54 protein-coding genes, 3 tRNA genes and 1 pseudogene are annotated in these 56,956 nt (G+C 56.2%); 24 read left to right on the forward strand and 34 right to left on the reverse strand.

Annotation, left to right across the window (positions count from 1 at the left end; all coding sequences use genetic code 11):
• Nucleotides 1-132: 132 nt before the first annotated feature.
• The 19 genes from rlmB to nnr form a co-directional block, all read right to left on the reverse strand.
• Nucleotides 133-864, reverse strand: coding sequence for a 23S rRNA (guanosine(2251)-2'-O)-methyltransferase RlmB (gene rlmB / locus GRPL_RS23075; protein WP_004857074.1), 732 nt, complete (start codon nucleotides 862-864; stop codon nucleotides 133-135).
• A gap of 133 nt (nucleotides 865-997) precedes the next feature.
• On the reverse strand, nucleotides 998-1,774 hold the full coding sequence (locus GRPL_RS23070) for an ABC transporter ATP-binding protein (protein ID WP_032697153.1): 777 nt from the start codon (nucleotides 1,772-1,774) through the stop codon (nucleotides 998-1,000).
• Entirely contained in the window at nucleotides 1,774-2,544 is a 771-nt protein-coding gene (locus GRPL_RS23065; RefSeq protein WP_032689824.1) for an ABC transporter permease, read from the reverse strand. The genes GRPL_RS23070 and GRPL_RS23065 overlap by 1 nt, the downstream gene beginning before the upstream one ends.
• Nucleotides 2,541-3,548 carry a taurine ABC transporter substrate-binding protein gene (locus tag GRPL_RS23060; RefSeq protein ID WP_032689826.1) on the reverse strand — a complete coding sequence of 336 codons (1,008 nt, stop codon included), beginning with the start codon at nucleotides 3,546-3,548 and terminating at the stop codon, nucleotides 2,541-2,543. Before GRPL_RS23060 ends, GRPL_RS23065 begins: the two co-directional genes overlap by 4 nt.
• 74 nt (nucleotides 3,549-3,622) lie before the next feature.
• Nucleotides 3,623-4,330 (reverse strand): cysteate racemase, encoded by a 708-nt coding sequence (gene cuyB / locus GRPL_RS23055; RefSeq protein WP_032698332.1) that lies wholly within the window; start codon nucleotides 4,328-4,330, stop codon nucleotides 3,623-3,625.
• Nucleotides 4,323-5,339 (reverse strand): D-cysteate sulfo-lyase, encoded by a 1,017-nt coding sequence (gene cuyA, locus GRPL_RS23050; RefSeq protein WP_032698333.1) that lies wholly within the window; start codon nucleotides 5,337-5,339, stop codon nucleotides 4,323-4,325. The genes cuyB and cuyA overlap by 8 nt, the downstream gene beginning before the upstream one ends.
• A gap of 284 nt (nucleotides 5,340-5,623) precedes the next feature.
• Nucleotides 5,624-8,080, reverse strand: coding sequence for a ribonuclease R (gene rnr / locus GRPL_RS23045; protein WP_032689829.1), 2,457 nt, complete (start codon nucleotides 8,078-8,080; stop codon nucleotides 5,624-5,626).
• Between the two features lie 38 nt (nucleotides 8,081-8,118).
• Nucleotides 8,119-8,544: a nitric oxide-sensing transcriptional repressor NsrR gene (nsrR, locus tag GRPL_RS23040; protein ID WP_032689830.1), complete on the reverse strand. Its 426-nt coding sequence runs from the start codon at nucleotides 8,542-8,544 to the stop codon at nucleotides 8,119-8,121.
• A gap of 227 nt (nucleotides 8,545-8,771) precedes the next feature.
• Entirely contained in the window at nucleotides 8,772-10,070 is a 1,299-nt protein-coding gene (locus GRPL_RS23035) for an adenylosuccinate synthase (protein ID WP_004857049.1), read from the reverse strand.
• Nucleotides 10,071-10,172: 102 nt separating this feature from the next.
• A complete protein-coding gene (locus GRPL_RS23030; protein WP_032689831.1) occupies nucleotides 10,173-10,370 on the reverse strand; it encodes a DUF2065 domain-containing protein in 198 nt (65 codons plus the stop codon).
• A gap of 220 nt (nucleotides 10,371-10,590) precedes the next feature.
• Nucleotides 10,591-11,595: a protease modulator HflC gene (hflC, locus tag GRPL_RS23025; protein ID WP_032689832.1), complete on the reverse strand. Its 1,005-nt coding sequence runs from the start codon at nucleotides 11,593-11,595 to the stop codon at nucleotides 10,591-10,593.
• A gap of 2 nt (nucleotides 11,596-11,597) precedes the next feature.
• Nucleotides 11,598-12,854, reverse strand: a complete 1,257-nt coding sequence (gene hflK / locus GRPL_RS23020) for an FtsH protease activity modulator HflK (RefSeq protein ID WP_004857040.1) — start codon at nucleotides 12,852-12,854, stop codon at nucleotides 11,598-11,600.
• Between the two features lie 65 nt (nucleotides 12,855-12,919).
• A complete protein-coding gene (gene hflX, locus GRPL_RS23015; protein ID WP_004857038.1) occupies nucleotides 12,920-14,200 on the reverse strand; it encodes a ribosome rescue GTPase HflX in 1,281 nt (426 codons plus the stop codon).
• 254 nt (nucleotides 14,201-14,454) lie between these two features.
• The gene (gene hfq, locus GRPL_RS23010) at nucleotides 14,455-14,763 is read right to left on the reverse strand and encodes an RNA chaperone Hfq (protein ID WP_004857035.1); all 309 of its coding nucleotides are present in this window, start codon (nucleotides 14,761-14,763) and stop codon (nucleotides 14,455-14,457) included.
• Nucleotides 14,764-14,855: 92 nt separating this feature from the next.
• Nucleotides 14,856-15,806 carry a tRNA (adenosine(37)-N6)-dimethylallyltransferase MiaA gene (gene miaA, locus GRPL_RS23005; protein WP_032689833.1) on the reverse strand — a complete coding sequence of 317 codons (951 nt, stop codon included), beginning with the start codon at nucleotides 15,804-15,806 and terminating at the stop codon, nucleotides 14,856-14,858.
• Nucleotides 15,799-17,664 (reverse strand): DNA mismatch repair endonuclease MutL, encoded by a 1,866-nt coding sequence (mutL, locus tag GRPL_RS23000; protein WP_032698334.1) that lies wholly within the window; start codon nucleotides 17,662-17,664, stop codon nucleotides 15,799-15,801. The genes miaA and mutL overlap by 8 nt, the downstream gene beginning before the upstream one ends.
• A 10-nt stretch (nucleotides 17,665-17,674) precedes the next feature.
• On the reverse strand, nucleotides 17,675-19,015 hold the full coding sequence (gene amiB, locus GRPL_RS22995; protein ID WP_032698337.1) for an N-acetylmuramoyl-L-alanine amidase AmiB: 1,341 nt from the start codon (nucleotides 19,013-19,015) through the stop codon (nucleotides 17,675-17,677).
• Nucleotides 19,016-19,026: 11 nt separating this feature from the next.
• On the reverse strand, nucleotides 19,027-19,485 hold the full coding sequence (tsaE, locus tag GRPL_RS22990; RefSeq protein ID WP_032689837.1) for a tRNA (adenosine(37)-N6)-threonylcarbamoyltransferase complex ATPase subunit type 1 TsaE: 459 nt from the start codon (nucleotides 19,483-19,485) through the stop codon (nucleotides 19,027-19,029).
• Nucleotides 19,454-20,989, reverse strand: a complete 1,536-nt coding sequence (nnr, locus tag GRPL_RS22985; RefSeq protein ID WP_162180054.1) for a bifunctional ADP-dependent NAD(P)H-hydrate dehydratase/NAD(P)H-hydrate epimerase — start codon at nucleotides 20,987-20,989, stop codon at nucleotides 19,454-19,456. Before nnr ends, tsaE begins: the two co-directional genes overlap by 32 nt.
• A gap of 13 nt (nucleotides 20,990-21,002) precedes the next feature.
• On the opposite strand from nnr, the gene queG reads away from it, so the two are divergent.
• Entirely contained in the window at nucleotides 21,003-22,142 is a 1,140-nt protein-coding gene (queG, locus tag GRPL_RS22980) for a tRNA epoxyqueuosine(34) reductase QueG (RefSeq protein WP_032697146.1), read from the forward strand.
• A 271-nt stretch (nucleotides 22,143-22,413) separates the two neighbouring features.
• Here queG and GRPL_RS22975 read toward each other — a convergent pair.
• Nucleotides 22,414-22,489: transfer RNA gene (locus tag GRPL_RS22975), tRNA-Gly, on the reverse strand.
• A 23-nt stretch (nucleotides 22,490-22,512) separates the two neighbouring features.
• Nucleotides 22,513-22,588: transfer RNA gene (locus tag GRPL_RS22970), tRNA-Gly, on the reverse strand.
• Between the two features lie 286 nt (nucleotides 22,589-22,874).
• Between GRPL_RS22970 and GRPL_RS22965 the strand changes: the two genes are divergently transcribed.
• Nucleotides 22,875-23,609 carry a transporter substrate-binding domain-containing protein gene (locus GRPL_RS22965; RefSeq protein ID WP_032698340.1) on the forward strand — a complete coding sequence of 245 codons (735 nt, stop codon included), beginning with the start codon at nucleotides 22,875-22,877 and terminating at the stop codon, nucleotides 23,607-23,609.
• Between the two features lie 38 nt (nucleotides 23,610-23,647).
• On the opposite strand, the gene orn is transcribed toward GRPL_RS22965, so the two are convergent.
• Nucleotides 23,648-24,193, reverse strand: a complete 546-nt coding sequence (gene orn / locus GRPL_RS22960) for an oligoribonuclease (RefSeq protein ID WP_004857009.1) — start codon at nucleotides 24,191-24,193, stop codon at nucleotides 23,648-23,650.
• A 160-nt stretch (nucleotides 24,194-24,353) separates the two neighbouring features.
• Between orn and rsgA the strand changes: the two genes are divergently transcribed.
• From rsgA to mscM, 3 genes are all read left to right on the forward strand, one after another.
• Entirely contained in the window at nucleotides 24,354-25,415 is a 1,062-nt protein-coding gene (gene rsgA / locus GRPL_RS22955; RefSeq protein WP_032697143.1) for a small ribosomal subunit biogenesis GTPase RsgA, read from the forward strand.
• A 94-nt stretch (nucleotides 25,416-25,509) separates the two neighbouring features.
• A complete protein-coding gene (gene asd / locus GRPL_RS22950) occupies nucleotides 25,510-26,436 on the forward strand; it encodes an archaetidylserine decarboxylase (protein ID WP_032689844.1) in 927 nt (308 codons plus the stop codon).
• A gap of 24 nt (nucleotides 26,437-26,460) precedes the next feature.
• Entirely contained in the window at nucleotides 26,461-29,787 is a 3,327-nt protein-coding gene (gene mscM, locus GRPL_RS22945; protein ID WP_032689845.1) for a miniconductance mechanosensitive channel MscM, read from the forward strand.
• 84 nt (nucleotides 29,788-29,871) lie between these two features.
• Here mscM and epmA read toward each other — a convergent pair whose 3' ends face one another.
• Entirely contained in the window at nucleotides 29,872-30,849 is a 978-nt protein-coding gene (gene epmA, locus GRPL_RS22940; protein WP_032689847.1) for an elongation factor P--(R)-beta-lysine ligase, read from the reverse strand.
• Nucleotides 30,850-31,125: 276 nt separating this feature from the next.
• On the opposite strand from epmA, the gene frdA reads away from it, so the two are divergent.
• From frdA to GRPL_RS22915, 5 genes are all read left to right on the forward strand, one after another.
• Nucleotides 31,126-32,916, forward strand: a complete 1,791-nt coding sequence (gene frdA, locus GRPL_RS22935; RefSeq protein WP_032689848.1) for a fumarate reductase (quinol) flavoprotein subunit — start codon at nucleotides 31,126-31,128, stop codon at nucleotides 32,914-32,916.
• Entirely contained in the window at nucleotides 32,909-33,643 is a 735-nt protein-coding gene (gene frdB, locus GRPL_RS22930) for a fumarate reductase iron-sulfur protein (RefSeq protein ID WP_032689849.1), read from the forward strand. The genes frdA and frdB overlap by 8 nt, the downstream gene beginning before the upstream one ends.
• 10 nt (nucleotides 33,644-33,653) lie before the next feature.
• A complete protein-coding gene (frdC, locus tag GRPL_RS22925) occupies nucleotides 33,654-34,049 on the forward strand; it encodes a fumarate reductase subunit FrdC (RefSeq protein ID WP_032689850.1) in 396 nt (131 codons plus the stop codon).
• Nucleotides 34,050-34,059: 10 nt separating this feature from the next.
• Entirely contained in the window at nucleotides 34,060-34,419 is a 360-nt protein-coding gene (gene frdD / locus GRPL_RS22920) for a fumarate reductase subunit FrdD (protein ID WP_032689851.1), read from the forward strand.
• A 112-nt stretch (nucleotides 34,420-34,531) separates the two neighbouring features.
• Nucleotides 34,532-35,062 carry a lipocalin family protein gene (locus tag GRPL_RS22915; protein ID WP_032689853.1) on the forward strand — a complete coding sequence of 177 codons (531 nt, stop codon included), beginning with the start codon at nucleotides 34,532-34,534 and terminating at the stop codon, nucleotides 35,060-35,062.
• Here GRPL_RS22915 and sugE read toward each other — a convergent pair whose 3' ends face one another.
• From sugE to efp, 4 genes are all read right to left on the reverse strand, one after another.
• Nucleotides 35,063-35,380: a quaternary ammonium compound efflux SMR transporter SugE gene (gene sugE, locus GRPL_RS22910; RefSeq protein WP_032689854.1), complete on the reverse strand. Its 318-nt coding sequence runs from the start codon at nucleotides 35,378-35,380 to the stop codon at nucleotides 35,063-35,065.
• Between the two features lie 140 nt (nucleotides 35,381-35,520).
• Entirely contained in the window at nucleotides 35,521-35,667 is a 147-nt protein-coding gene (gene ecnB, locus GRPL_RS22905) for a lipoprotein toxin entericidin B (protein ID WP_004097935.1), read from the reverse strand.
• Between the two features lie 173 nt (nucleotides 35,668-35,840).
• Nucleotides 35,841-35,972 (reverse strand): entericidin A/B family lipoprotein, encoded by a 132-nt coding sequence (locus GRPL_RS22900; RefSeq protein WP_032689855.1) that lies wholly within the window; start codon nucleotides 35,970-35,972, stop codon nucleotides 35,841-35,843.
• A 103-nt stretch (nucleotides 35,973-36,075) separates the two neighbouring features.
• Nucleotides 36,076-36,642: an elongation factor P gene (efp, locus tag GRPL_RS22895; protein ID WP_004856970.1), complete on the reverse strand. Its 567-nt coding sequence runs from the start codon at nucleotides 36,640-36,642 to the stop codon at nucleotides 36,076-36,078.
• 40 nt (nucleotides 36,643-36,682) lie between these two features.
• On the opposite strand from efp, the gene epmB reads away from it, so the two are divergent.
• Nucleotides 36,683-37,714, forward strand: a complete 1,032-nt coding sequence (gene epmB / locus GRPL_RS22890; protein WP_004856965.1) for an EF-P beta-lysylation protein EpmB — start codon at nucleotides 36,683-36,685, stop codon at nucleotides 37,712-37,714.
• A gap of 107 nt (nucleotides 37,715-37,821) precedes the next feature.
• Here the strand turns inward: epmB and GRPL_RS22885 are convergent, their stop codons facing one another.
• From GRPL_RS22885 to GRPL_RS22875, 3 genes are all read right to left on the reverse strand, one after another.
• Entirely contained in the window at nucleotides 37,822-38,175 is a 354-nt protein-coding gene (locus tag GRPL_RS22885; protein ID WP_004856962.1) for a DUF4156 domain-containing protein, read from the reverse strand.
• A gap of 133 nt (nucleotides 38,176-38,308) precedes the next feature.
• Nucleotides 38,309-39,955, reverse strand: coding sequence for a chaperonin GroEL (gene groL / locus GRPL_RS22880; protein WP_004856960.1), 1,647 nt, complete (start codon nucleotides 39,953-39,955; stop codon nucleotides 38,309-38,311).
• A gap of 39 nt (nucleotides 39,956-39,994) precedes the next feature.
• Nucleotides 39,995-40,288, reverse strand: a complete 294-nt coding sequence (locus tag GRPL_RS22875) for a co-chaperone GroES (RefSeq protein WP_003855929.1) — start codon at nucleotides 40,286-40,288, stop codon at nucleotides 39,995-39,997.
• 230 nt (nucleotides 40,289-40,518) lie between these two features.
• On the opposite strand from GRPL_RS22875, the gene yjeH reads away from it, so the two are divergent.
• On the forward strand, nucleotides 40,519-41,775 hold the full coding sequence (gene yjeH / locus GRPL_RS22870) for an L-methionine/branched-chain amino acid transporter (protein ID WP_032698341.1): 1,257 nt from the start codon (nucleotides 40,519-40,521) through the stop codon (nucleotides 41,773-41,775).
• Between the two features lie 96 nt (nucleotides 41,776-41,871).
• Here the strand turns inward: yjeH and GRPL_RS22865 are convergent, their stop codons facing one another.
• Entirely contained in the window at nucleotides 41,872-42,342 is a 471-nt protein-coding gene (locus GRPL_RS22865) for an FxsA family protein (protein WP_032689856.1), read from the reverse strand.
• Nucleotides 42,343-42,680: 338 nt separating this feature from the next.
• On the opposite strand from GRPL_RS22865, the gene aspA reads away from it, so the two are divergent.
• The 12 genes and pseudogenes from aspA to GRPL_RS22810 all read left to right on the forward strand — a co-directional run bounded on the left by aspA (nucleotide 42,681) and on the right by GRPL_RS22810 (nucleotide 54,652).
• Nucleotides 42,681-44,117, forward strand: coding sequence for an aspartate ammonia-lyase (gene aspA, locus GRPL_RS22860; RefSeq protein WP_032689857.1), 1,437 nt, complete (start codon nucleotides 42,681-42,683; stop codon nucleotides 44,115-44,117).
• 117 nt (nucleotides 44,118-44,234) lie between these two features.
• Nucleotides 44,235-45,536 (forward strand): anaerobic C4-dicarboxylate transporter, encoded by a 1,302-nt coding sequence (locus GRPL_RS22855; RefSeq protein ID WP_004856943.1) that lies wholly within the window; start codon nucleotides 44,235-44,237, stop codon nucleotides 45,534-45,536.
• A 93-nt stretch (nucleotides 45,537-45,629) separates the two neighbouring features.
• Entirely contained in the window at nucleotides 45,630-45,953 is a 324-nt protein-coding gene (cutA, locus tag GRPL_RS22850; protein WP_004856939.1) for a divalent cation tolerance protein CutA, read from the forward strand.
• Nucleotides 45,929-47,731 (forward strand): protein-disulfide reductase DsbD, encoded by a 1,803-nt coding sequence (locus GRPL_RS22845; RefSeq protein ID WP_032698343.1) that lies wholly within the window; start codon nucleotides 45,929-45,931, stop codon nucleotides 47,729-47,731. The genes cutA and GRPL_RS22845 overlap by 25 nt, the downstream gene beginning before the upstream one ends.
• A 35-nt stretch (nucleotides 47,732-47,766) precedes the next feature.
• On the forward strand, nucleotides 47,767-48,342 hold the full coding sequence (locus tag GRPL_RS22840; RefSeq protein ID WP_015585335.1) for a transcriptional regulator: 576 nt from the start codon (nucleotides 47,767-47,769) through the stop codon (nucleotides 48,340-48,342).
• Between the two features lie 183 nt (nucleotides 48,343-48,525).
• Entirely contained in the window at nucleotides 48,526-50,613 is a 2,088-nt protein-coding gene (locus GRPL_RS22835) for a DUF1176 domain-containing protein (protein ID WP_032698344.1), read from the forward strand.
• 115 nt (nucleotides 50,614-50,728) lie between these two features.
• A tRNA-Phe gene (locus tag GRPL_RS22830) sits at nucleotides 50,729-50,804 on the forward strand.
• 197 nt (nucleotides 50,805-51,001) lie between these two features.
• A pseudogene (locus GRPL_RS28190) lies at nucleotides 51,002-51,124 on the forward strand (tyrosine-type recombinase/integrase); the annotation flags it as partial.
• A 243-nt stretch (nucleotides 51,125-51,367) separates the two neighbouring features.
• Entirely contained in the window at nucleotides 51,368-52,219 is an 852-nt protein-coding gene (locus tag GRPL_RS22825) for an SDR family NAD(P)-dependent oxidoreductase (RefSeq protein ID WP_032698346.1), read from the forward strand.
• Between the two features lie 101 nt (nucleotides 52,220-52,320).
• Nucleotides 52,321-52,890, forward strand: coding sequence for a TetR/AcrR family transcriptional regulator (locus GRPL_RS22820; RefSeq protein ID WP_032697135.1), 570 nt, complete (start codon nucleotides 52,321-52,323; stop codon nucleotides 52,888-52,890).
• 105 nt (nucleotides 52,891-52,995) lie between these two features.
• Nucleotides 52,996-53,916 (forward strand): SDR family NAD(P)-dependent oxidoreductase, encoded by a 921-nt coding sequence (locus tag GRPL_RS22815; RefSeq protein WP_032698347.1) that lies wholly within the window; start codon nucleotides 52,996-52,998, stop codon nucleotides 53,914-53,916.
• Nucleotides 53,917-53,974: 58 nt separating this feature from the next.
• Entirely contained in the window at nucleotides 53,975-54,652 is a 678-nt protein-coding gene (locus GRPL_RS22810) for an NAD-dependent epimerase/dehydratase family protein (protein ID WP_032698348.1), read from the forward strand.
• A gap of 18 nt (nucleotides 54,653-54,670) precedes the next feature.
• Here GRPL_RS22810 and GRPL_RS28545 read toward each other — a convergent pair whose 3' ends face one another.
• The 3 genes from GRPL_RS28545 to GRPL_RS22805 form a co-directional block, all read right to left on the reverse strand.
• The gene (locus GRPL_RS28545) at nucleotides 54,671-54,868 is read right to left on the reverse strand and encodes a hypothetical protein (RefSeq protein WP_032698349.1); all 198 of its coding nucleotides are present in this window, start codon (nucleotides 54,866-54,868) and stop codon (nucleotides 54,671-54,673) included.
• Between the two features lie 277 nt (nucleotides 54,869-55,145).
• Nucleotides 55,146-55,664 carry a FidL-like protein gene (locus GRPL_RS0125485; RefSeq protein ID WP_032697131.1) on the reverse strand — a complete coding sequence of 173 codons (519 nt, stop codon included), beginning with the start codon at nucleotides 55,662-55,664 and terminating at the stop codon, nucleotides 55,146-55,148.
• Nucleotides 55,654-56,460 carry a winged helix-turn-helix domain-containing protein gene (locus GRPL_RS22805; RefSeq protein ID WP_032689979.1) on the reverse strand — a complete coding sequence of 269 codons (807 nt, stop codon included), beginning with the start codon at nucleotides 56,458-56,460 and terminating at the stop codon, nucleotides 55,654-55,656. The genes GRPL_RS0125485 and GRPL_RS22805 overlap by 11 nt, the downstream gene beginning before the upstream one ends.
• Nucleotides 56,461-56,956 lie beyond the last annotated feature (496 nt).

The raw sequence follows: 56,956 nt of genomic DNA on the forward strand, positions 1-56,956 counted from the left end.
CAGCCGGGCCTACGGTTCGGTAGAACGGGTAAGGCGCAGCCGGGCCTACGGTTCGGTAGAACGGGCAAGGCGCAGCCGGGCCTACGGCTTCGGTAGGAACGGGTAAGGCGCAGCCGCCACCCGGCAAACATATCAGCTACGCTGGCGCACCGCTTCAAACAGGCAAATCCCGGTAGCGACAGAGACGTTCAATGAAGAGACGCTGCCAGCCATCGGGATACTGATTAACTCATCGCAGTGTTCACGGGTCAGACGACGCATCCCTTCACCTTCCGCCCCCATGACCAGCGCCATCGGGCCGGTCATTTTGCTCTGGAACAGGGTGTGGTCCGCTTCACCCGCGGTACCGACGATCCAGACATTCTCTTCCTGCAGCAGGCGCATGGTGCGCGCGAGGTTGGTGACGCGGATCAGCGGAACATTTTCCGCCGCGCCGCAGGCCACTTTTTTCGCCGTCGCGTTCAGCTGAGCGGAACGGTCGCGCGGTACAATCACCGCGTGTACTCCGGCCGCGTCGGCGCTACGCAGGCAGGCGCCGAGGTTGTGCGGATCGGTGACGCCATCGAGGATCAGCAGGAACGGCTGCTCAAGCGAGGCCAGCAGGTCCGGGAGATCGTTCTCCTGATACTGACGTCCCGGCTTCACCCGGGCAATAATCCCCTGATGCACGGCACCTTCGCTTTTCTCGTCAAGAAACTGACGGTTAGCCACCTGAATCACCACGCCCTGCGCTTCCAGCGCATGGATCAGCGGCAGCAGGCGTTTATCCTCGCGGCCTTTCAGAATATAAACTTCCTGAAAACGCTCTGGAGCGCGCTCGAGCAGGGCCTGCACCGCGTGGATGCCGTAAATCATTTCACTCATTAAAGGTACTCATCTGGGGCGGTATGCGCCGGGTTAATTGGGCCGTGAACCACTTCACTTGCGCCTATTATAACCGACATAGCGTTCAAATCGACTCTTGTCCGATTAAACTGCCCGCCGCCGGGAATCGCGTTTAACCTAAATGCCGTTTTGCCTCCTGGCGCACGCGGTGCAAAACGTGATGCTTAATCTCGCTGTAGCGCGGGTGTTCCGCCAGGGTTTCGATATCCCGTTCACGGCCGAAGGGCAGGACAATCTCTTCGACGATCTTCCCCGGCTTCGCTGACATAATCAGAATACGGTCGGCGAGGAACAGCGCTTCTTCGACATCGTGCGTCACGAACAGCAGCGTGGTACCGGTCGAAAGCCAGGCCTCGCGCAGCAGCTCTTGCATCATCAGCCGGGTTTGCGCATCCAGCGCGCCGAACGGCTCATCCAGCAGCAGCACCTCCGGGCCGGGCAGCCAGGCGCGCGCCAGCGCCACCCGCTGTTTCATGCCGCCGGAGAGCTGCCAGGGAGCGTGATGCTCAAACCCTTTCAGGCCCACGCGCCCCAGCCAGTCCAGCGCCCGCGCGTTGGTCTCTTGTTTGCGGTATTTGCCCAGCCGCGGGCCAAAGGTGACGTTCTCCAGCACCGACAGCCACGGGAACAGATTCGGCTGCTGGAAAATCATGCCGCGATCCGGCCCCGGCGCGCGTACCGGTTTACCGCCCGCCGCCACGCGTCCCCGGTCCGGTTGGGTAAACCCGGCCACCAGGTTGAGAATGGTGGATTTCCCGCAGCCCGAAGGGCCTAACAGGACGACAAATTCCCCTTTATTCAGCGACAGGCTGATATCCTCGAGCACTGTGAACGGCTGCGGCTTAGCCGCAAAGGAGAGCGAGACGTTTTCCAGCGTGATGGCACTCATTATTCTTTCCCCGCCCAGGGCACAAACAGCCGTTGCAGCCCCAGCAGCAATAAATCCAGCAGATAGCCAATCCCGCCCAGCAGCAGAATGCCGAGCATGACGATATCAGTACGCAGATAGGAGCTGGCGTTAATCACCATCCAGCCCAGACCCGAACTGGCCGCCACCATCTCCGCCGCAATCAGCGAAGTCCAGCCGATACCGATCGACAGCCTGACGGTGGTGAAGAGATCGGGTAGCGCATCCGGCAACACCACCCGCAGGAAGATCTGCTGACGCGAGGCGCCGAGGGTTTGCGCTACGCGAATGCGCGATCGGCCAATCCGCTCAACGGCGGCAGAAGCCCCGACCACCACGCTTAAAAAGGTGGCGATAAAGATCAGGAAGAATTTGGACGCTTCGCCGATCCCCAGCCAGACCACGGCCAGCGGGATCAGGGCGATTTTGGGCAGTGGGCGCAGGAACTGCACGAACGGGTTTAACACGGCGGCGAGGCCATCCGACAGCCCCATCAGCAGCCCCAGCGGAATGCCGATGATAATCGCGACCGCAAAGGCGCTGAGGGCACGCGCGAGGCTCACCGCGATATGTTCCCACAGCGGCACCTGGCGATAGCCATCCGCCAGCAGCTCTTCGGTGGTGAGGCCGATATCCGTTAGCGAAGGCAGCAGCAGCGGGTCGACCCACTGCCGCGTCGCCGCGACCTGCCAGACGATAAAGAAAACCGCCACCGAGACGATGCTGATGGCAATATGCTGGCTCAATCTCATTGCGCGGCTACCGCCGCATCGCGGATATAGCGTGAATCAATCGCCGCATCCCAGTTAGCCGGAATGTCGCGTTTGCGGATTTCGCCAATCCCCGCGAGGAAGCCGGAGGTTTTGCTCAGCGCTTTGCCGATACCGCTGTCGGAGGTTTGCGTCCCGTTACCCAGCCATGCCGCCGTCCCCTGCTGGCTCAGCGTGGGGTATTCCAGGCCACCAAGCGTATTCGCCGCGGTGGTCACCGGGGCGCCGACTTCTTTCGCCACGATAGCCGCCGCGCGCTCCGGGTCTTGCTTAAATTCGTCAACCTTTTGCTGGTGAACGCGCAGGAAAGCGGTCACCACCTGCGGATATTGCTCGGCAAAGGCTTTACGCACCACGTAGTTGTTGTAAATCAGGTAGCCATCTTTTTGCAGATCTTTGGTGGCGAAGACCTGATGTCCGCCGGAGGACTCCAGCTCCTGGGCAAACGGCGCCCAGACGTAGCCGGCATCGATATCACCGCGCTTCCAGGCGGCGACCATATCTGCCGGGCGCAGCGGCAGGAGGGTGATCTTGCTGCGGTCCAGTTTGTTGACGTCGATGGCGGCTTCAAGGGCGTATTGCGCCGTCGAATTGGGCGGATAGGCCACGCGCTTGCCTTCGATATCTTTAATGCTGCTGATGCCCTCTTTGCCAATCAGTCGTTCATAGCTGGCAATAACGCCGGAGACGCCAATAATCTCTACCGGCAGTTTTCTGACGATCCCTGCCGCCGCCGGGCTGGAGCCGAAGTTAGCAATATCAATCGCATTGCTGGCGAAATAATTTAACGCATCGGCGCCGGAGGCAAACTGCACCCACTTCACTTTACTGTTTAACGCTTTATCCAGAGAGCCGTCGGCCTTCGCCAGCATTAATACCTGGGAGCCGCCGCTATAAGCCACCCGGACTTCGGCCGGCGTCTCCGCAAAGCTGGCGTTGGCCCATAAACTACCCGCTGCAAGGAATAAGCAGAGAATCTTTTTCATTATATTTACCCTTCGAAAATTCGGACATTTCACGGCCGGACCAATAACCGGACGCAATCGTATTCAGTGATCTCTTAACGGGCCTGCCATAATTGCGAACATCGCTCGGCCAGCGCCTGGGCCGGGTCGAACGTCAGATCAGCAAACGGCGCCTTCACCGCCGCCAGCGCCACGGGAACCTCGGTGCAGGCCAGAATCAGCTTTTGCGCGCCGCGTGCAAACAGCGCGTTGGCCTGGCGCACCAGCAGCTCGCCCCCTTCTTCCAGCGCGCCGCGTTTGACCGCGTAACAGCCGGGGACAAACCACCTGGCCAGCTCCTCCGCCGTCGGCTCAATAACCGCCATCCCCTGCGCCGCCAGCTTGTGCTGATACCAGCCCGCCTCCAGCGTGCCTTGTGTGGCGATAATCCCTACCCGCTGAGGTTGTTCCGCCTGCTGCGCCAGCGCGGTCAGCGTCGCGTCAACGATGTGCAGAATCGGGGCTTCGCTCACCTGACTGAGGGCGTCATACCAGTGATGCGCCGTATTACAGGGGATGGCGATATGGCTGGCCCCCGCCTGATTGAGCTGCTCAATTCCGTGGATAAGCTGCGGCAGCGGCGACGGCCCGCTTCCCGCCAGCGCCTTTTGTCGGTCCGCGATCTGCGGGACGTTCCACACCACCGAAGGGATCTGCTGCTGATCGTTCTGCGCCGGCGTGGCATCAAGCAGGCGCCGCTGAAAATCCAGCGTGGCGAGTGGCCCCATCCCTCCCAGCACGCCGAGCAGAAACGGCTTAGTCATGGCGGGTCTGCGCCTCCAGCAGTTGGCGGTAGCCGAACAGTCCGGCAGAGCCGCCGGTATGGATAAAGACCACGTTCTCATCCTGACGGAAGTGGCCCTGACGAATCAGATCGATAAGCCCGGCCATTCCTTTCGCGGAGTAGACCGGATCCAGCAGAATACCCTCGTGGCGCGCCAGCAGCGTCAGCGCTTCCAGCGTTCCCGCGGTGGGCAGACCGTAGCCCTCGCCGACGTAATCGCTATTGGCCACCACGGCGCTGCGCGGCAGCTCGCCCGCTACGCCCAGCAGATTGAGGGTTCTCGACGCCAGGTTCCAGACGTTCTCTTCCTGCTTCGCCTTCGGCGCGCGCACGCTGATGCCCAGCACCGGAACGTGGCTGTTGGTCGCCGTAAAGCCCGCCACCAGCCCCGCCTGAGTACCGGTGCTGCCCGTGGCGTGGACCACATGGTCGATGCGCAGACGTAGCTGAGATGACTGATACAACAGCTCTTCGGCGCAGGCGACGTAGCCCAGCGCGCCGATGGGGTTAGAGCCGCCGCCGGGAATGATGTACGGATTGTGTCCTTGTTCACGCAGCGTGGCGGCATACTCCTCCATCGCCTGCTGCATATCCGTGCCGCCCGGCAGATGGGCCACGATCTCCCCGCCCAGCAGTTCATCCAGCAGCACATTGCCGGAGCGTTGATAATCCTCGCCAAAATCCGTCACCCGCTGCTCCAGCAGCGCTTTGGCCTGCAGGCCAAGACGCGCGGCGCCGGCAATGGTCTGACGGACATGGTTAGACTGCGTGGCCCCCTGGGTAATCACCACGTCCGCGTTTTTCGCCAGCGCATCCGCCAGTAAAAACTCCAGCTTGCGGGTTTTATTCCCCCCGCTCGCCAGGCCGGTCGCATCATCGCGTTTTATCCATATTTTTGGCCCGCCTAATAATTTCGACAAATTATCCAGCGGCTCAAGCGGGGTCGGAAAATGACCAAGTGACACACGGGGAAAACGGGCCAGATGCATATATGCTCCTTGCACATAAAAGGGGGGGATCAAAAGTAAAATCCACTATACACAGGGGAAAAATATGGCTAATCAAAAAGAATAAATAACGATTGCTGAAAACAGACTAAGCAGGAAATACGCGGGGAAGGGAGCAATATCTATTCTGTTGTGGAATGACTTAAGGCAAAAAAGAATAACCCCCTCCGGCTGGAAGGGGTTATTTATCCGTCATACTTCGGGTTGCCGGTACGCTACGATGCGCGTTTCCCCTGCTACCCAAATGATTGAGGGGCCGGAGGCGCTTACTCCGCGACTTTTTTCTTCGCCGCGCGCTTCGCCTTCGTCGCCGCCGCTATTTTTTGCGTCTTGGCCGACGGCTTTTTCGCGCCCTTCTCTTTCTTCGCTTTCGCCGGTTTCGGTTTGCCCTTATCACCACGGAAAGCGCTGTCTGGCTCGAAGTTCACCTGCTTGCCCGCCTGACGGCGACGGCCGGACGGTTTGCCTGCATTATTGCTGGCACCATTGGCCTTCTTCGTCTTCTCCCGGGCGGTCTTGCCGACGTTGCGCGGTCCACGCTCGCTGGAGATCAGCGAGAAGTCGATTTTACGTTCGTCCATGTTGACCGCTTCGACGCGGACTTCCACGCGATCGCCCAGACGATACGTCTGGCCGCCGGATTCACCGATCAGACGCTGCCCGACCTGATCGAAACGATAGTAGTCGTTATCCAGCGAGGAGACGTGCACCAGACCATCGATAAACAGCTCATCCAGACGCACGAAGAAACCAAAACCGGTAACGCTGGCAATCACCCCTTTAAAGACGTTACCCACCTGATCGAGCATAAAGTCACACTTCAGCCAGTCAGAAACTTCGCGGGTGGCTTCATCGGCACGCCGTTCGGTCATCGAACAGTGCGCGCCCAGCTGCAGCATCTCATCCATGCTGTAGTGCCAGCCGCCGGTTTCGGTGCTGTTGCCTTTATGGCCCTGCTCTTTCGCCAGCAGATACTTAATAGCACGGTGCAACGACAGGTCCGGGTAACGACGAATCGGTGAAGTGAAGTGCGCGTAGGACTGCAGCGCCAGGCCAAAGTGGCCGCGGTTCTCCGGGTCGTATATCGCCTGCTTCATCGAACGCAGCAGCATGGTTTGCAGCATTTCATGATCCGGACGATCGGCAATTGAGGTCAGCAGCTCAGCGTAATCACGCGGCTCTGGTTTATTGCCGCCAGGCAGCTCCAGCCCCAGCTCCGCCAGTACGGAACGGAATGCGGTAATCGCTTCAGTGCTCGGCTTATCGTGGATACGGAACAGCGCCGGCTCCAGCGCCTTCTCAACAAAGCGTGCGGCGGAGATGTTCGCCAGAATCATGCACTCTTCGATCAGTTTGTGCGCATCGTTACGCTGCGTCTGCTCAATGCGCTCAATGCGGCGTTCAGCGTTAAAGATAAACTTCGCTTCTTCGCTCTCGAAGGAGATCCCGCCGCGTTCTTCACGGGCGCTATCCAGCACTTTATAAAGCGCATGCAGCTCTTCGATATGTTTCACCAGCGGCGCATAGTGCTCACGCAGCTCCTGGTCACCCTGCAGCATATGCCACACCTTGGTGTAGGTCAGCCGCGCGTGTGAGCTCATCACCGCTTCATAGAACTTGTAGCCGGTCAGGCGTCCCTTGGACGAAATGGTCATCTCGCAAACCATGCACAGGCGATCGACCTGCGGGTTCAGGGAACATAAGCCGTTGGAGAGCACTTCCGGCAGCATCGGTACGACCTGGGACGGGAAGTAGACCGAAGTACCGCGGCTGCGTGCTTCAGCGTCCAGCGGTGTCCCGGGACGCACATAGTAGCTGACGTCGGCAATCGCCACCCACAGGCGCCAGCCGCCGCCGCGTTTTTTCTCGCAGTAAACGGCGTCATCAAAGTCGCGGGCATCTTCGCCATCGATAGTCACCAGCGGCAGGTCGCGTAAATCCACGCGGCCCGCTTTCGCCTCTTCCGGCACCTGCTCTTTCAGCACCGAAACCTGTTTCTCTACCGCCGGCGGCCAGGTGTAAGGGATTTCATGGGTACGCAGCGCCATGTCAACCGCCATGCCGGTGCCCATATTATCCCCCAGCACTTCGACGATTTTACCGATCGCTTTAGTACGTCGGGTCGGACGCTGGGTCAGCTCCACGACCACCACGAAGCCCATGCGCGCGCCCATTACCTCTTCCGGCGGGATCAGGATGTCAAAGCTCAGACGGCTGTCATCCGGTACGACAAAGCCCACGCCGGCGTCGGTGAAATAGCGACCGACAATCTGGCTGGTTTTTGGCACCAGAATGCGCACTACGCGCGCTTCGCGGCGGCCTTTACGGTCCGCGCCCAGCGGCTGCGCAAGGATCTGATCGCCATGGATGCACATTTTCATCTGCTCGGAAGAGAGATAAAGGTCATCTTTACGCCCTTCGACGCGCAGGAAGCCATAGCCGTCGCGGTGGCCGATAACGGTGCCTTTGAGCAGGTCGAGACGCTCAGGCAATGCGTAGCACTGGCGGCGGGTAAAGACCAGCTGCCCGTCACGCTCCATGGCGCGCAGGCGGCGTCGCAGCCCCTCGAGTTGTTCTTCTCCTTCGATATTCAGTTCTGTCGCCAGCTCGTCGCGACTGGCCGGTTTTTCACGTTTTGCTAAATGATCGAGGATAAATTCCCGGCTTGGGATTGGATTCGCATACTTTTCAGCTTCGCGTTCCTGGAAAGGATCTTGTGACATGTCGGTTCCTCCGTTGTCATCTCTGATGAGAGTTTATGTCACTCCACCAGTAATAATTTATAAAGCGGTTGATTTTCTTCAACCAAATCAGCCAGCGTGTAGTTATCTAGTTCCTTGAGAAAACTTTGCGCAGCTTCAGCCAGCGCCTTTTTCAGGCGACAGGCGGGGGTAATATGGCAAAATTCGCTGCTGCAGTTGACCAGCGACAGCGGTTCCAGATCGCGGACGACATCGCCAACCCGAATGGTTTTCGCCGGCTTACCCAGGCGAATCCCCCCGTTCTTACCCCGCACGGCCATTACATAGCCAGCACGACTTAACTGATTGATTATTTTTACCATATGATTACGGGAAACGCCGTAAACCTCCGTCACTTCGGAGATACTCGTCATTCTTCCTTCCGGCAACGAGGCCATATAAATCAGCGCCCGTAATCCGTAATCCGTGAAACTCGTTAACTGCACATCAACCTCAGGGTAAGGGGGAAAGCGGCATACACTCATCATTCAGGTCACTGCTGCGTTGTGCGATCGGCCGCATCCTGAAAGCTGGTGTGTATTAATCCTCGGGTAAGACCGTATTGATACTGTATTGATGATAAACCAGCCAGCGCTCAGGCCGCTAATTTATTTGAAATGGGGCGGGTGAACAGCAAAAACAAGGGGCGCCTTAGCGGCGCCCCAGGAGATGATTATGCGTCAAACGGATCGCGCAGAATCATCGTCTCAGAACGGTCGGGACCGGTAGAGATGATATCAACCGGCACGCCGGTCAGCTCTTCAATGCGCGCGATATAATTCAGCGCTGCCTGCGGCAGACCGCTGCGCGTTTTCACACCGAAGGTGGTTTCAGACCAGCCCGGCATGGTTTCATAAATCGGCTCAATGCCTTCCCAGTTGTCAGCAGCCAGCGGAGTGGTCGTCACTTCGCGGCCGTCCGGCAGACGGTAGGCAACGCAGAGTTTCACTTCTTTCAGGCCGTCCAGAACGTCCAGCTTGGTCAGGCAGAAGCCAGACAGGGAGTTGATCTGCACCGCGCGACGGATCGCAACGATATCCAGCCAGCCGGTACGACGACGACGGCCGGTAGTGGCGCCGAACTCGTTACCCTGCTTGCACAGGAACTCGCCGATATCATCAAACAGCTCAGTCGGGAACGGACCTGCGCCGACGCGAGTCGAGTAGGCTTTGATGATTCCCAGAACGTAATCCACGTAACGCGGACCCAGGCCGGAACCGGTCGCCACGCCACCTGCGGTGGTGTTAGACGAGGTCACGTACGGATAGGTACCGTGGTCGATATCCAGCAGAGTCCCCTGCGCGCCTTCGAACATCACGAAGTCGCCGCGCTTACGCGCCTGATCCAGCAGATCGGAAACATCGACAACCATCGCCGTCAGAATGTCGGCAATCGCCATGACATCATCCAGCACTTTCTGATAGTCAACCGCTTCTGCTTTGTAGAAGTTCACCAGCTGGAAGTTGTGATATTCCATCACTTCTTTCAGTTTGACAGCGAAGGTTGCTTTATCAAACAGGTCACCAACGCGCAGACCGCGGCGTGCGACTTTATCTTCGTAAGCCGGGCCGATGCCGCGACCGGTGGTACCGATAGCTTTCGCACCACGTGCTTTCTCACGCGCAACGTCCAGCGCGACATGATAATCGAGGATAAGCGGACAGGCTTCGGACAGCAGCAGACGCTCACGAACAGGGATACCACGGTCTTCCAGACCTTTCATCTCTTTCATCAGCGCAGCCGGAGACAGCACGACACCGTTACCGATGATGCTGGTGACATTCTCGCGAAGAATACCTGATGGAATAAGATGGAGGACGGTTTTTTCACCGTTGATTACGAGAGTATGGCCTGCGTTGTGGCCACCCTGGTAGCGCACAACATATTTAGCCCGTTCAGTCAGGAGATCGACGATCTTCCCTTTACCTTCGTCACCCCATTGGGTGCCCAGTACGACGACGTTGTTACCCATTTTTCAAAATCACCGTTTGCTTAAAAATGGATTCTACCATCGCTTTTTCAGAGTTACAGCACTTTTTGCAGGCAATTCCAGGCAAGTCTGACCACTTTTTGATCAAGCCAGCGATTTCGTCAACATGTAGTAGATGACAAACCCGGCAACCACAAGACCACCGCCAAAACGGCGTAATAAATTATCCGGCAGCTGGCTCATTGTCGCGACCATCCGACGCCAGGCGCGCGGATAAAGCAGTGGCCCGAGCCCTTCGAGTACTAAAACCAGCGCCAGTGCCAGCCAGATTGTTGCGTTCATTATTGACCCTTAGAAAGAAAGCTCGTCCCCGCCCACAAGAGGCATTGACGGGAGAGCAGTGCGGAAACAGACCTTTTGCGGCATTGTCCGGTATTTCACGTTCATTATGAACTGGTATCGCACAAAAATGCCCATAACTTATTGTGTTAAAAGTTATTTATAAAACTGCACCTATAAAAAAGGCGCCTTTCTCAAGGCGCCTTTTTACTCACAATATCACTTACTTGCGAACTGAGTCCGGCGATTTCATATAGCGGAAGAAATCGCTGTCCGGGCTGAGAACCATCACGTCCTGATTGCTCTGGAAGCTATTCTCATAGGCGCGCAGGCTACGGATAAAGGCATAGAAGCCCGGATCCTGGCTAAATGCATCGGCAAACAGCTTCGCGGCATCCGCATCACCTTCACCACGCATGATACGGCCCTGACGTTCCGCTTCAGCCAGCGTCTTGGTGACTTCATAGTCCGCCGTTGCGCGCAGCTTCTCAGCCTCTTCCTGGCCCTGTGAACGATGACGACGCGCTACCGCTTCACGCTCGGCGCGCATACGGTTGTAAATCGCTTCGGACACTTCAGCCGGCAGGTTGATCTGCTTGATACGTACGTCGACAACTTCAATACCCAGCGCCGCCATACTGTTCGGGTTAATAACCGGCACCTTACCGTTGGTTTCTGCCGATACGCGCTCTGCCGCTTTAGCGATAGCATCGTCGGCCGCCGGCGTACTGACTTCATCTTCTGTACCCGCTGAACCGGAGTTCAACGCATCACGCACTTCCAGCGTCAGACGACCGCGGGAATCGGTGACGATATCCTTCACGTCCAGGCGACCAATTTCGGAACGCAGACGGTCAGAGAACTTACGCTTCAGCAGTACTTCGGCCTGGGAGACGTCGCCGCCGCCGGTTGCCAGGTAGTAGCGGCTGAAGTCGCTGATACGCCATTTGATGTAGGAGTCAACGATCAGGTCTTTCTTCTCTTTGGTAACAAAGCGATCGGCCTGGTTGTCCATGGTCTGAATGCGCGCATCCAGCATTTTCACTGATTCAATAAACGGGAGCTTGAAGTGCAGACCCGGAGAATAGACCAGCGGTTTGTTTTCACTATCGCGGAGAACTTTACCAAAGCGCAGCGTAATCCCACGCTCGCCTTCTTTGACGACAAAGATCGACATGTAAAGCACTACCAGCACGATGACAATTATCGCAATAACAGATTTACGCATCGTTATTCCCCCTGACGCTGGTAGTCGTTACGCTGCGCGTTAGCGCGGCGTTGGTCCATAATGTTGCCGTCCGTGGTGGTCGGCGTGGTGCTGGCACTGCTTGAGCTGGATGCAGGCGGCAGACGCAGCAGATCGCTCGCGCCACTGCTACCGCTCTTTGCCGCCGGAGCACCGGCGCCTTTCAGCATCTGGTCCAGAGGCAGAACCATCAGGTTGCCGCCCTTATCGTTCACCAGCACTTTACGGGTATGGCTCAGCACTTTTTCCATGCTTTCGATATACAGACGTTCACGGGTGATTTCCGGCGCAGCTTTATACTCAGGCAGGATCTTCGCAAAGCGCGCAACTTCACCCTGTGCTTCAAGAACAGTCTGAGTTTTGTACGCACGCGCCTCTTCAAGGATACGCTGCGCCTGACCATTGGCTCGCGGCTGAACTTCGTTGGTATAAGCTTCGGCTTCACGGATGTATTGCTGCTCGTTCTCACGCGCCGCAATCGCATCATCAAATGCCGCCTTCACTTCTTCCGGCGGACGCGCCGTCTGGAAGTTGACGTCCAGCAGGGTGATCCCCATGTTGTACGGGCGAATCGTCTCTTCCAGCTCACGCTGGGTATCGCTACGAATAACGGTACGACCTTCGGTCAAAATGCGGTCCATGGTGTACTTGCCGATTACGCCGCGCAGGGCGCTGTCGGTTGCCTGACGCAGGCTATCGTCCGCGCTGGCCACGCTAAACAGGTAGCGCTCAGGATCGGTCACACGATACTGGACGTTCATCTCAACGCGCACGACGTTTTCATCGGACGTCAGCATGACGCCAGAAGCCGCCAGTTCACGTACCGACTCAACGTTAACGGCCTGAACGTTATCGATAAAGGTTGGCTTCCAGTTAAGACCTGGCTCAACCAGATGGCTGAATTTACCAAAGCGAGTGACCACACCACGTTCAGCTTCCTTGATGGTATAGAAACCGCTGGCAGCCCAGATAATAACCGCAGCCGCCGCCACGATGCCGACAATGCGTCCGCCCATCGGGCCGCGTGGTCCCTGAGAGCTGCTACCGCTCCCCTGGCCCCCTTTACCGCCACCGAGACCGCCAAGTTTTTTACTTAACTTGCGGAAGATATCATCCAGATCGGGCGGCCCCTGCTCGCGACCACCTTTATTGCCATTTCCCCCGGAGTTGCCGCCTTGGTTATTGCTGCTCCCCCACGGGTCGCGGTCCTGTCCGTTATTACCGGGCTGATTCCACGCCATGTATATGCTCCATATTTGTTTTTGATATCCCCACAGGGGTTAATATCTTCAGGCAAGCTGCAAGGTCAAATCACGTAATCAACCAGCGCTGGCTCTTGTTTACAGAGGCGACGCCAGTCAACGATCGGCATGCGCACCTGCAGACCCACGCTGCCGTCATCCTCCAGCCACTCTTTTTCTATCGCCTGAAGCTGATAGAACCGACTTCTCAGTCGCCCTTCCTGTGGCGGTAGACGCAACGTGTGCTGCGCTACTTCACCGGAAAGCCGTTCCGTCAAAGCCTGAAAAAGCAGTGGTACGCCAACCCCGGTCTGGGCGGAGAGCCAGACCCGAATCGGTTTATTCTCTTCATCTCTATCGATACGCGGTTCAAAATCATCCAGCATGTCGATTTTGTTCATCACCAGCAGCATCGGGATCTCATCGGCCTCAATTTCCGCCAGGACCGTATTTACTGCATCAATGTTTTCCTGCACCCGAACATCGGCTGCATCAATCACGTGCAGCAGCAGCGTCGCCTGACGCGTCTCCTGCAAAGTGGCTTTAAACGCCGCGACCAGATCGTGCGGCAGATGGCGAATAAAGCCAACGGTATCCGCCAGCACGGTCTCGCCCACATCGGTAACATCAATGCGGCGCAGCGTCGGATCCAGCGTCGCGAACAGCTGGTTCGCAGCGTAGACCTCGGCTTCCGTTATCTGGTTGAACAGCGTTGATTTTCCGGCGTTGGTGTATCCCACCAGCGAGACGGTTGGAATATCGGCTTTGGCTCGTGACCGCCGTCCTTGCTCACGCTGTTTTGACACTTTCTCCAGCCGCGACAGGATCTGCATGATCCGATTGCGCAGGAGTCGACGGTCAGTTTCGAGCTGGGTTTCACCCGGGCCGCGCAAACCAATCCCGCCTTTCTGTCTTTCAAGGTGGGTCCAGCCGCGAACCAGGCGCGTGGCCATATGGCGCAGCTGTGCCAGCTCAACCTGCAGTTTCCCTTCATGGGTACGCGCGCGCTGGGCAAAAATATCTAAGATAAGACCTGTGCGATCGATAACCCGGCATTCGCATAAGCGCTCCAGATTTCGTTCCTGAGCCGGGCTCAGGGCATGATCGAACAGCACGACTGACGCGCCGGTCGCTTTTACGGCTTCCGCAATTTCGACAGCCTTACCTTCACCAACAAAATATTTTGGGTGCGGTGCTTTACGGCTACCGGTAATCACCTGCATTGCTTCGACACCGGCAGAGGAGACCAGGGATTCAAACTCCTGAAGGTCTTCCATATCTTTGTCTTGCGAAAAATAGATGTGTACCAGCACCGCCTGCTCACCGGCATCATAACGGTCAAACAAGCGTAAACCCCTTATAAAATACCAGCGGGGAACACAGTTACCCGTTGTCTTTCAGGTCGCATGGACGTTGGCTTTCTTGCCCGACTCTGGCCGGGCCGCCACACGCGTCGTTCAAATCTGCCCCTGGCAAATTTGTTATTCACCCCAGTCATTTACTTACGCAAATGGCTGGGGAGTCACTACGCGCCGCCTTTCTGCAACCTGAAACGCATCGAATAAACCTGGCTCCCCGGCATGGAAAAACAGCATCAACCTTATTCGGTGTCTTCGCTGTCTTGCTGCGGCGCAGATGAACCCTGCGCGCTACCACCGTGGTGATAGTTGCTTGTACCGCCGCCAGCATTATTGCTGTGGTGAGACACCGGGCGAGACGGGACAACAGTAGAAATTGCGTGCTTGTAGACCATCTGGCTGACCGTGTTTTTCAACAGGATCACGAACTGATCGAAAGACTCAATTTGCCCTTGCAGCTTAATACCATTCACCAAATAAATAGAAACCGGAACGCGTTCCCGACGCAAAGCGTTCAGGAACGGATCTTGTAAAGATTGCCCCTTAGCCATTCTCTCTTTTCCTTATATGTATGCTTGTTTTGTACTCAGAACCTTACGATTCTTAAAAAAAATTACGCACGATACCGTTTAATTGTACACGTTCAGTCCTGGCTCGCACCAACTACCTGTAATACTTTGTTGAGCGCCTGTTCAGGATGTTCACTATCTAACCAGTGAATATCTTCCCAGCCGCGTAACCAGGTAATCTGACGTTTCGCTAACTGTCTCGTGGCGCAAACACCTCGATAAACCATTTCATCATACGGGATCTCGCCATCAAGATATGACCACATCTGGCGGTATCCGACACAACGAATGGAAGGCATATCCGTATGCAAATCTCCGCGGGCAAAAAGCGCCCGTACTTCTGCTTCAAAACCCGAAGCCAACATCTGATGAAAACGCTGCTCTATGCGTTGATGGAGCAGTTCACGGCTCGCCGGGGCGATGGCGAACTGATGCACCTGGTACGGCAGAGCGTCTCCTGACGTTTGCGTCAGTTCCGTTAAAGTTTTACCCGAAATGAAAAAAACTTCCAGTGCCCGGGAAAGTCTTTGCGGATCATTTGGATGAATACGCGCGGCGGCAACGGGATCGATCTCCTGTAGCTGCCGGTGCAATGCGTGCCACCCCTGCTCTGCTGCCTGCTGCTCAATTTTAGCCCTGACCTGTGGATCCGCCGACGGTAACGGCGACAATCCTTCCAGCAACGCTTTGAAATACAACATCGTTCCGCCAACCAGTAGCGGAATACGCCCGGCTGCGACGATCTCCGCCATTTCAGCCAGCGCATCGCGGCGAAAATCCGCCGCGGAATAAGCCTCTGCCGGATCGCGAATGTCCAGCAGCCGATGCGGCGCAGCGCTCAGCTCCGCGGCATCTGGCTTGGCAGTGCCAATATCCATTCCTCGATAGATAAGGGCGGAATCAACACTAATCAACTCTACCGGTAAAATTTTACGCAAAGCAATCGCCAGGGCGGTTTTACCGGAGGCCGTCGGGCCCATTAAAAATATTGCCTTAGGCAGGCTCGCCGTGGTGGTATCACTCATCTTTCAGGGCAGTCATCGCCGAATGTAAATCAACAGGTTGTAACAGACCACCCGGCGGCGCTTTTACCAGCTGCGGGCACAAACGTTCAACGTCGGCCAGCACGGTAATCGCCTGCGCCATATTCCACTGCGCATGTTCGCTCGCCAGATTACGCGCGATCCACTGCGCGATGTTGCCGACGTCGAATGCCTTTTGCTGCGCCAGGTAGCCTATCAGTTCAGGAATCAAGATTTGTAAATTTTGTTGTCTTAAGGGTAAAGGCACGGCGCGAACCGTTAAATGTTGCGCGTCAGACTGCAGATCGATACCCAGTAACGCCAGCGCCGACTGCGCTTTATCCAGCGCCGCTTTCTCCGCAGCGGACGCTTTCAGCCGCAGCGGGATCAGCAGCGGCTGAGCGCACACCGGCTCTACCTCCGGCGTCAGCTGCGCCTGCCGCAGCCAGCGTTCGGCAACCGGCAACGACAGCAGCGCCAGCTTGCCGTCTCGTTCCAGCAGCGCGCAATCACCAGCAACGATAGTCAGTACGCGGCCAAAGCTTTGGCTGTGCCCGGATAGCCCCTCCGCTGCAGGTGCCGGTGCGCTGCTTTTGCGTTCCACCGCCGGTGTTTCCAGCAGCTGGCGATAGAGCGCCCCCTGCTGTTTCTGATAGCCGGGCTGCGCATGCGGCCAGCTGGCCGCGCCCGCAGCAGCGGCTCCCGGAGACGGGCGCGGCGCCTCGCTACTATAGCGCGGTGCCGCGGGCTCACGAGCCGCCGCCGGCTGGGCAAAGTGGTTGCCGCCCGCCGCCACCCGGTTTTCCGGAACCGTCGGGCGCAGCGGCTCCGCTTCGTGTTCTTCTGCCAGCGGGGCGTTAAGCTGCTGCTGGAGCACGCTCAATACGCCCTGATAGATAAAGTCATGCACCAGACGCGACTGGTGGAAACGGACTTCATGCTTCGCCGGGTGGACGTTGACATCCACCTGGTGCGGATCGATCTCCAGATAAAGCACAAATGCCGGCTGCTGGTCGGCTCCCAGCTTATCTTCGCAGGCCTGACGAATCGCATGATTAATTAAACGATCGCGCATCATGCGACCATTGACGTAGCAATACTGAATTTCCGCCAGCGTCGGGTTGGTATGTAAAGGATCGGCCACCCAGCCGCGCAGGGTCAGATCGCCATGCTGCCACTCGATCGCCAGGGCATGTTCGAGAAACGGCATGCCGCAGATCGCGCCCAGCCGCCGTTCGCGCTGACCGCCCTCAGGCACCGCACGATACTGACGCACCGCTTTGCCGTTATGGCTGAGGTTAATGGTGACGTCAAAACGCGCCAGCGCAATGCGTCTGACGATTTCATCGATGTGGCCAAACTCGGTCTTTTCGGTACGCATAAACTTGCGCCGCGCCGGGGTGTTGTAAAACAGATCCAGCACTTCCAGCGTGGTCCCAACCGGATGCGCCGCCGGTTTGACGGTCACCTCCTGATCGCGCCCCTCGGCGTAGGCCTGCCAGGCCTCCTGCTGTTCCGCAGTGCGGGAAGTCAGCGTCAGTCGGGCAACCGAGCTGATACTGGCCAGCGCCTCGCCGCGAAAACCGAGGCTGATAATCGCTTCCAGGTCGTCGAGCGTGGCAATTTTACTGGTGGCATGACGGGCCAGCGCCAGCGCCAGCTCGTCCTTTTTGATCCCACAGCCGTTATCGCGAATGCGGATAAGCTTTGCGCCGCCGCGCTCGATATCAATATCAATTCGCGTCGCGCCAGCGTCGAGACTGTTTTCTACCAGCTCCTTCACCACCGACGCCGGACGTTCCACCACCTCACCTGCGGCAATCTGGTTGGCGAGCTGCGGCGGTAGAACCTGAATCGGCATGACTGACTCCTTAATTGATCAACGTCCTGCCAGGCGAAGTGGCGCTGGCGGTTTGGGCGGTCTCTCCGCGCGGTGCCGACTGAAGCGGATGTTGCATAAAGTAGTTACGCAGGCCGTTATAAATGGCTTCGGCAATCTGCTGCTGATAATTGTCGCTGCCTAACAGGCGCTCTTCTCCGGTGTTGCTGATAAAGCCGGTTTCCACCAGGATCGACGGAATATCCGGCGAGCGCAATACGCCAAGGCTGGCATGCTCAGGGCGGCGTTTGTGCAGATCGCCCACCCGCTGCAGCTGGCTCAATACGTTTGTCGCCACATCATAGCCAACGCGCTGTGAATGACCGAACTGTAAATCCAGAACCGCCTGGCTCAGGTAAGGGTCCGACTGGCTGTTCGCCAGCACATCGCCCGCGCCGCCCAGCAGTTCAGACTGCTTCTCATGCTGCTCGAGCCAGCCCGCCATCTCACTGTTCGCACGACGGTTGGACAGCACCCATACCGACGCGCCGGTGGCATCGCGATTCGGTGCCGCATCGGCGTGAATGGACACCAGGAAGTTAGCATTCTGCTTACGCGCCACGTCCGAACGCCCCATCACCGAAATAAAGTAATCCCCATCGCGGGTCAACACTGGCTTGAATAGCGGATCGGCATTTAACAGCGCGCGCAGTTTGCGAGCGATGGCAATCGTGACATTCTTCTCTTTGGTGCCGTTCGGTCCAATCGCGCCAGGATCCTGTCCACCGTGACCGGCATCAATGGCGATAATCACCTTATCATCCGACGCCACCGCACGGCTTACCGGGCGCGTCACGCTCTGGCTGCTGGTCATCGCCGTTTGTCGTTCGCTACCGGACGATTTGAACGGATTCCGTGCGGGCTCAGCCGGGCGTACAGGCTGCACGACAGGGGCTTCTACCCGTTTGGCTACCACCGGCGGCGGTGGTGGAGGCGGCGGAGGCGGAGCATCGGCGTTAATGGTGAAAACCACGGTGTAGTTTGAGCCATTTTGCTGCTTCACCGCGCGCGTTTTACCATCTTCCGTCAGATCCACCAGCAGTCGCAGAGTCTGGGTATCCTGCGGCGTTCCCGCCCGAATGCTTTTCACCAGATTGTTGCCGCTGAACAGCAGCGGTAGCCCCTGAAGCGCGCCGCTCTGCTTAATATCCAGCGCCACGGTACGCTTGCCCTGTGGAGTGAACGAATATTCGGGATCGCCGATAAAGCTAATCGTAATACGGGCCTGCTGATCTCCATTTGCAACCTGGATATCGGATAAACTTGCCGCAGTGGCCTGAATGCTAAACAGCATCAGCGTCGCGGCCAGCCAACTGGTTATGCGATAGATCATCCCGTTATCCTTCAGGCTAAACGCGTCAATATAGACTCACCCAATGCAGAGACCGCCGTAACGCGCGCCTCACGCCCTTGTGCCTGATATGCAAGATGGATTTCGACATCCGGCTCAGGCAATACACCCGCACCTTGTTGAGGCCACTCCACCAGGCAGATGGCATCGTTAGCAAAATAATCACGGATCCCCATAAACTCGAGCTCTTCAGGGTCCGCCAGACGATACAGGTCAAAGTGGTATACCATCAGATGATCGAGCGTATAGGGCTCCACCAGCGTATAGGTCGGGCTTTTGACATTCCCGCGATGGCCGAGCGCGTGTAAAAAGCCGCGGCTGAAGGTCGTTTTCCCCGCCCCTAAATCGCCATACAGATAGATGACAGTCGCGCCAGTACAGGCCTGCGCAATACGGTCACCAAGGTCTAAAGTTGCCTGCTCATCGGCTAAAGGAATCACTCGGTTCATCATGGTTCAGGTCAATCACATCCGGGTTAACAACACGCCTGAGCGTGGAAAAGAGATCGGTCGCCAGCATCCCGCGGCTGCCATAGCGGGCAGCCAGTCGGTCAGCGGCTTCGCCATGCGCCACGCAGCCGGCGCAGGCAGCATCATACGGCGTCAGCCGTTGTCCTGACAGTGCGGCGATAATACCGGTCAGCACATCGCCCATTCCGCCGCTGGCCATCCCGGCATTGCCGGCATCGATAATGCCCATCTCGCCTGCTTCGCTGGCCACCACCGTGCCCGCGCCTTTCAGCACGACCACGCCTCCGTAACGTTTTACCAGACGTTGCGCAGAAAGTAAGCGATCGCTTTCAATTTCTGCCACGTTACAGTTCAGCAGACGGGCGGCTTCACCGGGGTGCGGCGTCAGCACACGATTGTGACGTTTATCGGGATTGATTGCCAGCAGGTTCAACGCATCCGCATCCCATACCATCGGCTTGCGGCAATCCCACACCTGACGCAGCGCCTGAGCTCCCCATTCGTTTTGTCCAAGGCCGGGGCCAATCGCCACCACATCGGCCCACTGCAGGCTGTCATCAACACTCTGCGTCGTCAGCTCGTGGACCATTAATTCAGGCCTGGCGGCGACGATAGGGGCAATGTTTTCTTTGTGAGTGAGCACTCGCACCAAACCCGCCCCCGCCCGTAACGCCGCTTCACCGGCCATGCGGATAGCGCCAGCGGTACCGCGATCGCCACCGATAATCACCAGCTTACCGTGATCGCCTTTATGCGATGTCGGACGTCTTGGAGGGAGCCAGTCGGCCAGCTGTGACGCATCGAAACGCCGCAGCGGCACCGTCTGCGCAGCCAACCAACTTTCGAGTCCCAGCGCGTGGTAGTACAGGCGGCCAACCACATCCCGGGCTTTGCCCGTCAGCAGCCCGGGCTTGAGGCCAATAAACGTGATCGTGCAGGCCGCATCTATCACCGCCCCAGGGGTGCTCCCGGTTTGCGCATTGAGTCCCGAGGGAATATCCAGCGCCACAACCGGCGCAGGATGCGCATTCGCACGCTGGATTAAGGTCGCGATGTTCTCCCGCGGAGCGCTATGCAGCCCGGTGCCAAGAAGCCCGTCGATAATGAGAGAAATATCCTGTGGCCAGGGGATATCTGCGGCGTGAATGGTTCCACCGGCGTTCAACCACGCATCACGCGCGGCGCTGGCTTCTTCCGGCAGCGCTTTCTCGCTCTCGAGTGCCAGCAGCGTGACGGCGATGCCGTCGGCCTGCGCCAGGCGCGCCACCACGTAGCCATCACCACCGTTATTGCCATGACCGCAGAGGATCAGCCAGTGCTTGCTGGCAGGGTAGTCGGCTCGCGCCCGCTGAAAAGCCGCTTCCCCGGCCCGTATCATCAGCTCAAACAGCGTCAGGCCCAGACTGTCCGCCGCCGCTTTTTCCGCGCGCCGCAGCGCATCTGCAGGCCAGATGAAGTGTGGTATACTCACAGGGTTTTTCGTCATCGTATGGTCCATCATGTCTCAGCCCCTCGATCTCAATAAGTTAGCGCAGCAAATCAAGCAATGGGGCACTGAACTGGGGTTCCAGCAGGTCGGGATTACCGATACCGATCTCAGCGCCAGCGAACCTAAACTGCAGGCATGGCTGGATAAACAATACCACGGCGAGATGGAATGGATGGCGCGTCACGGAATGATGCGCGCCCGTCCCCATGAGCTTCAGCCCGGTACGTTACGCGTGATCAGCGTGCGGATGAACTATCTTCCCGCCAACGCCGCTTTTGCCCGCACCCTGAAAGATCCCACGCTGGGTTACGTCAGCCGTTATGCCCTTGGGCGTGATTATCATAAACTGTTGCGTAACCGCCTGAAAAAACTCGGAGAGATGATTCAGGAACAGTGTGCTTCGCTCAATTTTAGACCGTTTGTCGATTCTGCGCCCATTCTGGAGCGCCCTTTGGCGGAAAAAGCCGGACTTGGCTGGACCGGCAAGCACTCGCTGATTCTCAACCGCGATGCCGGATCGTTCTTTTTCCTCGGCGAACTGCTCGTTGATATTCCGCTCCCCATCGACAGTCCGGTGACGGAAGAGTGCGGCCGTTGCGTGGCCTGCATGACTATCTGCCCCACCGGCGCGATCGTCGAACCCTATACCGTGGATGCCCGCCGCTGTATCTCCTATCTGACCATTGAGCTGGAAGGCGCCATTCCCGAGGAGTTTCGCCCGCTGATCGGCAACCGCATTTACGGCTGCGATGACTGCCAGTTGATTTGCCCGTGGAACCGCTTCTCGCAGTTAACGGACGAAGCGGATTTCAGCCCGCGTAAAGCGCTGCATGCGCCGCCGCTGGTAGAGCTGTTTGCGTGGAGCGAAGCCCATTTTCTCAAGGTGACGGAGGGTTCTGCCATTCGCCGCATCGGTCATCTGCGCTGGCTACGGAATATTGCCGTTGCATTGGGCAATGCGCCCTGGGATGAGGCGCATCTGACGGCGCTGGAAAGTCGCCGAGGTGAGCACCCACTACTCGATGAACACATTGAGTGGGCGGTGGCGCAGCAAATCGACAAGCGCAATGCCAACGTGGTTGAAGTGCAGTTGCCGAAGAAACAGCGTCTGGTCCGGGTGATTGAGAAAGGGTTGCCGAGGGATGCCTGATTCATTCACAGGCTGTGAATAAAAACAAAAATACATTGCGTTTCAACACGCAGACGTTCGTCAAGTGATCGAATTAACACTTTGAAATGAAATTTATTTGTTAAATATCAAATAGATAGATTGATATCATTCAACAAGTGAAGTTTTTCAACGTCAGGCGGAAAGAGTTTAACCTGTGGATAACTCTGTTTACAGTATTTTTCTTACGACAGCGGAAAGCATCCCCGGTGCGATTTTGCACTGTGGATAAACTGGAGATGAGAAGAAATTTTGGAGCGGGAAACGAGACTCGAACTCGCGACCCCGACCTTGGCAAGGTCGTGCTCTACCAACTGAGCTATTCCCGCTTGGGTATGGTGCTTTCAAATTTTGGAGCGGGAAACGAGACTCGAACTCGCGACCCCGACCTTGGCAAGGTCGTGCTCTACCAACTGAGCTATTCCCGCATACTTCTTGCCATATTTCTACGGCGCCGTGATGTGCATTTCTGCTTCGTCACGGGAGGCGCATTATACGAGAATTCGATTTACCTGCAACCCCCCTGCGAACACTTTTTTGCGTTTTTTGTCTGAATGGACATTTTATCGCCAGACACGCCGCCAAATTGTACAAATAAGCATCGGACAAGGCAAAATAACTTTTTCCAGCCGTGCTAAAGGCGCAAAATCGCTCAGATTTCCGGGTCGCGATACCCGCTAACGGTCAACAACCATGACAAACAGGGAAATTCAGATGACAAGAGCGCTTTCCGTCCTGCTGCTGACCACGCTGCTTGCTGCAGGGACAGCATCTGCGACGACGCTGCATTTCGGCACCACGACGGCCAATCCGCCCTTTGAAACCGTGAATGCGAAAAACCAGCCCTCAGGGTTTGATATCGATCTGGCCAAAGCGCTGTGTAAACAGATGCAGGCCGAATGCAAATTTACCCCGCAGGACTTCAATACGCTGATTCCCGCGCTGCGCTTTAAAAAATTCGATGCCATCATTGCCGGCATTGAAGTCATCCCCATGCGCGAAAAGCAGGTCGCCTTTACCCAGCCCTATCGTCAGACGCTCTCCGGCGTGGTCGTGACGGAAAAAGGGGCCGCCCACCGCTTCGCCGATCTGAAGGGCAAGAATCTAGGCGTCGTTAAAGGCACCGTCCATCAGCACTATCTGCACGATAAACAAAAAGGGGTCGACGTCATCGAGTATGACAATGAGGCCAGTGCACTGGCCGCGCTGAAAGAGGGGAGCGTGAATGCGGTAATGGGTGACCAGACCACCCTCGACCCGTGGCTGCAGGAGAATCCTGACTACGCCATGATGGATGAACGAGCGACCGACCCGAAATATTACGGCAAGCAATATGCCATTGCGCTACGTAAAGACGATCCGGAGCTGCTCAATGCCATGAATGCTGCGCTGGAGGTGGTTAAGGCGTCGCCTGACTTCCAGGCGATGGAACAGAAGTGGTTTAAATAAGAGAGCAACGCCGGGGCCATCTGACCCCGGCGCTGGCATTACAGCTTGATAAAGTTTTCGCGATAGTAAGCCAGTTCCGCTACCGACTCGCGGATATCATCCATCGCCTGATGGGTGCCCTGCTTTTTAAAACCATCAAGGATTTCCGGCTTCCAGCGGCGCGCCAGCTCTTTCAGCGTGCTGACGTCGAGGTAGCGGTAGTGGAAATAAGCTTCCAGCTCAGGCATATATTTGAACAGGAAGCGGCGATCTTGACCAATGCTGTTGCCGCAGATAGGCGATTTGCCCGCCGGCACCCACTGTTTAAGAAATTCGAGGGTCGCCAGTTCCGCTTCGCGATCGCCCAGGGTGCTGGCCTTAACGCGTTCGACCAGCCCGCTCCCGGTATGCGTGCGCACGTTCCACTCATCCATCAGCGCCAGCTGCGCGTCGGACTGGTGAACCGCAATCGTCGGCCCTTCCGCCAGAATATTCAGGTGCGCATCGGTCACCAGAGTGGCGATTTCAATAATGCGATCGCGCTCAGGATCCAGCCCGGTCATTTCGAGATCGATCCAAATCAGGTTGTTTTCATCTGCACTCATGCTATTTTCCACCCATAATTTTACAATTCTGGCCCGTAAAACTTCAGGATGCAGGCAAAGCAACGTACCAGCATCTTGCAAGATGACGGGTCGATATTCATCTTAGATAGCGTGTATCATAGAGGTTTTGCCCACTTAGGGCGACCAGGAGCCAGTCCGATTGAGTAAAAATAAACTCTCCAAAGGCCAACAGCGCCGCGTGAAGGCCAACCACCAGCGCCGCCTGAAAACGACTTCGGAGAAGGCCGATTACGATGACAACCTGTTTGGTGAAACCTCCGAAGGGATCGTCATCAGCCGCTTTGGCATGCATGCCGATGTCGAATCCGCCGACGGTAGCGTTCACCGCTGCAATATTCGCCGCACAATCCGTTCGCTGGTGACCGGCGATCGCGTCGTCTGGAGACCAGGTAAAGATGCCGCCGACGGCGTCAATGTGAAGGGGATTGTGGAGGCGGTACACGACCGAACCTCCGTCCTGACCCGTCCGGACTTTTACGATGGCGTCAAACCCATCGCCGCCAATATCGATCAAATCGTCATTGTTTCCGCGATCCTGCCCGAGCTGTCCCTGAACATTATCGACCGCTATCTGGTCGCCTGCGAGACGCTGGACGTTGAACCGCTGATTGTGCTCAATAAGACCGATCTGCTGGATGCCGACGGCATGGCCTTCGTTAACGAGCAGATGGATATCTACCGCGGCATCGGCTATCGCGTGCTGATGGTTTCCAGTCGTACTCAGGATGGCCTCAAGCCGCTTGAGGAAGCGCTCACAGACCGCATCAGTATCTTTGCCGGGCAGTCCGGGGTAGGTAAATCCAGCCTGCTGAATGCGCTGCTGGGTCTGCATGAAGATCAGATCCTGACCAATGACGTCTCTGACAACTCAGGACTTGGCCAGCACACCACCACCGCCGCGCGCCTCTATCACTTCCCGCACGGCGGCGATGTCATTGACTCCCCCGGCGTTCGCGAATTCGGCCTGTGGCACCTGGAGGCGGAACAAATTACCCACGGCTTTGTCGAATTCCATGATTATTTAGGCCGTTGTAAATATCGCGACTGCAAGCACGATACCGATCCGGGCTGCGCCATTCGTGAAGCGGTAGAAAATGGCCACATCGCCGGGAGCCGTTTTGAAAACTATCACCGCATTCTGGAAAGCATGACTCAGGTACAGGTAAAAACGCGTAAAAGCTTTTCATCATCCGATGACTGACATTTAAGCTGAGCATCGTTAGAATCGTCCCCTTTTTTCAGGACCCCGCACGTTGACGGGGTCAGGAACGACAAATCATGGCCTGGAGGCTACCTTGTTAAACGATCTTAAACTTTCACTGCAATACATTCTGCCTAAACTGTGGCTCACCCGCCTCGCAGGCTGGGGTGCGAGCAAACGAGCGGGTTGGCTGACAAAGCTGGTCATCGATCTGTTCGTGAAATGCTACAAGGTCGATATGAAAGAGGCGCAAAAGCCTGATACCGCCAGCTACCGCACCTTTAACGATTTCTTCGTGCGCCCGCTGCGCGAAGACGCCCGTCCGCTGAACACCGATCCTAACGTGCTGGTCATGCCTGCCGATGGCGTCATCAGCCAGCTGGGCGCCATCGAAGATGACAAAATTTTGCAGGCCAAAGGCCACAACTACACCCTGGAAGCGCTGCTGGCAGGGAACTACCAGATGGCCGATCTGTTCCGCAACGGCACCTTCGCCACCACCTACCTGTCGCCGCGTGACTATCACCGCGTCCACATGCCGTGCAACGGTATCCTGCGTGAAATGATCTACGTCCCGGGGGATCTGTTCTCCGTTAACCACCTGACCGCACAGAACGTTCCGAATCTGTTTGCCCGTAACGAGCGCGTTATCTGCCTGTTTGATACTGAATTTGGCCCGATGGCGCAAATTCTGGTGGGAGCGACGATTGTTGGCAGCATTGAAACCGTGTGGTCCGGTACCGTGACCCCGCCGCGTGAAGGCGTTATCAAACGCTGGACCTGGCCGGCGGGCGACAGCGAAGGTTCCGTCGCGCTGCTGAAAGGCCAGGAGATGGGCCGCTTTAAGCTCGGTTCGACGGTAATCAACCTGTTTGCCCCGGGCAAAGTGAAGCTGGTTGAACAGCTGAAAAGCCTCTCCGCCACCCAACTCGGCCAGCCGCTGGCAACTGCCGTAGAGACCATGTCCGCGACCGCAGATGGCGTCAGCCCACTGAGCGACGCGACGCAAGACGAAGGTTAATTCCTGACAAAAAAGGGTTATGCCGTGCGCCTGATATATATTTTCCTGCTGGCCTGGAGCCTCAGTCTGGGGGCGTACGCAGCGACAGCCCCCGATGCGAAACAGATCGCTCAGGAACTGGAACAGGCGAAGGCGGCAAAACCCGCTCAGCCTGGTACCGTTGAAGCCTTACAATCTGCACTGAACGCGCTCGAGGAACGCAGCGCCTCACTTGAGCGCGCGCGCCAGTACCAGCAGGTTATCGATAATTTCCCCAAACTTTTCCAGACGCTGCGTTCGCAGATCGGCAATCTGCCCGATGAGCCGCGCCAGGTCTCAACCAATCTCTCCACGGATGCGCTGAACCAGGAAATCCTGCAGGTCAGCAGTCAGCTGCTCGAAGCCAGCCGCCAGGCCCAGCAGGAGCAGGAACGCGCCCGCGATATCGCCGATTCGCTTAACCAGCTTCCGCAGCAGCAGAGCGACGCGCGTCGCCAGCTCAATGAAGTTGAGCGCCGCGTCGGCACGCAAACCAGCAATACGCCGCTGGCACAGGCGCAGAATCTTGGTCTGCAGGCGGAATCTGCGCGCCTGAAAGCGCTGGTGAACGAACTGGATCTGGCACAGCTCTCGGCGAACAATCGTCAGGAGCTGTCGCGGATGCGCGGCGATCTGGCGCAGAAGCAGGGCAAGCTGCTCGACGGCTATCTGCAGGCGCTGCGCAATCAGCTCAATAGCCAGCGTCAACGTGAAGCGGAAAAAGCGCTGGAAAGCACCGAGCTGCTGGCAGAGAACAGTGAAAACCTGCCGCCGGAGCTCGTGGCCCAGTTTAAAGTCAACCGTGAGCTGTCACAGGCGCTGAACCAGCAGGCCCAGCGTATGGATCTGGTGGCCTCGCAGCAGCGTCAGGCGGCCAACCAGACGCTGCAGGTGCGCCAGGCGCTGAATACCCTGCGCGAACAGTCGCAGTGGCTGGGCTCCTCCAACCTGCTGGGCGAAGCCCTGCGCGCCCAGGTAGCTCGTCTGCCTGAAACGCCGAAGCCGCAGCAGCTGGATACCGAGATGGCGCAGCTCCGGGTGCAGCGTCTGCATTATGAGGATCTGCTCGGCAGCCAGCCGCAGCTGCGTCTGATTCGCCAGGCGGACGGCGAGCCGCTCACCAGTGAACAAAGCCGCATTCTGGAAGCGCAGCTGCGCACGCAAACCGAGTTGCTCAATTCGCTGCTCCAGGGCGGCGATACGCTGATACTGGAGCTGACCAAGCTGAAGGTCTCCAACGGTCAGCTGGAAGATGCGCTGAAAGAGATCAACGAAGCAACGCACCGCTATCTGTTCTGGACGTCGGACGTCAGCCCAATCGGTTTTTCGTGGCCGCTGGAAATCGTCCACGACCTGCGCCGCCTGGTCTCTCTCGATACCGTCAGCCAGCTTGGCAAAGCCAGCGCCATGATGTTAACCAGCAAGGAGACGCTGCTGCCGCTGTTTGGCGCGCTGATCCTGGTCGGCTTCAGCATCAGTTCGCGCCGCCACTTTACCCGCTTCCTCGAACGCTCCAGCGCCCGCGTCGGCAAAGTCACGCAGGATCATTTCTGGCTCACGCTGCGTACGGTGTTCTGGTCGATTCTGGTGGCCTCTCCCCTCCCCGTGCTGTGGATGACGCTGGGCTACGGCCTGCAATCGGCATGGCCCTATCCGCTGGCGGTGGCGATCGGCGAAAGCGTCACCGCCACGGTGCCGCTGCTGTGGGTGGTGATGATTTGCGCCACCTTTGCGCGTCCGAACGGCCTGTTTATCGCGCACTTCGGCTGGCCGCGCAGTCGCGTCAGCAAAGCCATGCGCTACTACCTGATGAGCATCGGCCTGATCGTGCCGCTGATTATCGCGCTGATCATGTTTGATAATCTTAACGACCGGGAGTTTTCCGCTTCGCTCGGCCGCCTCTGCTTCCTGCTGATTTGCGGGGCGCTGGCGCTGGTCACCCTGAGTCTGAAGCATGCCGGGATCCCGCTTTATCTCGATAAAGCCGGGAACGGCGATAACATGGTTAACCGCATGCTGTGGAACCTGCTGCTCGGCGCGCCGTTAATCGCCATGCTGGCGGCGGCGATCGGTTATCTGGCCACCGCCCAGGCGCTGCTGGCAAGGCTGGAAACCTCCGTTGCTATCTGGTTCCTGCTTCTGGTGGTCTACCACATCATTCGCCGCTGGATGCTGATTCAGCGCCGCCGGCTGGCCTTCGATCGCGCGAAACATCGACGGGCGGAAATTCTCGCTCAGCGTGCTCGCGGGGAAGATGACGTCGCCCATTCCAGCAGCCCTGAGGGTTCCGCGGAGAACGAAGTGAGTGAAATCGATCTCGATGCGATCAGTACGCAGTCCCTGCGTCTGGTCCGTTCGCTGCTGATGTTGATCGCGCTGGTCTCGGTGATCGTTCTGTGGTCAGAAATTCACTCCGCCTTCGGCTTCCTCGAAAATATCTCGTTGTGGGATGTCACCTCGACGGTGCAGGGCGTTGAAAGTCTGGAGCCGATTACCCTCGGCGCCGTGCTGATTGCCATTCTGGTGCTGATTATCACCACCCAGCTGGTGCGAAACTTACCGGCGCTGCTGGAGCTGGCGATTCTGCAACACCTCGATCTCACCCCGGGGACCGGGTATGCCATCACCACCATCACCAAATATCTGCTGATGCTGATTGGCGGCCTGATGGGCTTCTCGATGATTGGGATTGAATGGGCCAAGCTGCAGTGGCTGGTCGCCGCCCTCGGCGTAGGGCTGGGCTTTGGTCTCCAGGAGATCTTCGCCAACTTTATCTCCGGCCTGATCATCCTGTTTGAAAAACCGATACGTATTGGCGATACGGTCACGATCCGCGATCTGACCGGCAGCGTCACCCGCATCAATACCCGCGCCACCACCATCAGCGACTGGGACCGTAAAGAGATTATCGTGCCTAACAAGGCCTTCATCACCGAGCAGTTTATCAACTGGTCGCTCTCTGACTCGGTCACCCGCGTGGTGTTAACCATCCCGGCGCCAGCGGATGCCAACACCGAAGAGGTCACGCAGATCCTGATCGCCGCCGCCCACCGCTGCTCGCTGGTGATCGATACGCCGGCGCCGGAAGCGTTCCTCGTCGACCTGCAGCAGGGGATTCAGATTTTCGAGCTGCGTATCTACGCCGCCGAGATGGGGCATCGTATGCCGCTGCGTCACGAGCTCCACCAGCTGATTCTGGCCGGCTATCGTGAACACGGTATCGATATGCCGTTCCCGCCGTTCCAGATGCGTCTGGAAAGTATTGATGGCAGAAAAAGCAGCCGGGCGCTGACGTCAGCCGGGAAATCCAGCCGCACGGCGGGGAGCCTGTAACACCCATCGCGCCTAGACGGCGCGATATCCGTTAGCCTGTCCCGCGCTTCCCTTAGCCCGTTCGGTAAGGGAAGCGGCTGGGCATCAGGCGCGATCGACGGTAAAGGCAATCACTTCGCTGATGCTTTCGGCGCCCAGCGCCAGCATCACCACGCGATCGACCCCCAGCGCCACGCCGGAACAGTCCGGCAGTCCGGCGGCCAGCGCATCAAGCAGATTCCGATCGATAGGCTGCTGCGGCAGACCGCGGGCCGCACGTTTGCGGTTATCCTGCTCGAAACGCTGCTGCTGTTCACGCGCGTCGGTCAGTTCGTGGAAACCATTCGCCAGCTCAATGCCTTTGTAATAGACCTCAAAGCGCTCCGCCACGCGGTGATCTTCGGTGCTGATTTGCGCCAGAGACGCCTGACTGGCCGGGAAGTGATAGACAAAGGTCGGGCGATCTTTACCAATATGCGGCTCGACGCCCATGGTAAACAGCAGCTGCAGCAAGGTATCCCGGTCTTCTTCCGTATCGGCAATATTGCTCAGATCGAGCTTCGCCGCCGCTTCACGCAGCTGCGTCTTATCGGCCGACAGCGGATCAAGCTCAAGATGACGCAGGAACGCCTGCTGATAAGAGAGGCTTTCCGCCGGCTGGCACTCCAGCACCTGCTGAAGCAAGTCATCGACTTCGTTAATCAGCCGATACATGTCATAGCACGGACGATACCACTCCAGCATGGTGAATTCCGGATTGTGGTGACGCCCCATCTCTTCATTGCGGAAGCTACGACACAGCTGGAACACCGGGCCACAGCCCGCGGCCAGCAGGCGCTTCATATGGTATTCCGGGCTGGTCATCAGATAGAGATCCATCCCCTGCGAATAGCCAGGGCCGACGAAACGGGTCTGGAACGGAAACATGTGAATATCCGTCACCGTTGCCTGACTCATGCAAGGCGTCTCCACCTCCAGCACGCCGCGATCGCTAAAGAAACGGCGAATTTCCGCCATTATCGCCGCGCGTTTCAACAGGTTTGGAATGGACGCGCTCGGCTGCCAGGTTGCCGTCTCGCTCATGTTACTTTCTCCGATTTCATACAAGGGCACGAAGTCTACTCGTAACCGTCGGGTGAAACAAATTTTGTGCGAACCGGCCCTCCGGTGACCTACGGAAAAGGTACTGCCGAAGAGAATTCATCACCAGAGCTGATAAACCGGCGCACATATTGACAAAAAAATCGAACACATCAATTTTCCCCATCAACCCTACGGCTATACTCCTTTACCTATAAAGGAGCAGTGATACTTTTTCGCCAGTCCGGCGGCGAAATACACAAAAACTGGAGGAATGTCGTGCAAACTTTTCAAGCCGATCTTGCTGTTATTGGCGCTGGCGGAGCTGGTCTTCGCGCCGCTATTGCCGCGGCGCAGGCAAATCCACATGCCAAAATCGCACTGATTTCAAAAGTCTATCCCATGCGCAGCCATACCGTTGCGGCCGAGGGAGGTTCTGCTGCCGTTGCACAGGATCATGACAGCTTTGAGTACCATTTTCACGACACTGTCGCCGGTGGCGACTGGCTCTGTGAACAGGATGTCGTCGATTACTTTGTCCACCACTGCCCGGAGGAGATGACCCAGCTTGAGCAGTGGGGATGTCCGTGGAGCCGCCGTCCGGACGGTAGCGTCAACGTGCGCCGCTTCGGGGGGATGAAAATCGAACGCACGTGGTTTGCCGCCGATAAGACCGGCTTCCATATGTTGCATACCCTGTTCCAGACCTCCCTCCAGTTCCCCCAAATCCAACGCTTCGATGAACATTTCGTCCTCGACATTCTGGTCGACGATGGTCAGGCCCGTGGCCTGGTGGCGATGAATATGATGGAAGGTTCGCTGGTGCAAATCCGCGCAAATGCGGTGGTTATGGCGACCGGCGGCGCGGGACGTGTCTATCGCTATAACACCAACGGCGGCATCGTCACCGGTGACGGTATGGGCATGGCGCTGAGCCATGGCGTACCGCTGCGCGATATGGAGTTTGTCCAGTATCACCCAACCGGTCTGCCCGGCTCCGGCATTCTGATGACCGAAGGCTGTCGCGGCGAAGGCGGTATTCTGGTCAACAAAAATGGCTACCGCTACCTGCAGGATTACGGCATGGGTCCGGAAACCCCGCTGGGTGAGCCTAAAAACAAATATATGGAGCTCGGCCCGCGCGACAAAGTCTCCCAGGCCTTCTGGCACGAATGGCGTAAAGGCAACACCATCCCGACGCCGCGTGGCGACGTGGTCTATCTCGACCTGCGTCATCTCGGTGAGAAAAAGCTGCTCGAACGCCTGCCGTTTATCTGCGAGCTGGCCAAAGCCTATGTCGGCGTTGACCCGGTGAAAGAGCCGATTCCGGTCCGTCCGACCGCACACTACACCATGGGCGGCATTGAAACCGACCAGCAGTGTGAAACGCGGATTAAAGGCCTGTTCGCGGTTGGCGAATGTTCTTCCGTCGGTCTGCATGGCGCCAACCGCCTCGGCTCCAACTCGCTGGCAGAACTGGTGGTATTTGGCCGCCTCGCCGGTGAACAGGCGATGACGCGCGCTGCACAAGCCGGTGAAATGAACGTTGCGGCGCTGGACGCGCAGGCTGCCGATGTAGAAAAACGTCTGAAAGATCTCGTCAATCAGGAAGGTAACGAGAACTGGGCGAAAATTCGCGATGAAATGGGGCTGTCGATGGAAGAAGGCTGCGGTATCTATCGCACGCCGGAGCTGATGCAGAAAACCATCGATAAGCTGGCGGAGCTGCAGGAGCGCTTTAAGCGCGTGCGCATTACCGACAACTCCAGCGTCTTCAACACCGACCTGCTCTACACCATCGAACTGGGCCATGGCCTGAACGTTGCCGAATGTATGGCGCACTCCGCTATTGCACGTAAAGAGTCACGCGGCGCGCACCAGCGTCTGGATGAAGGCTGCACCGAACGAGATGATGTCAATTTCCTCAAACATACGCTGGCTTTCCGCGATGCGGATGGCACCACGCGCCTGGAGTACGGCGAGGTGAAAATCACCTCTCTGCCGCCGGCGAAACGCGTATATGGCGCAGAAGCGGAAGCAGCCGAGAAGAAGGAGACGGCAAATGGCTGAGATGAAAAACCTCAAAATTGAAGTGGTGCGCTACAACCCGGAAGTGGACACCGCCCCGCACAGCGCGTTCTATGAAGTGCCTTATGATGAACAAACCTCGCTGCTCGACGCGCTGGGTTATATCAAAGATAACCTTGCGCCGGACCTCAGCTATCGCTGGTCCTGCCGCATGGCGATCTGCGGTTCCTGTGGGATGATGGTCAATAAAGTGCCGAAACTGGCCTGTAAAACCTTCCTGCGCGAATACACCAAGGGCATTAAGGTTGAGGCGCTGGCCAACTTCCCGATTGAACGCGATCTGGTGGTCGATATGACCCACTTTATCGAGAGTCTGGAGGCCATTAAGCCCTATATCATTGGTAATCCGCGCACACCGGATCAGGGGCCAAACAAGCAAACCCCGGCGCAGATGGCCAAATACCATCAGTTCTCCGGCTGTATCAACTGCGGCCTGTGCTACGCCGCCTGCCCGCAGTTTGGTCTTAACCCGGAGTTTATCGGCCCGGCGGCCATCACCCTCGCCCATCGCTACAACGAAGACAGTCGCGACCACGGCAAGAAGGAGCGCATGGCGCAGCTTAACGGTCAGAACGGCGTCTGGACCTGTACCTTCGTGGGCTATTGCTCGGAAGTCTGTCCGAAGCATGTCGATCCGGCAGCCGCCATTCAGCAGGGCAAGGTAGAAAGCTCGAAAGACTTTCTTATCGCGACCCTGAAACCACGCTAAGGAGTGCATGATGACGACTAAACGCAAACCCTACGTGCGGCCGATGACGTCCACCTGGTGGAAAAAACTGCCGTTTTATCGCTTCTATATGGTGCGTGAAGGAACCGCAGTGCCAACGGTATGGTTCAGTATCGTGCTGATTTACGGTCTGTTTGCCCTGAAGCATGGCGCAGAAAGCTGGGCTGGCTATGTCGGCTTCCTGCAAAACCCGGTGGTGGTGGTCCTGAACCTGATCACTCTGGGTGCCGCGCTGCTGCACACAAAAACCTGGTTTGAGCTGGCGCCGAAAGCCGCCAATATCATTATTAAGGGTGAAAAAATGGGGCCAGAGCCGGTGATTAAAGGGCTTTGGGTGGTGACCGCGCTGGTGACCGTGGTGATCCTGTTTGTTGCCCTGTTCTGGTAAGGAGGCTGTAATGATCAATCCCAACCCGAAACGTTCCGATGAACCGGTATTCTGGGGGCTGTTTGGCGCAGGCGGTATGTGGGGCGCGATTGTCGCGCCGGTCATGGTGCTGCTGGTCGGTATTCTGCTGCCGTTAGGCCTGGCGCCGGGCGATGCATTCAGCTACGAGCGCGTGCTGGGCTTTGCCCAGAGCTTTGTGGGCCGCGCCTTTATCTTCCTGATGATCGTCCTGCCGCTGTGGTGCGGGCTACACCGTATCCATCACGCCATGCACGACCTGAAAATTCACGTTCCGAATGGTAAGTGGGTCTTCTACGGCCTGGCCGCGATCCTGAGCGTTGTGACGCTGATTGGCGTGTTATTCATTTAACCTCCCTGCAGCCCGGTAGCATTCTGTTATCGGGCTCTCTTTTGCAGAAAATATCCCCGCTTTTCTCCAGATAGAATCTACACTTAGCTAAAAAGCCAGCAAGGAAAATGCTATGCGTGTGCTGCCCATTATTGCGGTTGTTGCCGCCTCGTTTCTGGTTGTTGCCTGTAGCACGCCAACGCCGCCACAAGGCGTAACGGTGGTCAGTCCATTTGATACCCAGCGCTATCTCGGCACCTGGTATGAAATAGCCCGCTTTGACCATCAGTTTGAAAGTGGCCTTGAAAAAGTGACCGCCACCTACAGCCTACGCGATGATGGCGGACTGGACGTGGTGAACAAAGGCTATAACCCCGATCGGGGCATGTGGCAGAAAACCGATGGCGTGGCCTACTTCACCGGCCAGCCGACCCGTGCCGCGCTGAAAGTCTCCTTTTTCGGCCCTTTCTACGGCGGCTACAACGTGATCGCCCTGGATAAAGATTATCGCTACGCGCTGGTCTGCGGGCCAGACCGCGATTATCTGTGGCTGCTGGCCCGCTCGCCAAAGGTCTCACCGGAAGTGAAACAACAGATGCTGGACATCGCCACCCGACAGGGCTTCGACGTCAGCAAACTTATCTGGGTTAACCAGCGCTATTAGTCAGTGCGCGCTGATTTTCAGCCCGATAATACCGACAACGATACACGCCAGGCTGGCAATACGCATGGCGCTGGCGGACTCGCCCAGCAGGACGATCCCGGTGATCGCCGCGCCTACTGCGCCAATTCCCGTCCAGACCGCATAGGCGGTACCGACGGGCAGCGTTTTCATCGCCCATGACAGTAGCGCCATGCTGAGCACCATAGCCACAATCGTGATCACGCTTGGCAGCAGGCGACTAAAACCGTGGGTGTATTTCAGACCAACCGCCCAGACCACTTCCAGCAGACCGGCGATAAATAAAACGAACCAGGACACAGAACCCCCTTGATGGGGCCGTCCCCGAATGCGATACGCTTACAGGTCGTCCCGTAAGGTGTGGATGAAAGCACAGAGATTATAACCGGCAGAACGTACGATGGAAAGAACGGTACGGCCAGTCACCGTACCGTCAGGGTCTATTGCTGAGCTTTTGTCGCAGCCCCAGAAATGGCACTGCCGCCTTCTGAAATATCCTGACCCACACCACGTGTTGTATTACATGCGGTCAGCACAGAAGAGAGGGCCAAAACCGTAAAGAACGCTGCAATTGCTTTTTTCACCATAATATCATCCTTATTACCAGTTTTAGTTATCGTGCCCTATAAGCATAGACAACCTGACCCAGGATGGCGGAATCTCAGCGTTTTTTAAGAGAAAAGGAGTGAATTAGCGGAAGGTGTAAGCGAAACGGTACAGCGAAGCGGTGATCAAAGCAAAAGATCGGGCCAAAAGGCGCTTAGCTGACCGCACGCGAAATCGCATGCCCCAGCCCCTGGATGTCTTCGCCAACGCCGCGGGCGGTATTGCATCCGGTAAGCAATATTGCGCTCAGAGAGAGCACCAGCAGAAGTTTTATCGCGTTGTTCATCTTCCCTGCCTGCGGTTAATGAGCTGCTGTTTCCTTAACGGCTATTCTCTTGAGGGCTATAGCAGGCGCAGCGCGCTGCTGCGCCAACCCTCTATGGCATGAATTACTTCACGCGGGATACGTATTCGCCAGAGCGAGTATCCACTTTGATGACTTCGCCAATCTGAACGAACAGCGGTACTTTAACCACTGCGCCAGTAGACAGCGTCGCCGGTTTACCGCCGGTACCTGCGGTATCACCTTTCAGGCCTGGATCGGTTTCCACGATTTCCAGCTCAACGAAGTTCGGCGGGGTGACGGAGATAGGCTGACCGTTCCACAGGGTCACGATGCACTCAGCCTGATCCAGCAGCCATTTTGCGTTATCGCCTACGGCTTTCGCATCGGCAGCCAGCTGCTCGAAAGTGGAGTTGTTCATGAAGTGATAGAACTCACCGTCGTTGTACAGGTAAGTCAGGTTCATATCAACAACGTCTGCGCCTTCGGCGGAATCGGTAGATTTGAAGGTTTTCTCTACGCGAGTCCCGGTCAGCAGACGGCGCAGCTTAACGCGGGCAAAAGCCTGGCCTTTGCCTGGTTTTACGAATTCACTGGCTTCAACGGCATAAGGTTCGCCGTCCATCATGATTTTAAGACCGGCACGAAAATCGTTGCTATAGTAAGTCGCCATAAGGCCCTCTAAATTTGTTAATTGGTAGCTAAGCCACAAAATGGCGCATATTGTAACCCTAAATACCCCATCCAGAGAAGATTGGTTAACGCAACTTGCAGATGTTGTGACCAGTCCCGATGAACTGTTGCATCTTTTAAATGTAGACGCTGATGCGAACCTGCTGGCGGGACGCGAGGCAAAACGCCTCTTCGCCCTGCGCGTGCCGCGGGCATTTATCGCCCGTATGGAGCCGGGAAATCCCAACGATCCCCTGCTTCGTCAGGTACTTACCTCACAAGATGAGTTTATTTCAGCGCCGGGTTTTTCCACCGATCCGCTGGAGGAACAGCACAGCGTGGTACCCGGTCTGCTGCATAAATACCGCAACCGGGCGCTGCTGCTGGTCAAGGGCGGCTGCGCGGTAAATTGCCGCTATTGTTTCCGCAGACACTTCCCTTATGCCGAAAATCAAGGCAATAAGCGTAACTGGCAGGCGGCGCTGGAGTACATTGCCGCGCACCCGCAGCTCGATGAGATTATTTTTTCCGGCGGCGACCCGCTGATGGCGAAAGATCATGAGCTGGACTGGCTGCTCACTCAGCTGGAAGCGATCCCGCACATTAAGCGTCTGCGCATTCACAGCCGCCTGCCCGTCGTCATCCCGGCGCGGATTACCGATGCGCTGGCCGCACGCTTTGCCAGCTCATCGCTGCAGGTGCTGCTGGTCAATCATATCAACCACGCCAATGAGATTGATGCCGATTTCCGCGCTGCGATGGCGCGCTTGCGTCAAGCCGGTGTCACGCTGCTGAATCAAAGCGTTCTGCTGCGCGGCGTCAACGACAATGCGCACACGCTGGCCGCTCTGAGCAATGCCCTGTTCGATGCCGGCGTCATGCCTTATTACCTGCACGTGCTGGATAAAGTCCAGGGCGCGGCCCATTTTATGGTCGAAGATGAAGAGGCCCGCGCCATCATGCGTGAGCTGCTGACGCTGGTTTCAGGGTATATGGTGCCAAGACTGGCGCGGGAAATCGGCGGTGAGCCAAGTAAGACACCGCTGGATTTGGGCTTAAAACAACATTCGTGAAAAGGTCTGCCGGGGAAAAGCTGGCAGACCGCCGATTCACAGACTGACTGAACGCGTGGAGATCGCCCGGGCCCTCTGACCATCGACGGCAGAGGCCCGGAATCAAATCAGTTCGGGCACTTATAGACCTGGCCGTTCATTTCGCTATCGGTTGGCACAAAGCTCGACAGCAGATTCTGCGTCGGGCTGCTCACGCCATAAATCACGTTGCCGCCCATCGCCGCAGCCTGGTTGCGCAGCGCGTTAGCTGCGCCACGCATGGAGCCGCCTTCATCACCGTTCTGCCCGGACAGCCAGTTGCTCTGCTTGCCCGTCGCGGTCCCCAACAGCTGGCAATCCGCACCCGGCTTATCTTCAACAAAGCGTACGCTCTGTCCGCCTGAGCTCAGTTCGTTGCTGGAACTGCAACCCGCTAACAATAATGCTGCGCCGACAATCCCTGCTAAATATCTTACCTGCATGTTATTCCCCATGATCAATGAGCTGGACGCGCTGGCCCGGATGTACACCTTATACTAAAAAGATGAGAAAAAGAAAAACCCCCGAGCATTTCTGCCCGGGGGTTTCTTTGTTTCTAAGGGGTATAGCGCACGATTACATCATGCCGCCCATACCGCCCATGCCACCCATGCCGCCAGCAGCGCCTAAATCGGCTGCGTCGCTTTTCGGCAGGTCGGTCACCATGCACTCGGTGGTGATCATCAGACCAGCAACGGATGCAGCGTACTGCAGAGCAGAACGCGTCACTTTAGTCGGGTCCAGGATACCGAAGTCGATCATGTTGCCGTATTCTTCAGTTGCCGCGTTATAACCGTAGTTGCCTTCACCCGCTTTCACGTTGTTAGCAACAACAGACGGCTCTTCGCCGGCGTTAGACACGATCTGACGCAGCGGAGCTTCCATTGCGCGCAGCGCAACTTTGATACCGACGTTCTGATCTTCGTTCTGAGCGGTCAGGCCAGCCAGTTTAGCGGCAACGCGCACCAGCGCAACGCCACCACCGGCAACAACACCTTCTTCTACCGCAGCACGGGTTGCGTGCAGAGCATCGTCAACGCGCGCTTTTTTCTCTTTCATTTCAACTTCGGTCGCTGCACCGACTTTGATTACCGCAACGCCGCCAGCCAGTTTCGCTACGCGCTCCTGCAGTTTTTCACGGTCGTAGTCAGAGGTCGCTTCTTCGATCTGCTTACGGATCTGAGCAACGCGGCCCTGAATTGCGCCTTCTTCACCCACGCCATCGATGATGGTGGTGGTGTCTTTGTTGATCACAACGCGTTTCGCCTGACCCAGGTCTTCCAGCGTCGCTTTTTCCAGCTCCATACCAATCTCTTCAGAGATGACGGTACCGCCAGTCAGGGTAGCGATGTCCTGCAGCATAGCTTTACGACGGTCGCCGAAGCCCGGTGCTTTAACAGCAGCGACTTTCACGATACCGCGCATGGTGTTGACCACCAGAGTGGCCAGCGCTTCGCCTTCAACGTCTTCAGCGATGATAACCAGCGGTTTGCCTGCTTTCGCAACGGCTTCCAGAACCGGCAGCATTTCGCGGATGTTGGAGACTTTTTTGTCAGCCAGCAGGATGAACGGGCTTTCCAGTTCAACAGCGCCAGTTTCCGGCTTGTTGATGAAGTACGGGGAGAGGTAGCCACGGTCGAACTGCATACCTTCAACAACGTCCAGTTCGTCTTCCAGACCGGTACCGTCTTCAACGGTGATAACGCCTTCTTTACCGACTTTGTCCATCGCTTCCGCGATCAGTTTACCTACGGTTTCATCGGAGTTAGCGGAGATGGTACCAACCTGAGCGATAGCTTTAGAGTCGGAGCACGGTACGGAGAGCGTTTTCAGTTCTTCAACGGCAGCCACGACAGCTTTGTCGATACCGCGTTTCAGATCCATCGGGTTCATGCCAGCAGCAACGGCTTTCAGGCCTTCTGCGATGATAGCCTGAGCCAGTACGGTTGCGGTGGTGGTACCGTCACCTGCAGCGTCGTTCGCTTTAGAGGCAACTTCTTTCACCATCTGCGCGCCCATGTTTTCGAACTTGTCTTCCAGCTCGATTTCACGCGCTACGGAAACACCATCTTTGGTGATGGTCGGTGCACCGAAAGATTTATCCAGAACCACGTTACGGCCTTTCGGGCCCAGGGTCACTTTCACTGCATCTGCCAGTACGTTCACGCCGCGCAGCATTTTTACACGAGCGTCGTTACCGAATTTTACGTCTTTAGCTGCCATTTTTTCTATTCCTCAAATTCGTTCAGTTTCGCGCGCGAATTACGCTTCAACAATTGCCAGAATGTCGCTTTCAGACATGATCAGCACTTCTTCATTGTCGATTTTTTCAGATTTCACACCGTAGCCGTCGTTGAAAATAACGATGTCGCCAACTTTAACGTCCAGCGGCTGCACAGTTCCGTTTTCCAGGATGCGGCCCTTACCGACAGCGATGATTTCGCCACGAGTTGATTTGGCTGCCGCAGAACCGGTCAGAACGATGCCGCCTGCAGATTTGGTTTCAACTTCTTTACGTTTGACGATCACACGATCATGTAACGGACGAATACTCATTGATAGCTCTCCTTTGAGAAAGTCATTATCAGTTATGGGTGACACCGGCCCGTATACGGTTTTCCGGCTAGTGCCTGAGAGATGGGGGTGGGTTTTCGCGCTTCAAGGGGGAAAGTTAAAAAAAAATTTTTCCTCGTGCGCTGACGCACAGAAACAGATGCCGGTTTGCCATCGTCATAAGCAAAAACGATTGTGATACCATCGATCTTTTGTCAGGGCAGGATGGCATCATGAGTGGTTTAAAACAGGAGTTAGGTCTGGCTCAGGGAGTGGGGCTGCTTTCTACGTCGCTACTCGGCACCGGCGTCTTTGCCGTTCCCGCTCTTGCCGCACTGGTGGCGGGAGATAACAGCCTGTGGGCCTGGCCCGCGCTCATTTTACTGGTCTTCCCGATCGCTATCGTCTTTGCCGTCCTTGGCCGTCACTTCCCCAGCGCGGGCGGCGTGGCACACTTCGTCAATATGGCATTTGGTTCCCATATGGAACGCGTCACCGGCTGGCTGTTCCTGTCGGTCATTCCGGTTGGGCTACCGGCGGCGCTGCATATCGCCACCGGCTTCGGCCAGGCGCTGTTTGGCTGGCACGACAGCCAGCTGCTGCTCGCGGAGCTGGGGACGCTGGCCATCATCTGGTGGCTCGGGTCGCGGGGCGCAAGCTCCAGCGCGAATCTACAAACGCTGGTAGCGGTTCTGATCGTCGCGCTGATCGTCGCTATCTGGTGGCGCGGCGGGATTAGCCCGGCGCAAATCCCCTTTCCGGCGCCGGCGGATATCGATCGCTCCCGCCTTTTTGCCGCCCTGTCGGTGATGTTCTGGTGTTTCGTCGGCCTTGAAGCCTTCGCCCATCTGGCATCGGAATTTAAACGCCCGGAGCGCGATTTCCCCCGTGCACTCATGATCGGCCTGCTGCTGGCGGGCTCCGTTTACTGGGCCTGTACCGTACTGGTCCTGCATTTTCACGCCTTCGGCAGCGATATGGCCGCCGCCGCATCGCTGCCCAATATCGTGGTGCGCCTGTTTGGCGTGCAGGCACTGTGGATCGCCTGCGTCATTGGCTATCTCGCCTGCTTCGCCAGCCTCAATATCTATATCCAGAGTTTTGCCCGTCTGGTCTGGTCGCAGGCGCAGTACAAGCCAGAAAGCTATCTCGCCCGCCTCTCGCCGCAGCAAATCCCACGTAATGCGCTCAACGTGGTGCTGGGCTGCTGTGTCATCAGCACGCTCGCCATCTACTGGCTGGATATCAACCTCGATGCGCTGATCGTCTATGCCAACGGCATCTTTATTATGATTTATCTGCTGTGCATGCTGGCGGGCTGCCGGTTACTGCGGGGGCGCTATCGGGTTCTGGCGTTCATCGGGAGCCTGCTCTGCCTGTTGTTACTGGCGATGGTCGGCTGGAAAAGCCTGTACGCTCTGCTGGTGATGACGGCGCTGTGGCTGTGGCTACCAAAGCGCCGTCCGGCGGCGCTTCCCCACCATCATTGAGAATGAAACAGCCCATAAAAAAGCCGGATAGCGCAACGCATATCCGGCTCATCAGCTATATCACCGTATCAACCCGGCCTTGCCGGGCCTGAGGGTTTAGCGGTCGTCTTTATGATCCAGACGGTCGCGCTCTTCATCTTTGCGCTGGAACTCCCCGTCAAAGGTCTCACCGCCTCCGGTTCCCGCGCTAAAACCACCGCCGGGCATCCGGCTAAAGCGTAAGTGCGGCATCAGCTTCAGGGTCAGGTGTTTCTGTACCGGCGGCAGCAAAAGCAGCAGGCCGAGGAAATCGGTAAAGAACCCCGGCAGCAAGAGCAGCAGACCGGCGATAATCAGCGAGACGCTTTTAATCATTTCTGCCGCCGGACTTTCACCAGCCGCCATTTTCTGCTGCATCAGCATAAAGTTTTTAAAGCCCTGGTTGCGCACCAGCGACATACCGACCACCGAGCTAAAGATCACCAGAATCAGCGTCAACAGAACGCCAAGCACGTGAGCCACCTGGATAAAGATCGATATCTCAATGTAAACGTATAAAAAAATAGCAATAAACGGAATCCAACGCACTGGCGTCTCCTTCATTAGCGGGGTTCACTATCGGCCCCCGCAGTCATCGGTGTGCTTTTCGCATCACATCAATATTGGGCTCAAACAGCACATTTCAATCGGCAGAAGCGCTTATTTTTTCCAGGAACGGTAAAGCGGTGACTCATTTCACAGATTAATAATTCTTATACCCTTCTCGACATAATAAGTGATCAAGGTTGCTGACATTCGCTATCATCAGCATATGATCGTGGGCACCGGGCCGATTAAGGAAATAATCTTCGGCAAGAAAATGCGCAAAATCCCATAAATTCTGCGTATTTGGTGAATTCATTGGCAGCTTGAAAAAGAAGGTTCACATGTTAAACAACATTCGTATCGAAGAAGACCTGTTGGGTACCAGGGAAGTTCCAGCTGACGCCTACTATGGTGTTCATACTCTGAGAGCGATTGAAAACTTCTACATCAGCAATAGCAAAATCAGCGATATCCCCGAGTTCGTGCGTGGCATGGTGATGGTCAAAAAGGCCGCCGCGATGGCCAACAAGGAACTGCAAACCATTCCTAAAAGCGTCGCGAATACCATTATTGCCGCATGCGATGAAGTTCTGAATAACGGTAAATGCATGGACCAGTTCCCGGTTGATGTGTTCCAGGGCGGCGCAGGGACGTCCGTCAACATGAACACCAATGAAGTGCTGGCCAATATTGGCCTTGAGCTGATGGGCCATCAGAAAGGTGAATATCAGTATCTGAACCCGAACGACCACGTTAACAAATGCCAGTCCACCAACGATGCCTACCCGACCGGTTTCCGTATCGCGGTTTATGCGTCCCTGCTGAAATTAACCGACGCCATCAACCAGCTGGGTGACGGTTTCCAGAATAAAGCCGTCGAATTCCAGGATGTCCTGAAAATGGGTCGTACCCAGCTGCAGGACGCCGTGCCGATGACGCTCGGCCAGGAGTTCCACGCGTTTAATGTTCTGCTGAATGAAGAAATCAAAAGCATTCTGCGCACCGGAGAGCTGCTGCTCGAAGTTAACCTCGGCGCCACCGCCATCGGTACGCGCCTGAATACGCCGGATGGCTACCAGCAGCTGGCGGTACAAAAACTGGCGGAAGTCAGCGGCCTGCCGGTGATTCCGGCGGAAGATCTGATTGAAGCCACCTCCGACTGCGGTGCCTACGTGATGGTACACAGCTCGCTGAAGCGTCTGGCGGTGAAACTGTCCAAAATCTGTAACGACCTGCGCCTGCTCTCTTCCGGCCCGCGCGCGGGTCTGAACGAAATCAACCTGCCGGAGCTGCAGGCGGGTTCCTCGATCATGCCGGCGAAAGTTAACCCGGTCGTCCCGGAAGTGGTCAACCAGGTCTGCTTCAAGGTGATTGGCAACGACACCACGGTGACCATGGCCTCGGAAGCCGGTCAGCTGCAGCTGAACGTGATGGAGCCGGTTATTGGCCAGGCGATGTTTGAATCTATCCACATCCTGACTAACGCCTGCTACAACCTGCTGGAAAAATGCATTAACGGCATCACCGCCAATAAAGCGGTGTGCGAAGGCTATGTGTATAACTCCATCGGTATCGTCACCTACCTCAACCCGTTTATCGGCCACCACAATGGCGATATTGTCGGCAAGATTTGCGCCGAAACCGGCAAGAGCGTAAGGGAGGTTGTCCTGGAGCGTGGATTACTGACCGAAGCGGAGCTGGACGATATTTTCTCTCCACAAAACCTGATGCATCCGGCCTATAAAGCGAAGCGTTATACCGATGAAAGCGAACAGTAAGCTTTCAGGTTAAACTAGCCAAAGGCATGTCAGCAATGACATGCCTTTTTTGCTTTTTTAGGTTTACTAAATCACAACAATTCAATATCAACTTGTTAAAAAACAAGGAAGGCGTATATGTTTGGTGCAGAACTCGTGATTGTCCTGCTGGCGATTTACCTGGGGGCCAGGCTCGGCGGTATCGGCATCGGCTTTGCCGGTGGTCTGGGCGTCCTCGTCCTGACGCTCCTCTTTCAAATCAAACCTGGCGCGATCCCCTTCGACGTCATTGAAATCATCATGGCGGTTATCGCCGCTATTGCCGCCATGCAGGTGGCCGGAGGCATGGATTATCTGGTCAGTCTTGCCGAGCGTATGCTCAGACGCCATCCGAAATACATTACCTTCCTTGCTCCGCTGGTCACCTGGTTTATGACCGTCCTGGCGGGAACGGGTCATACCGCGTTCTCTACCCTGCCGGTGATTACCGAGGTTGCGAAGGAGCAGGGCATTCGCCCGTCCCGCCCGCTGTCTATCGCCGTCGTCGCCTCGCAGATTGCCATTACCGCCTCGCCGATTTCCGCTGCGGTGGTCTTTTTTGCCGGGATCCTCGAACCTCTGGGCGTGAGCTATCTGACGCTGCTGGCCATCTGTATTCCGGTGACGCTGATTGCGGTAATGATCACGGCGGTTGTCTGTAACTTCCTCGGCTGCGAACTGAAAGACGACCCGATTTATCAGGAGCGTCTGGCAAAAGGTGAAGTGAAGCTGCGCGGGAGCCAGGTTTTCGAGCTGAAGCCGCATGCAAAACGTTCGGTGCTGCTGTTTCTGATCGGCATCGTGGCGGTCATGTTCTACGCCACCGCCATCAGCGATACCGTCGGGCTGATTCAGAACCCGGTGCTGCCGCGTAACGAAGCGATCGTAGTGTTCATGCTGACCATCGCCACGCTGATTAGCGTCACCTGCAAAATCGACACCAGCGAAGTGCTCAACGCCAGCACCTTTAAATCCGGGATGAGCGCCTGCGTCTGTGTCCTGGGCGTCGCCTGGCTGGGCGATACCTTCGTCAAAGCGCATATCACCGACATCCAGACCGTAGCCGGCGACCTGCTGCACAACTATCCGTGGCTGCTGGCGGTGGTGCTGTTCTTCGCCGCGACCCTGCTCTACTCCCAGGCCGCGACCACCAAAGCGCTGATGCCGGCTGCGCTGCTGCTTGGCGTCACCCCGCTGACCGCCATCGCCTCGTTTGCTGCCGTCTCCGCGCTGTTCGTGCTGCCGACCTATCCTACGCTGCTGGCGGCGGTCGAAATGGACGACACCGGGTCAACGCGTATCGGCAAGTATGTCTTTAACCATGCGTTCTTGATCCCAGGGGTGATTGCCATCACCCTGTGCGTCATTCTGGGGTTCATCATTGGCGGCATCATGCTGTAAATCTGCTTAAATTCGGGCCAGTTTCTGGCCCGTTTCATTATTCCCCTCATCGTGCGTGCTATAGTGCCTCTTTTCGCTGATACGAGGTTCACGATGACTACGCCTGATGCTGTTGTTGTTCTCTGTACCGCGCCTGATGAAGCCACTGCCCAGGATCTGGCGGCCAAAGTGCTGGCCGAAAAGCTCGCCGCCTGTGCCACGCTCCTGCCTGGAGCGACATCGCTCTACTACTGGGAAGGCAAGCTGGAGCAGGAGTATGAAGTGCAAATGCTGCTGAAAACCGACCGGGCTCACCAGCAGGCGTTACTGGATTGCCTGAAGTCCCATCACCCGTATCAAACCCCCGAATTACTGGTTTTACCCGTCACTCACGGAGACACTGATTACCTCTCATGGCTCAACGCATCATTACGCTGATTCTGCTGCTCTGCAGCACATCCGCTTTCGCCGGCTTATTTGACGCCCCCGGGCGTTCTGACTTTGTTCCCGCAGACCAGGCTTTTGCCTTTGATTTCCAGCAGAGTCAGCGGGACCTCAACCTGACCTGGCAAATCAAAGAGGGTTACTATCTCTACCGCCAGCAGATCAAACTGACGCCGGCGAATGCCACCCTCGCCGCGCCGACGCTGCCGCCCGGCACCTGGCATGAAGATGAGTTTTACGGCAAAAGTGAGATTTACCGCCAGCGGCTGACCATCCCGGTGACGCTGAGCCAGGCGGAAAAAGGGGCAACGCTCACCGTGACATATCAGGGCTGCGCCGACGCGGGCTTTTGCTATCCGCCAGAGACGAAAGTGGTGCCGCTTCGCACGGTACTGGCCGCCTCCGGCAGCGAGTCGGTCCCCGCCCATCCGGCGCTCCCCGCGTCCGGACAACCCAAATTTAATCCGCCGCTGCCGGTGGAAAAGCGTCCTGAGCTGGCCTCGCAACCCGAGCAGCCTGTCCAACAAGAGAAGAGCGACGCCGGCGATAATGCGCCAGCCAGCCTGCCCTTCTCCGCGCTATGGGCGCTGCTGATAGGTATCGGTATCGCCTTCACGCCGTGCGTGCTGCCGATGTATCCGCTGATCTCGGGTATTGTCCTCGGCGGCAAACAGCGGCTCTCTACCGGACGAGCGCTGCTGCTGGCGTTTATCTACGTGCAGGGGATGGCGCTGACCTATACCGCGCTGGGGCTGGTGGTCGCCGCCGCCGGTTTGCAGTTTCAGGCGGCGTTGCAGCATCCGTACGTACTGATTGCCCTGTCTGCGGTCTTTATCCTGCTGGCGCTGTCGATGTTTGGTCTGTTCACGCTGCAGCTGCCCTCATCGCTGCAAACCCGCCTGACGCTGATGAGCAACAAACGCCAGGGTGGTTCACCCGGCGGCGTCTTTGCGATGGGAGCCATTGCCGGGCTGATCTGTTCGCCCTGCACCACCGCGCCGCTGAGCGCCATCCTGCTGTATATTGCCCAGAGCGGCAACCTGTGGCTCGGCGGCGGTACGCTGTATTTGTATGCGTTGGGCATGGGGCTGCCGCTGATCCTCGTCACCGTATTTGGCAACCGTCTGCTGCCGAAGAGCGGCCCGTGGATGAGCCATGTGAAGACCGCGTTCGGGTTTGTGATCCTGGCGCTGCCGGTTTTTTTGCTGGAGCGTATCGTCGGCGAGCCCTGGGGCCTGCGCCTGTGGTCGCTGCTGGGCGTGGCCTTCTTTAGCTGGGCTTTTATTACCGCGCTCGGCGCATCCCGCCCCTGGCTGCGCCTCGTGCAAATCATTCTGCTCGGTGCGGCGCTGGTCAGCGCGCGTCCGCTGCAGGACTGGGCTTTTGGCGATCCGGTAGCCCGGCAGCAGTCACATCTGGCCTTTACGCGGGTCGCTAACATCGCAGAGCTCGACCAGGCGCTGGCGCAGGCAAAGGGTAAACCGGTTATGCTCGACCTGTACGCCGACTGGTGCGTCGCCTGCAAAGAGTTTGAAAAATACACCTTTAGCTCGACCGAAGTACAACAGGCCCTGAAAGAGACCGTTCTGTTGCAGATAGACGTGACCAAGAACAGCGCCGAGGATGTGGCACTGCTGAAACACCTGAAGGTGCTCGGCTTGCCGACCATTCTGTTCTTTAATGCGCAGGGCGAAGAGCAGCCCGCGCAGCGCGTCACCGGCTTTATGGATGCGGCGACATTCAGCGCCCATTTGCACGATTGGCAACCGTGAACGACACTTTAGGAGGAAAAATGGAGGAGAAGACCGTGCAACGTGAAGATGTCCTGGGTGAAGCCATACAAATTCTCGAAATTGAAGGTATTGCCAACACCACGCTGGAAATGGTCGCCGAACGCGTCTCTTACCCGCTCGCTGACCTCAAACGTTTCTGGCCCGATCGTGAAGCGCTGCTGTACGATGCGCTGCGTTACCTCAGTCATCAGGTTGATGCCTGGCGCCGTCAGCTGCTGCTCGATGACACGCTCACGCCGGAGCAAAAGCTGTTGGCGCGCTACGGCGCATTAACCCAATGCGTGAGCAACCATCGCTATCCCGGCTGCCTGTTTATCGCCGCCTGCACCTTTTATCCGGACGCCCAGCACCCTATCCATCAGCTGGCGGAGCAACAAAAGCAGGCGTCTCTGGCCAATACCCACGAACTGCTGACCCAGCTGGAAGTGGACGACCCGGCGATGGTGGCCAAACAGATGGAGCTGATTGTCGAAGGCTGCCTGAGCCGTCTGCTGATAAAACGCAGCCAGGCGGATGTCGATACCGCCCAGCGTCTGGCGGAAGATATTCTGCGTTTTGCCCAATGTCGTGCGGGTGGCGCATTAACCTGATTGTGCCTTTCCCGATGCGAATCCGCATATCTCTCCCCCGCAAGAGGACGCGTCAGGGCAACCGCGTCCCCGCCCTCTGACCGGCCGTAGGTAATTGAGTGCCGTACGGGTTGTCAACAGAGATGCAACTTGGAGTGCGAAGGGTATAATTCCCCCTACATCGATATGTCTACAGGGATTTATATGCGTCCTCTCCTATGGGCTGCCATCATGGGGCTATGCCCTGCATCGCTCCTGGCCGCGCCTGTTCAGGGTTTTTCTTTCGCGCATAAAGACTGGGAAGTCGCCTGCGATAACACCGGCACCTGTCGGGCCGCAGGTTATGGTGTCAACATGGGAGAAATCAGCGTCCTGTTGACCCGTAATGCGGGCGCCGGACAGCGCGTAAGCGCTCAGGTGACCTTCGCTCAGACCGATCATGATATTCCCCAGGACGCCACGGTTAACCTGCTGATCGACAATCAGGATCGCGGTACGCTTGAGGCCAAAGACGACAGCCATTTTCGCTTCGATAGCAGCCAGACCGCCGCCCTGATTCAGGCGCTGGAGCATGACAATCACATCGAGATTGCCCTTAACGGCCAGCGTAAACCGCTCTCCGGCGCGGGCAGCAGTGCGGTGTTTCTGAAGATTGATGAGTTTCAGCAGCGCCTGGGCAGCGCAGATGCGCTGGTGCGAAAAGGCGATGTCGACGATGACAACACGCTCAGCGCCGTTCCGGCTCCGGAAATTATCGCCGCCCCGACGATCCGCAACGCCCAGAGCGAACCGCTGACGGCAAAGCAGCGGCAGAAGCTGCTGCCAGCGCTGACCCCGTTGCTGAACAGCCGCTGTGATGACTGGCAAAATAAAGATATTCCGTCGCAGGAGCGGCAGATCACCGCAACCCCCCTCGATAAAACCCATTCGCTAATCGAGGCCCTGTGCTGGCGTGCCGCCTATAACGACGGCTACGCCATGTGGGTGGTGGAGAATACCCCTCTCGCCAAACCACAGCTGATCACCACCGATGCATCGAGCTATGCCGATGGCGTAATCACCTTTTTCATGAAAGGGCGCGGCATCGCCGACTGCGTCAACGGCGAGGAGCGGGTCTGGGACGGCAGAACCTTCGTGCAGAGTCTGAAATACACGACCGGTATGTGTCGTGAAATCACCCCTGGCGGCACCTGGATGCTGCCCACGTTCGTCAGTCAGGTGCGGCCAAAACAGCAGAAGGACGCCGATAATCTGGCGCTCAAGGCGCTGTATAACGCCGTGCTGAAAGAGCAAAAGAGCGACCCGGAACTGGCGTTGAAGAAGGTTGCCGCGCAGTTCCCGCTCACCGGGCACGTCACGAACTTTACCCTGACCTACGCGGATGACTCTCTGGTATCGACCAACAAACCCGCGGTCGATATCAGCGACGATGAGTGGCAGGCTTTTCTGCACTCCGATATCAGCGCTGACTCAGAAAACGGCAAGGTCAGCTTCACGCTGGTCGATCTTGATAACGACGGTAAGCGCGATTTAATCATCGACAGCTATATCGGCGGGACCGGGCTCTTCAGCTACACCGGCGTGCTGAGGCGGGGGGATAATACGTTTGATACCGTCGATAATAGCGATACCGATGACGACGATGATTTTGACGCTGGCGTACCCGGGGCGCTGTTTTCCCTCAACGGCCGCGGCGCCAATCAGTGGAACCAGTGGGTCAGAATCAACGGCCAGGTGTATGCGCTGTGGTACAACGGCCAGTTCGGCGAAGACAACCTGTATCTGCTGCGCCCCTTCAGCCCGACGGACAGAAGCCCTGCCGTGACGATCCGCTATCGCTACAGGCTGGAGACGCTAAGTTCACCGGAAAAAGGCCAGCCGCTGACGCCGGCGCTGACGGCACAGGAGCGCGACGATTTACTCAAATCGCTGGACCTGATGCAAAGCAACCTGCTGAAAGATAAAAAAGATCACGCGGAAGATGGCCCCATCTGCCCTATCCCGCCCGGTACCTCATCAGAGGAAGCGGATAATTACTACAGCGGCGTCGCCTCTTACTACGTCTATGAAACGGTGGCCTATATCCCCGTCTGGCTCGGTGGAAAATGCTTCATTGGCACCGTTATCAGCCATCATGGCGCCTACCGCCACGGCGTCGATGCGGAAATTATGATCGGCTCGCCGCGAGAAGACGAAGACCTCATTGGCGGCTACTCCGTCTCCGGGTTACGCCGCGTTATCTCTGCCGTCAGCGGCTGGAAAATCCGCGAAGGTGACAACGGGATGATGTGATGAACCCGCAAAAGGTCCCTTTCGCGGCAAAATTGCCGCAAAGTTAAGCAATCAGCAGGGAAATCAAGAAATTTGGTTGACGCACAGGATGGATTACGGTTTAATGCGCCCCGTTGCCCGGATAGCTCAGTCGGTAGAGCAGGGGATTGAAAATCCCCGTGTCCTTGGTTCGATTCCGAGTCCGGGCACCAAAATTCATATTAACGGACCTCTACGGAGGTCCGTTTTTGCATTCTAAGCCCGCAGAAATCAACACTTCTACAATATCTTAACTCCACCCAACTCAATCAACTTCACCCCACAGCAAATCCCTTACGAGGGTACAACTGCGCGTATCGTCTGATTCGATAAAATTTATCCCCCTTTTACTCTCAGGAGCCCCCCACCCCTGGCGCTCGATGGCGCTAAAATCCGTGCAGCTAAACCGGATGAAAAAGCTTATCAACTGGCCGACAGTGGCAACATATTTTTGCTCGTTTGCCCTAATGACTCCCGCCACTGGCGATTGCGCTAGCGCTTCCCGGGCCCAGCGAAAAGGCTCACCCTGGGTTTTATATTGATTCATTTATTTGATAAATATAATTTTTCTTCTCATCCCCTCTTCACGCTTTAATAAATTTTATCTCTGCGTATTGCAAATTAAATCGCCAGCCATATAATTGAGTGAGTAGTCAGTCATTTAATTAATGGCCATGACAAACGCAGCAACTCACCGCCAGGCCATGCGCCGAGCTTATCAACCGAGGATACAAAGATGACGTCTAAAACTGAAAAGTGGTTTATTACCGGAGCATCCGGTGGCCTGGGTCTGGCGCTGACCCGTCGTGTGCTGGAGGCGGGGAATACCGTCGTGGCCGCGGTGCGTAACCCCGCCGCGCTGGCCGAACTGCAGCAGCAGTTTGCCGGACAGCTTATCACCGAGAAACTGGATGTGACCGATTATGCCCGCCTGCCTGCTATCGCGAAAAAGCACGCCGATAGCGATGTCATCGTTAACAACGCCGGCGGGGCGATAATCGGGGCGATGGAAGAGTTCACCGAACAGGAAATTGAGCACCAGTTTGCCCTGAACCTGCTCTCCCCGGTACATATTACCCGCGCATTCCTGCCAGCATTGCGCGCTAAAAAACAAGGACGGCTGATCTATATCACCAGCATGGGCGGCCGCGTCGCTTTCCCTGGTGGTGCGTTCTATCATGCCGCGAAATATGGACTTGAAGGGTTTGCTGAAAGCACGGCGCAGGAAGTGACGGAGTTCAATATCAAGGTGCAAATCATTGAGCCCGGCTCCATTAAAACGAACTTCCAGGCGAATGTGCGCTGGACTGAAGAATCCGACGCCTACAAAAACGGTACCGTGGGCCAACTGCGTCGCTGGATTGCCGAACACGGCGAAGAGAGTAACGCAGGTGACCCGCAAAAAATGGCTGATGCCATCTATACCTTGAGTCAGCAGGCAGAGCCACCGCTGAGAACCGTGCTGGGTGCCGATGCTTTCCAAATCCTTAAAGGCAGCTATGAGAAGAGCCTGCAGTCGCTGGAGGAGCAAAAAGCGGTGTCCGTCTCCGTGGTCATCGAAGGTAAAACCGGGTTTATTCCCGAGTAATATTTTTCCCCGTTGTTTGTCTGCGCGGGAGCAAAGCCGAAAATCCATCGGCTAAATCCATTACACTAGGCGGAGATGGTACTAACCCCGGAGACGCTGGAATGGCAAGACCCCTAAGTCCGCAAAAACAGGCGGCACTTCTGGAGGCCGCGGTGGCGATTGTTGCGCAGAGCGGTTTGTCGGCTACAACGGCCAGCATTGCTAAACGCGCGGAAGTAGCGGTAGGCACGTTGTTTACCTACTTCCCCACCAAAGAGCAGCTGCTGAACGAAGTCTATTTAATGCTGAAGCAGGATATGTCTGACCTGCTGGTGACCGGCTACCCGAAAGACGCCGATTTTCACACGCAGATAATGCATATCTGGCGAGCCTACACGGAATGGTCGCTGAAAAATCCGGATGGAAAGCAGGTGCTCAGGCTGCTGACGGTGTCAGATCTGCTTACGCCGGAGACGCTCGCCAGGACGCCGGAGGCGCTGAATCAGGTGGATAAGATGTTTGATGAGGCAATCAAGCAGTCGCTCTTCGCCACCGATTGCAAAACGTTTATCTATGCCATTATTCAAAATATCGCTGATGCCACCAGCGAGCAAATTGTTCGGCATCCGGAAGAGAAAGATAAATTGCTGCAGCTTGGTTTTACTATGATGTGGCGCGCTATTACGGTTTAAACGTAAATAGTTCGCTCGTTCCCTGAATATAACTTAAAGAGTCGGTAGTTTATTTACTACCTGCTCTTTACTGCACTTTTTTTTAAAATTTCAGAGTCATTAAATATGAAGATTAAAACACAGTTTAATTTTAATAGTACTGCCAATGAAGTTATTAAAGGTCAGGATCTCAGCGATAAGCGTGCCGTGGTGACCGGTGCGGCATCAGGCATCGGTCTGGAAACAGCAAGGGCGCTGGCTGGCGCAGGCGCTGAGGTTACGCTGGCGGTAAGGAATATAGAGGCAGGCAAGCAGGCCGCTGAAGATATTATTCGCAGCACCGGCAATAAAAATATCCATGTTGCTTATTTGGATCTCACTGACAGAAATTCTATTGCCGAATTTACTTCTTCGTGGTCCGGTGCTCTGCATATTCTAATTAATAACGCGGGCGTAATGGCCATGCCGGAAACCCGAACCCGGGAAGGTTGGGAAGCGCAATTTGCTACCAACTACCTTGGCCATTTTGCTTTAACCAAAGGGCTATATGGGGCGCTGAAAAAAGCGGGCGGCGCAAGGGTCGTCGTCGTGAGCTCCAGCGGCCATCACTTTAGTCCAGTGGTGTTCGACGATATTCACTACCATATTCGTCCTTACGATCCGTGGACGGCTTATGGTCAGTCGAAAACGGCGATGGTGCTGTTCGCCGTGGAAGCTTCCCGTCGCTGGAAGGAGGAGGGCATTTTCGTTAACGCGGTAATGCCCGGCGCGATTAAATCAAACCTGCAGCGGTACTCGGGAGAGTTACCGGTACCGGAGCACTTGTGGAAAAGCGCCCAGCAGGGAGCCGCCACGTCAATTGTGGTCGCAACGCTACCTGAACTGGAGGGCGTTGGCGGGCGCTATTTCGCCGATTGTAACGAGGCAGAGCTGATTACGCGTACCAGCGGAGACCGCATGACCGAGTTTTCAGTGGTTGCGGGTTGGGCGCTGGATAAAGCCAACGCGTCGCGCCTGTGGGATCTGACGGAAGATCTACTAAATTGATACCAGACGGGCCTCCTGACAGGAGGCCGGCAAACAGAGCTTCGGCAAGAGATAGCGCATGAAAATTGTGATTGTAGGTTCCGGCGGCATGGTTGGGCAGGGTGTGCTGCTGGCAAGCCTGGCGGCAAAAGACGTGAGCGATATTATTCTGCTCGTCAGAAAACAGCCTGAAGGCGAGCATGACCCCCGAATTCGTTATGTGGTGAACGGCGACCTGCTGGACTTTGACGCGGCGGACCCGCTGTTCGACGATGTTGATGCGTGTTTCTTCTGCGCCGGGATGAGTTCATCCGGAGTCAGTGAGGAAGTGTATCGACGCGTCACTTACGACATGACGCTGCGGGTTGCCGGGCAGCTCAAAGCCCGCAGCTCGCAGATGAAGTTTGTTTATGTCTCCGGCGCAGGCGCAGACAGTAGCGGAAAGAGTTCGCAGATGTGGGCGCGTGTGCGTGGCGAAGTAGAAAACAAACTGCTGATGCTGTTTCCCGGCCATGCTGCGATTTTCCGACCTGCGTTTATTTTGCCTACGCCAGAAGTGCAGTCCCGAACCCCGGCTTACCGGCTTTTATATACCGTGGTTGCCCCCGTCATGCGCCTTATCAGCGCCACTACCGGAAAGCGATTTTTATCTATTATCGACATTGGCAACGCGATGCTGAACATCACGCGTTTTGGCGTGGAAAAAACTGTTATGACAAAGCCGGATATTGTGGCCTGTGCAGATCGTCATCGCTGAACCGGGTAACACAGGTGATTAGCCGATGTTAGCCTGTTTGGTCGCCGGCATGCCCGGCGTTTGACCGGTCATGCTGCGGTAGGTAACCGGGGCGGGTAGCGCGATCGGTTCGCTGGCCTTGAGCGAATGCTGATGATCCTTGACAGCAGTCCTGCTCCTGACAACCGCGCTGATGTCACTCGTCGTCCCGGCGATCATTTTGATGCAAACAGGCATGGCCCCGGTATGAAGATGAGAAGTTTGTGGCTAAATACTTTCAGGAGGGAGCAGCGTATATCAGCGTCAAAAGGCCATTCCGAGCCCGACCTCTTATTTAAAAAAACCAACCTAAGGGCTGGTTTTTTTGCTTGCTGCCATACGGACTCTTCATCGAGCTCCGTTCGATTATTCGCGGCACGCCGCTCACCCCTTCGAAGCCAGCGCGTAAACCGCAATCCTTTCTTGCTCTTCTCCTCCCATCAGCGCGTCCCTGCACGAGGAAAGACTCTGTACACTAGCGAGTAAAGTGGTTCATCACACAAGCATAGCGCGGTGAAAACTGATCGCCGATAACGACCGTCTCACTATCAATACGTTTGACCATGTACAGCTTGTCCGCACGCTCATAGGCGTCAAAAAAAAGATAATCGATAGCATCAGGCGCATTATCATCTGGCGACTTTTCACGCCCTGACGGATTAATCGCATACACCCCCGCCGCATGTCCCAGGGGCCGGGAATAACGAAAGAAAAGCTTACGGTCAACAACATACTGACCACTTTCAGCTTTCAACGATCCCTGCACTGACAAGGAAAAATAGCCAGAGTGATAGCTGGTAATCAACAAAATCCCCTCAAGATCCATTTTTGACTTATGTATATCAAGGGACGAACTGAATTCAGATGAACAAGAAAAGCTAATTTCGTTCTTTTTGGCATCTCTGTTCACCAGTAAATAAGCTATCAGCGCCCCCCCAATAATGATGATCACCAATGCCCATAAATAAGGGGATAGATCCCTCTCAGTCTTCATACCACTCCTCACGATGATGATACTGACTATGGCAATGGTAATAACCATTGTTGTATCCACACTCCGCAGCAAATGTCCAGTTGATCAGGTCATAGTTACTGGCCCAGGTATTGAGATAAAGGTCTTTTTTCACTGAACAATCAGGAGTAATACCGGCTTCCTGAAAAATATCCTGAGCTCTCTTCTCGGTAATATTATCGGTGCTGGCATTTCCCAGAATATGAATTTGACATTGCTGCCAGCTGACGGTCCTGAGGACTGAAACATCAACCATCGGAATTTCATCGGGTATCCATGTCCACCAATATGTCGCCAGCACGGCAATACTGGTAATTAACCCCGTCAGACCGATCGTCCAGCGACTCGCTCTCTTTCGGCCTTTTCTGGCATCAGAAACAGCCGCTACAGGCTCCCCCGCTTTTTGCGGCTCCTCCAGCAGTTGAAAATGAATAACAAACTCACCGATTCTGAACCCCATTCGAGGAACCGTTACCACAACCTCAGCCGGGTGTCCGATAGAAGTAATAACTTTACGTATAAAGGAAACATGCTGATTCAGGTTTGCATCGGTTGCTCTGGCGCCATTACGCTGAAAAACATTAAGAAGAATCTCGTCGCGGGTAGAAATGTCGTTACCATTTTGCAACAAATAAAGAAGCAATTGCGATGCGACATTATTGAGAGTACCAGTCTTACCGGATGCAACGTCTTTTAAGGAGTTTTTATGCGGTCTGAATACGATACCATCGCCAATAATTACGGATTTAATCTTATCTATTGGGATATGAGAAACCAATGATGTCTCCTTGATACAGGAATATCCTTGAATAAATGTCTGAGGCGCTAGCATATCACAATTCATTTATCATTTTAGAATTTATCAGAGATCGCTTTATTAGCTATTTCATAACATCTATTTAATATTATACATATAGCCGAATACTTCACAGACAAAAAATGGCTATCCTGTTGTCATCTCTACACTTTGCCCCTCTTTTCTTTTTTCACAAAAAATTTATAAATGTTCTGCGGTAGCCACTTCTGACTAAATAAAAATACAAACGACAGATAAAAACACTATAAATAACGGTAAATACAAAATATAAAACCATTACAAAGATCAAAAAACAAGCAAAACAACATAAACAGTTGATAGGAAGAAGCCACAACAACAGGATCAGCTGAGTTTGATTCAATCCCACATTTTGCGTTGCCTCATTTTTCCACCGACTTAATATAGGTCGCCGAAACAGTGTTGATGGTTGCTTTTGATAATTCCACGTTGATTATTA

The organism is Klebsiella planticola ATCC 33531 (assembly GCF_000735435.1).
GTDB lineage: Bacteria > Pseudomonadota > Gammaproteobacteria > Enterobacterales > Enterobacteriaceae > Klebsiella > Klebsiella planticola.

What these genes read in the sequence shown, in the direction of transcription:
- rlmB (WP_004857074.1), bottom strand. Translation starts at nt 864, where the DNA reads ATGAGTGAAATGATTTACGGCATCCACGCGGTGCAGGCCCTGCTCGAG.
- GRPL_RS23070 (WP_032697153.1), bottom strand. Translation starts at nt 1,774, where the DNA reads ATGAGTGCCATCACGCTGGAAAACGTCTCGCTCTCCTTTGCGGCTAAG.
- GRPL_RS23065 (WP_032689824.1), bottom strand. Translation starts at nt 2,544, where the DNA reads ATGAGATTGAGCCAGCATATTGCCATCAGCATCGTCTCGGTGGCGGTT.
- GRPL_RS23060 (WP_032689826.1), bottom strand. Translation starts at nt 3,548, where the DNA reads ATGAAAAAGATTCTCTGCTTATTCCTTGCAGCGGGTAGTTTATGGGCC.
- cuyB (WP_032698332.1), bottom strand. Translation starts at nt 4,330, where the DNA reads ATGACTAAGCCGTTTCTGCTCGGCGTGCTGGGAGGGATGGGGCCACTC.
- cuyA (WP_032698333.1), bottom strand. Translation starts at nt 5,339, where the DNA reads ATGCATCTGGCCCGTTTTCCCCGTGTGTCACTTGGTCATTTTCCGACC.
- rnr (WP_032689829.1), bottom strand. Translation starts at nt 8,080, where the DNA reads ATGTCACAAGATCCTTTCCAGGAACGCGAAGCTGAAAAGTATGCGAAT.
- GRPL_RS23035 (WP_004857049.1), bottom strand. Translation starts at nt 10,070, where the DNA reads ATGGGTAACAACGTCGTCGTACTGGGCACCCAATGGGGTGACGAAGGT.
- GRPL_RS23030 (WP_032689831.1), bottom strand. Translation starts at nt 10,370, where the DNA reads ATGAACGCAACAATCTGGCTGGCACTGGCGCTGGTTTTAGTACTCGAA.
- hflC (WP_032689832.1), bottom strand. Translation starts at nt 11,595, where the DNA reads ATGCGTAAATCTGTTATTGCGATAATTGTCATCGTGCTGGTAGTGCTT.
- hflK (WP_004857040.1), bottom strand. Translation starts at nt 12,854, where the DNA reads ATGGCGTGGAATCAGCCCGGTAATAACGGACAGGACCGCGACCCGTGG.
- hfq (WP_004857035.1), bottom strand. Translation starts at nt 14,763, where the DNA reads ATGGCTAAGGGGCAATCTTTACAAGATCCGTTCCTGAACGCTTTGCGT.
- miaA (WP_032689833.1), bottom strand. Translation starts at nt 15,806, where the DNA reads ATGAGTGATACCACCACGGCGAGCCTGCCTAAGGCAATATTTTTAATG.
- mutL (WP_032698334.1), bottom strand. Translation starts at nt 17,664, where the DNA reads ATGCCGATTCAGGTTCTACCGCCGCAGCTCGCCAACCAGATTGCCGCA.
- amiB (WP_032698337.1), bottom strand. Translation starts at nt 19,015, where the DNA reads ATGATCTATCGCATAACCAGTTGGCTGGCCGCGACGCTGATGCTGTTT.
- tsaE (WP_032689837.1), bottom strand. Translation starts at nt 19,485, where the DNA reads ATGATGAACCGAGTGATTCCTTTAGCCGATGAGCAGGCAACTTTAGAC.
- nnr (WP_162180054.1), bottom strand. Translation starts at nt 20,989, where the DNA reads ATGACGAAAAACCCTGTGAGTATACCACACTTCATCTGGCCTGCAGAT.
- queG (WP_032697146.1), top strand. Translation starts at nt 21,003, where the DNA reads ATGTCTCAGCCCCTCGATCTCAATAAGTTAGCGCAGCAAATCAAGCAA.
- GRPL_RS22965 (WP_032698340.1), top strand. Translation starts at nt 22,875, where the DNA reads ATGACAAGAGCGCTTTCCGTCCTGCTGCTGACCACGCTGCTTGCTGCA.
- orn (WP_004857009.1), bottom strand. Translation starts at nt 24,193, where the DNA reads ATGAGTGCAGATGAAAACAACCTGATTTGGATCGATCTCGAAATGACC.
- epmA (WP_032689847.1), bottom strand. Translation starts at nt 30,849, where the DNA reads ATGAGCGAGACGGCAACCTGGCAGCCGAGCGCGTCCATTCCAAACCTG.
- frdB (WP_032689849.1), top strand. Translation starts at nt 32,909, where the DNA reads ATGGCTGAGATGAAAAACCTCAAAATTGAAGTGGTGCGCTACAACCCG.
- frdC (WP_032689850.1), top strand. Translation starts at nt 33,654, where the DNA reads ATGACGACTAAACGCAAACCCTACGTGCGGCCGATGACGTCCACCTGG.
- frdD (WP_032689851.1), top strand. Translation starts at nt 34,060, where the DNA reads ATGATCAATCCCAACCCGAAACGTTCCGATGAACCGGTATTCTGGGGG.
- GRPL_RS22915 (WP_032689853.1), top strand. Translation starts at nt 34,532, where the DNA reads ATGCGTGTGCTGCCCATTATTGCGGTTGTTGCCGCCTCGTTTCTGGTT.
- ecnB (WP_004097935.1), bottom strand. Translation starts at nt 35,667, where the DNA reads ATGGTGAAAAAAGCAATTGCAGCGTTCTTTACGGTTTTGGCCCTCTCT.
- GRPL_RS22900 (WP_032689855.1), bottom strand. Translation starts at nt 35,972, where the DNA reads ATGAACAACGCGATAAAACTTCTGCTGGTGCTCTCTCTGAGCGCAATA.
- efp (WP_004856970.1), bottom strand. Translation starts at nt 36,642, where the DNA reads ATGGCGACTTACTATAGCAACGATTTTCGTGCCGGTCTTAAAATCATG.
- epmB (WP_004856965.1), top strand. Translation starts at nt 36,683, where the DNA reads ATGGCGCATATTGTAACCCTAAATACCCCATCCAGAGAAGATTGGTTA.
- GRPL_RS22885 (WP_004856962.1), bottom strand. Translation starts at nt 38,175, where the DNA reads ATGCAGGTAAGATATTTAGCAGGGATTGTCGGCGCAGCATTATTGTTA.
- groL (WP_004856960.1), bottom strand. Translation starts at nt 39,955, where the DNA reads ATGGCAGCTAAAGACGTAAAATTCGGTAACGACGCTCGTGTAAAAATG.
- GRPL_RS22875 (WP_003855929.1), bottom strand. Translation starts at nt 40,288, where the DNA reads ATGAGTATTCGTCCGTTACATGATCGTGTGATCGTCAAACGTAAAGAA.
- yjeH (WP_032698341.1), top strand. Translation starts at nt 40,519, where the DNA reads ATGAGTGGTTTAAAACAGGAGTTAGGTCTGGCTCAGGGAGTGGGGCTG.
- aspA (WP_032689857.1), top strand. Translation starts at nt 42,681, where the DNA reads ATGTTAAACAACATTCGTATCGAAGAAGACCTGTTGGGTACCAGGGAA.
- GRPL_RS22855 (WP_004856943.1), top strand. Translation starts at nt 44,235, where the DNA reads ATGTTTGGTGCAGAACTCGTGATTGTCCTGCTGGCGATTTACCTGGGG.
- cutA (WP_004856939.1), top strand. Translation starts at nt 45,630, where the DNA reads ATGACTACGCCTGATGCTGTTGTTGTTCTCTGTACCGCGCCTGATGAA.
- GRPL_RS22845 (WP_032698343.1), top strand. Translation starts at nt 45,929, where the DNA reads ATGGCTCAACGCATCATTACGCTGATTCTGCTGCTCTGCAGCACATCC.
- GRPL_RS22835 (WP_032698344.1), top strand. Translation starts at nt 48,526, where the DNA reads ATGCGTCCTCTCCTATGGGCTGCCATCATGGGGCTATGCCCTGCATCG.
- GRPL_RS22825 (WP_032698346.1), top strand. Translation starts at nt 51,368, where the DNA reads ATGACGTCTAAAACTGAAAAGTGGTTTATTACCGGAGCATCCGGTGGC.
- GRPL_RS22820 (WP_032697135.1), top strand. Translation starts at nt 52,321, where the DNA reads ATGGCAAGACCCCTAAGTCCGCAAAAACAGGCGGCACTTCTGGAGGCC.
- GRPL_RS22815 (WP_032698347.1), top strand. Translation starts at nt 52,996, where the DNA reads ATGAAGATTAAAACACAGTTTAATTTTAATAGTACTGCCAATGAAGTT.
- GRPL_RS22810 (WP_032698348.1), top strand. Translation starts at nt 53,975, where the DNA reads ATGAAAATTGTGATTGTAGGTTCCGGCGGCATGGTTGGGCAGGGTGTG.
- GRPL_RS28545 (WP_032698349.1), bottom strand. Translation starts at nt 54,868, where the DNA reads ATGCCTGTTTGCATCAAAATGATCGCCGGGACGACGAGTGACATCAGC.
- GRPL_RS0125485 (WP_032697131.1), bottom strand. Translation starts at nt 55,664, where the DNA reads ATGAAGACTGAGAGGGATCTATCCCCTTATTTATGGGCATTGGTGATC.